Genomic DNA, 44,351 nt, shown 5'->3' with positions numbered 1-44,351 from the left:
GCTCGCCGCACGGGTCGGGCTCGACGTCGACCTGGCCGCACCGCTCGCCTCGCTGTCGCTGGCCGACCAGCAGCGCGTGACCCTGGCGCGTGCGCTGGCCGGGCAGCCATCGTTGCTGATTCTCGACGAGCCGACCGCCAGCCTGTCGGCGGCGGAGGCCGAGCGGCTGTTCGTGCTGGTGGACGCGTTGCGCCGCGACGGCGTCGCCGTCCTGCTGGTGTCGCATCGGCTCGGCGATTTGCGCCGCATCGCCGACCGCGCGGCGATCGTCCGCGACGGCCGGATCGTCGCCGACCTGGCCGCGCCGATCGATTTCGACGCCGCGGTGGAAACGATGATCGGCCGGCCGCTGCCGCGTACGCGTGAACCGGCGCCGGAGCGTGCCGGGCTGGCCGGAGCCGGAGCCGGCCCGGGCCCAGGCTTCAGCGTGCGGCAGATGCGGCTGACGCCGACCAGTACGCCGTTCGACCTCGATGTGCAGCGCGGCGAGATCGTCGCGATCGCGGGCCCCGTCGGCGGCGGCAAGTCGCGCTTCGCGCGGACGATCTTCGGCGCGGTGCGCGCGGCGGCCGGCGAGATGACGCTCGACGGGCGGCCATGGCGGCCACGTTCGCCGGCCGATGCAATTCGCGCCGGCGTATTCCTTGCCGGCGAGGATCGCTGGCGTACGTCGTTGTTTCCCGACAGCGTTCCATTCGCGTCGATCGCGGGCACGATCGGCTTTCCGTTCCTGTCGCGCTGGTTCGCGAGCGGCGCGGTGCGCCGAACGCGCGAACGCACGGCCGCCGCGGCGGCGATCGCGCGGTTCGGCATTCGCTGCGACGGGCCCGACGATCGCGTCGCCCACCTGTCCGGCGGCAACCAGCAGAAGGTCGTGCTCGCGCGCTGGCACGCCGAGCCGGCGCGGCTGTTGCTGCTCGACGAGCCGTTCCAGGGCATCGATGCGGGCGCGCGTGCCGATATCGTCGATACGCTGCGACGTCATGCGCATGAGCGCACGACGATCGTGTTCGTCAGCGATCTCGAGGAAGCGGCCGAGATCGCCGATCGTATCGTGCGATTCGATCGCGCGACGCTCGAATGCGTGCCTCCCCCTTCTTCCATCGTGCGTGCCTGCTCATGAAACCCGTGACTTCTTCCGCTGTCCGCCATGCCGCATCCGTCGAACGGTCGTCGCGCCCCGGGCCGGCGCGCATCCGCGATGTACTTGAACGGACGGGCATCTTGCTCGTGCTGGCCGTCCTCGTGGTCGTGTTCGCGCTCAGGGAGCCCGCGTTCCTGAACCTCGACAATCTGTTCAGCATCCTGCAGGCGGTGTCGATCGTCGCGTTGCTCGGCATCGGCGTCACGGTCACGCTCGCGGCCGGCGGCTTCGACCTGTCGGTCGGCAGCGTGGCCGCGACCGCGCAAATGGCCGCGAGCTACGTGCTGGTCGTCTGGCACGGCAGCGCATGGGCGGCCGTGCTCGCCTGCGTCGTGCTTGGCGTGGCCGCCGGCTTGTTCAACGGCTTGCTGATTACGCGGCTGCGCGTGCCCGACCAGCTCGCGACGCTCGGCACGCTGTTCCTGCTGGCCGGCCTGCAGTTGATCCCGACCGGCGGCCGTTCGCTCGCGACCGGCTCCGTGCTGCCCGACGGCACGGATGCGACGGGCGTGTTCCCCGACGCCTTTCTCGCGCTCGGCCGGTTGCGCGTGTTCGACGTCGTACCGCTGCCGGTCCTGCTGCTCGCGGCGGTGACGGTGCTGGCCTGCGTGACGATGGAAGCGACGCGCTGGGGCCGCGTGATCTATGCGATCGGCGGCAACGAAACGGCCGCGCGGCTGGCCGGCGCACCGGCCGCGCGCTACCGCGTCGCCGCGTATGTCGTGTCGGGCGCGATCGCGTCGCTGGGCGGCGTGCTGATCGCCGCGCGGGTCGGCCGCGGCGACGTGAGCGCGGGCCACTCGCTGCTGCTCGATGCGGTGGCGGCGGCGCTGATCGGTTACGCGGTGTGGGGCGCGAAGCGGCCCAACGTATTCGGCACGGTCGTCGGGGCGGTGTTCGTCGGCGTGCTGCTCAACGGGCTCACGATGCTGAACGCACCCTACTACATGCAGGATTTCATCAAGGGCGTACTGCTCGTGCTGGCCCTTGCATTTACGTTCGGCATCGGTCGCCGTACCGATGCCCGCGTGTGATGCGTGAGATCGCCGAGACCGGGATCGGGCACCCACGGTTCGAATCATCTTCAGGCTGGATCGTTTGTCATCCAAAGTAATATCGATTGCCGAATCGGTCGGTTTGAATTCGCGTGGCGCGCTGATAGATTGAGCCGATATCGTCCTTGTTTGGAGACAGACACGCCATGCGCTCGTTGCTTCGCCGAAAGTCGCGTATCGAACTGAAACTCGGTGCACTCGTGCTGGGCACCGCGCTCGGGTTCGGTGTGCCCACGGCCCACGCCGGTCCGCTCAAGGGGGCGCCTGCGCCGTTCGACAAGGGCGGCGTGAAGATCGCGCTCGTCAACTACCTGTCGACCGGCGATTTCTTCCAGGCCTACGAAGCCGGCGCGCAGAAGCAGGCACGGGCGCTCGGCGTCGACCTGCGCATCTACGAAGGCCGGCAGGACGCGGCCGAGCAGCGCGAGCAGATTCAGCAGGCGATCAGCATCGGCGTGTCTGCGATCATCGTCAATCACGGCTTGCCGGAATCGCTGAAGGACGTCGTTCAGCGCGCGCTCGACAAAGGCATCAAGGTTGTCGCGTTCGACGTCGATCTCGCCAATCCGAAGGTGCCGCAGATCGAGCAGAACGATCGCGACCTGGCGAACCTGCTGCTGGATCGGGCCGTGAAGGACAACGGCGACGCGTTCGCGGCCGGGTACGTGTACGTGGCCGGATTCGCGCCGCTCGACCGGCGCGATGCCGCGTGGCGCGATTTCAAGCGTGCGCACCCGAAGGTGCAGGAAAAGGCGCGCTGGGGCACCGTCGACAATCCGATCGCGCAATCGGTCGCGAACCAGGCGGCGGCCGTGTATCGCGCGAATCCCGACATTCGCGTCGTGTTCGCGCCGTACGACGAGTTCGCGCGCGGCGCAAAGCTCGCGGCGGACGAGGCCCGGCTCTCGTCGAAAATCCGCATCTACAGCGCGGACGTGTCGACGGCCGACATCGAGGCCATCCGCGCGCCGAACAGCGCGTGGGTCGCGACGGCCGCGACCAATCCGGCGGTCGTCGGCGCGGTGTCGGTGCGGGCCGCCGCGCTGCTGGTCGCAGGGCAGGACCCGGGCGCGCGCATCGCAGTGAAGCCGACGCTGATCACGCGTGACGATCTCGTGAAGAACGACATTCATACCGTGGCCGAGCTCGCCGCGAAGTTTCCGGCGTTCCGCGCGAGCGGCGCGGCGACTGCCGCATGGATTCCGGCAGTCGACTGAGCGCCTCGGCACGTAGCGCGCGCCGATCGCATTCTCGAGACGCGGACGCTGAAGGTGACCGCGCACGCGCTCGGTCGCAGCGGCATGCGCGAGATCTGGATACGCGTGCGGTATTCGCCGTCGTTACCGCGATACTCGTCTGGGGCATCGTGCGCGTTCGTCTTTTACATCGAGAAATCAAGAACGCATTCGATTCGCTCTTCGGGATGGGGTAGCGCGTCGGAGCGGTCCCGTCGCCCTTCAATCGCCCGACGGCCCCGGCCGGCTGAAGCGCTGCTCGACCACCTCGGTGCCCCAATGCGTGCCCGCGGATTCGTCGGTCAGTGTGAAGTCGAACGACTCGTACAGATGGCGTGCCGAGTCCAGCCCCTTGAACGTCCATAGGTAGGTTTCGCGAAACCGCTGCGCGTCGACGAAGCGCATGGCTTCCGTCATGAGCCGGCGCCCGATGCCCGACCCGCGCAGCGCGTCGTTCACGATGAACCAACGCAGGTGCGCGATGCCGGTTGCCGGGTCGCCGTCGATCGCGAGCGACGCGAGCGTCCGCCCGTCTTCCTGGCATAGCCAAAGCGCCTTGCCGTCGGCCGGCAGCGCACCGGCGAACTCGGCCAGCTCGGTCGCCACGCGCTTTTCGAAAAAGGCGCCGAAGCCCCAGTGTTCCGAATAAAAGCGCGCGTGAAGGCTCGCGATATCGCCGATGCAGCCCGGTTGGTAACCTTCGCGGATCGCCGGCGCATCGAGCGCGGCGACGGGCGCTTTCGCGGCGTTGTCCTGCGCGAGCGCATCGGCATACAGCGCGAGCGAGCGCAGCAGCGCCTGCTGGTCGGCGGGCACCATGCGGCGCAACGCATTCGATACCTGGTCCGTCGCGAACGTATCGATTCTCTTCTGGAGCTTTTTCCCTTCGGCGGTCAGGTATAGCTCGATCGCGCGTGCATCGTCGCTCGATACGCGCCGCTCGACGACCCCGGCCGCCTCGAGCCGCGCGAGTTGCCGGCTCGTGTTCGATTTGTCCAGCCGCAGGATATCGCCGAGATCGCGGGCGTTGATGCCGGGCGCCATTCCGATCTCGAGGATCGCGTGGACGGCCGACGGCGCCCAGTCGCTGTCGGCCAGCGTCGCGCGCATGAAGCCGAGCTCGCGAACCAGTTTGCGGGAGAAGTCGCGCAGCTCGAGGATCGTGGCTTCGCGAGGCTTGGCGGGAGCGTCGATGAGGTCCATGGGTGGCCTGGAAAGGTTGCGGATCGCAATCAATAATAGTTGCGGGTCGCAACTTGATCAAGGTGGATTTTCATGGGGACGGGTTGCACCGCGGAAGGTGTTTCCGGAGGCCGGTGTCGGCGCGAACCAGGGCGGCGACGAGTGGTACTGACGCGGATGGCGGCGTGCCGCGGACCGGACGCATACTGGATGCATCCGGCCGGCCTGCCATGCGAGCACGAGCGTCGGCCGGTCATCGATCCGCGGCGGCGGACAACGGAGCTCACCATGAACCCTCTGAAGGCGATGACGATTGCGTTGCTTGCCGGGTGCGGCATCAGCGCCGGCACGGTCCACGCGGCCGGCAGCATGGATGCGCCGCCGTGCAGCGCGGCGCATGCGGCGGATCCGGGCGGGACCGCCGCGATGCCGGGCACGTCGGTCAGAAGCTTTTCGACCGCCGGCTGCTCGGGAGCGGTGCTGCAGGGCGAACGGGCCACCGCGACGGTCAACGGCGACCGGGTCGAACTGCGGGACGGCACCGTCTATGTGAACGGCCGGTCGTACGGCGCCGTCACGCCCGCGCAGACGGTCGAATACGAAGCCGCGCATGACCGGCGCACGCTGAAGGTGGACGGGGTAGTCCGTACGCCGGTGCGCTGAGTAACGGCTCAGGCTCAGGCGCGCGGCAACCGCGCCGCACTCATTCGACCAGCGTCAGCTGGCCGTCGCTGAGCCGCACCTCGCGCCCGATCCACGCCGCATCGACGCGCGGCAGCACGGCCGACGGCTTGCGCAGTTCGCGCAGCAGCGTCGCGCCGTGCGACAGCCGGCCGCCCATGCGCGCGATCACGGCGCGCGCGGCCTGGTACTGCGCATGCCGGCCCGGATCGAGCGTGTCTTCCAGCAGGATGTCGTGGCCGAGCACGCCTTGCGTGTGGCCCGGATAGATCATGAAGCCGGCCGCCTCGTCGGTGCCTTCGCCGCCGTCCTGCCAGAAGCTGCCGTTGCGTTCGCGGCGCTCGGGATGCGGCGCGAACCACGTGCCGCGATCGGCGGCCGGCATCGCATGATGCAGGCGGAAGAACACGCGCATCAGGTTGTCGCGATACCACTCGCGCACCTGCAGATACCAGCCGCGCATGCCGGGCGCGCCGAGCGCGTGGAGCACGCGAACCGGCAGCGGCCAGTCGGGAAACGCCTGCAGCGGGAGGTCGGTAGCCATGGGCCGCGTGGTGCCCGGATCGGTTTCCCACGGCAGGCGATGCGGGCTGTCGTCGAGCTGGCCGTATGCGGTCGGCGGACGGCCCCACAGTGCGCCGCCGCTGCTGGCCAGCGACGACGCGATGCACAGGTTGCCCTGCACCACGAACACGTAGAAGCGCGTGAACCAGTCGGCGAGTTGCTGGCCGTCGGCGCGTCGCTCGACGAGCGTCGCGAGTTCCTGGTCGAAGCGCTGCAAGCCGCGCTCGAGCGTCGGCAGATGCCCGCGCGCGACGCGCAGCATGCGCCAGAACACCGGCAGCGAACGCAGCAGCCGCAGCGGGCGCCAGCGCAGCGGCGGCGTCGCGCCGCCGATCTCGCCGCTGTAGTTGCCGGCCGACACGCCCCAGTCGGCGAGGCGGGCGAGGAACAGGTCGTTGTTGATGTACGACGCGCCGCCATAGAGCGCGGTGAATGGTTCGTTGTCCTGCAGTACGCGTGCATCCCAGCGTGCCATGATCGCCGGGATGCTGCCGGCCGCGCGCCGTTGCGCGTACTCGACCAGCCGGCTCGGCTGCGGCGGCAGGATCTCGGCGATGTTGGCGGCGGTCAGATGCCGGTGCCAGCCGTAGCTGCTGATCGGACGGTACTGCAGCAGCCACAGCTGCTTGCCATCCCACGCCCATTCGACGTCGCCCGGCACGTAATGGAACGCGCGCAGCACGCGCTGCAGGAAGGCCCACAGCTGGGTCGCGCTCAAGCCGTGCGCGGTCGGGAACGTGCCGCGCTGCCAGGGTTCGCCGAGCCGCGACAGGATCGCGCGTTGCGGGCTGGCCTGCCCGTCGGCGAGCGTTTCGAGGTGACCTTCCACCCATTCGACTTCGACTGCCAGATGCCGCACGAACGCGATGCCCGACAGCACGGGCGTGATGAAGCGCTGCACGACCGCTTCCTCGAGGCCGCCGTCGAGCAGCTCGGCCACGCGCGCGGCCGCCTGCGTTGCCGGTACGCGCAGGAACGTCGTATGCAGGCCGGCGTTGGCCGCATCGGCCTGGTCTTCACCGTGGCTCGACGAGCGGATCGCCCACTCGGCGTCGGGCTGGCTCGCGAGAAAGCCGGGCAGGCGCGGATCGTCGGCGCGGGTCAGCGACAGCGCGGGCGGCACGGGCAGGCCGGCCATCGCGGCCAGCGCCAGGCGCCCGCCCTTGGTGTGCGCGACGAAACCGGCATCGCCCGCTTCGAGCCAGTGCACGAATGCCGCCGGCGCGTCGATCCACGGATAGTGTCCCCAGCCGGCCTGCAGCGTGACGGTGAGGTCGGCGCGCGCGAGGATCGCCGACCATGCGGCGGCCTGGCGCACGCCGAGCACGTTGTCCTGGTCGCCCCACACGAGTTCGATGCGATCGGCGACCCACTCGAGCAGCGGCAGCGCGGTATCGGCGCGCACGAGATCCCAATGCGGCAGGAACGCTCGGCAGCGCGCATAGCCGGCGCCCATGCGGCGGTACTGTGCGCGTGTCCAGGTCAGGTTCGAGAACTTGCGGGCGAACAGCGTCGGGTAATGCGCGAGCAGCCAGTGGATGGTCTTGCGCAGCGGCTTCGGCGCCATCAGTTTCGGCAGGCGCCGTTCCCACAGGAACGCACCAACGGGCGCGAGCAGCACGCTGCGGCTGAAGTGGCCGGGGCGTCGCTGCAACGCATGCAGCACCAGCAGCGCATTCACCCCGACCGCCATGATCGCGTGGCCCGGTTCGGTCATGTCGAGCAGCGCTTGCGCATAGGCGGCAAGATCCTCGCAGGGCGGCGCGGGGTTGTCGCCAAAGCCCGGCAGTTCCAGCGGCACAGGCTGGTAATGCCGGAAGTGGGGCAGTGCATCGTCCCACCAGTCGGCCGCGCTGCCGTTGCCGGCGAGGAGGTACAGGATCGGTTTGCTCATGGTGGCGTCGTCGGCGGGCGATCGTCGTGGCGGCACACGCCCGGTCGGGTCGGCGCCGCCGGTGGATGCCGCGGGTCTTGTTCGTGTTGTCGTGTTCGCGTTGCGCCGGTGCGAGTGGAATGGAAGGGCGGCCCGCTCGGCTTGATGCTTGATTTGATTGTTGCGGGCATTCTACGCGAGAAGATTCGGATGACATGCAGCCATGTCGAGCGCGACACCATTCAGGCGCCGGTCATGAACGGTGTGTGCGGGAAGCGCTGATGTCGGCGATGAAACCGGCTTGCCGACGTGCGTCGGGAAGGCTTCTGCTGGGAGGTCTGCCGAGCGGGCGTCGATTGCGCGTTACGCGTCAGCATCCTGATCGGCGCGCGGCGCCCTGCCGGTCCAGCGTCGATACGCATGACGAAAGCTGCGCGGCTCGCTGTAGCCGAGACGTTCCGCGATGGCGGCGACCGTCAGCTCGGGATCGTCGAGCATCCGCACCGCTTCGTCGCGGCGCACGTCGTCGAGCAGCGACTGGAACGTGAGGCCATCCTTGTCGAGCCGCCGGCGCAGCGTGCGCTCCGTCAGGTGCAGGGCATCCGCGAGCGACGTCATCGACTTGAAGCGTGCGAGGTCGCGCGCCATCAGCTCCCGCGCGCGATCGGCGAAGCGCGTGCCGACCGACGCGGCCCACTGCCGTTCGAGCGCCTCGCACTGGCCATGCAACGCGTTGAAGCTGACTTCGTTCGCGAGCAGCGGCGTCTCGGTGCCGTTCACCGACGTGAACACGAGACGGTTGTCGGCTGCGTTGAACGCGACCTTGCAGCCGAAGTGGCGCGTGTAGTCGGCCGCGTTGCGCGGCGTGCGGCGCGCGAGCTGAACCTGCTCGGGCCAGACCGGCTTGCCGACGAGATCGGACACGATCAGCCGCAGGCTCGACAGGCACATGTCGACCTGGAACACCTCGAGATCGGGCTCGCCGTTGTAGCGGCTGATCGTCACGCTCATGCCGTCCGCGTGCGCATCGATACGCACATCGAAATACAGCCCCATGAACAGCGGAAACTGGCCCATGCAGCGGAACGCCTGCATCACCGAGCCGCTGATCAGCATCGCGTAGCCGGCGAGGCCGAGCGTCGACACGTGCAGCCGCGCGCCGATCGAGAGCCCGATCGACGGCACGCCGCTGCGCTGCAGCAGGTTGTGGAAGCAGCGCTGCTCCTGGCCGCGATTCACGTGCAGGTTCGGCGACGCGACTTCGTCCGCGCCGAGCCCCGTGCCGTCGAGCAGCGCGGCGCCGTCGATATGCCGCACGCGGCATTCGTCCAGCGCGACCGCGATCGCGTGGACGGTGGCGGGAATGTCCTCCTGGCGCCCGGCCGGGCGCGCGAGGCCGAGCGACGAGCGCAGGCTGCGCTCGGCCCGGCTCTGGTCTGGATGGGGGCGGCTGTTCATGGTGCTGAAGGGGCGACGGGGTCGCGTAGAACATAGCCGGAATGTCCGCAAAACGCCAGTGCGGCACAGCAGCATGCATGGCTCGCCGGCGCGCCGTGCGGCAGCGTGTCCGGAAATATCCCCTGATTACGTCCGCTTTTCTCATTCGTGGCCGATTTTTTGGCGCACCACACTTTCTCCCAGTCGAGCGCCGCCGGCCGAGCCGGGCGAACGAGTGTTGAAGCCGTGAACGCCACCCACGTGAGGACAGCATGGACAACGACAGCCCGGGTCGATACGCATCAGCCGCCGCGACGCATGACGTCGGCGCGCACGCGATGCGAGGCGACGCGGACCAACACCGCAAGCCGCATCTGCTCGGGCTCGCAACGCTGGTGATCTTCGGCCTCGCGTACATGCTGCCGATGACGGTGTTCACCACCTACGGGATCGTCACGAGCGAGACGAACGGGCACCTGACCGCCGCGTATGCGGTCACGCTGGTCGCGATGCTGTTCACCGCGCGCAGCTACGGCCACATGGCGCGGCTGATGCCGAGCGCCGGGTCGGCCTATACGTTCGCGAGCCGCAACTTCGGCACGTCGGCCGGCTTCATGGTCGGCTGGGCGTTGCTGATGGACTACCTGTTCATCCCGATGATCAGCTACCTCGCGATCGGCATCTACATGAAACAGATTTTCCCGGGTGTGCCGGCCAGCGTGTGGATCGTCGGGAGCATCGTGCTGATCACCGGGCTGAACATCGTCGGCATCCGGCTCGTTAATCGCGTGAACCTGATCCTGATCGCGAGCCAGCTCGTGTTCATCGCGATCTTCTTCATCGCTTCCGCGCGGGTCGCGTCGGGCGAAGGGCTGTCGATGGCCGTCGCGCTGCCGTCGTCGGGCGATGCGCGTGCGATCTTCGCCGGCTCCGCGATCCTGTGCCTGTCGTTCCTCGGTTTCGATGCGGTCACCACGCTGTCGGAGGAGACACGCGAGCCGAAGCGCACGGTGCCGCGCGCGATCCTGCTCTGCACGCTGGCGAGCGGCGTGCTGTTCATGCTGGTCGCGTACGTCGGGCAAGTGGTGTTTCCCGACTGGCACGCATTCAAGGATCTCGATTCGGCCAGCCTCGAACTGATGCGGCGCATCGGCGGCGGCACGCTGTCGGCGTTCTTCGTCGCGGTGTACGTGGCCGGCTGCTTCGCGAGCGCGATGGCGGGCCAGGCGAGCGTGACACGCGTGCTGTTCGCGATGGGCCGCGACCGGGTGCTGCCCGAACGCGTATTCGGCCACCTGCATGCACGGCTGCGCACGCCGGTGCGCGCGACGCTCGCGGTCGGCATCGTGTCGCTGTCCGCGCTGTTCATCACGCTCGATCTCGCGTCGACGATGATCAGCTTCGGTGCGCTCGTCGCGTTCGCGGTGGTGAACCTGTGCGTGATGCGCAGCTATCTGTGCCGGCCCGAGCATCGCCGCTTCGCGGGCTGGATCACGTTCGGCGTGATGCCGGCGATCGGCTTCGCGATGAACGTGTGGCTCTGGTCGGGCCTGTCGCGCCAGACGTTCTACGTCGGCACCGGCTGGCTCGTACTCGGACTTTGCCAGCTCGTATGGCTCACGCGCGGCTTCACGCGCCCGGCGCCGACGTTGTCGATGAATTGAATGAGCGGTGGCCGACTGCCGGCCGCCGGCGTTGAAACCCTGAAGGAGGAACGACCCATGAACGCTGTTGACGTCAATCTCGATGCGGACCTGCAGGCCATCGGCAAACGCCACCTGCTGATGCATTTCACGCACGCCGATGCGTATCGCGACCACGCGCTGACCGTGTTCGACCGCGGCGAAGGCTGCTGGCTCGTCGACCGCAACGGCAAGCGCTACTTCGACGGGCTGGCCGGGCTGTACTGCGTGCAGGTCGGCTACAGCCACGGCGCGGAAATCGGCGACGCGATCCGCGAGCAGATGGTGCGGCTGCCGTTCGCGACCAACTGGGGGGTGGGCCACGAGCCGGCGATCAAGCTTGCGCACAAGCTCGCGGCGCTCGCGCCGGACGGGCTGAACCGCGTGTTCTTCACGTCGAGCGGCTCGGAGTCGAACGAATCGGCGATCAAGCTGGTGCGCCAGTATCACCAGTCGCGCGGCGAGCCGCAGCGGCGCAAGTTCATCGCGCGCCGCGTCGCATATCACGGCACGTCGTTCGGCGCGCTCGCGCTGAACGGGATGACGAACTTCCGCAAGCATTTCGAGCCGCTGATGTCGGGTGTGCGGCACGTGGGCAACACGAAGCGCTACGGCCGCCCGGCGGGCGAGACGGAAGCGCAGTTCACACGCCATCTGCTCGACGAGATCGAATCGCTGATCGTGCAGGAAGGGCCGGATACCGTCGCCGCGATCGTCGTCGAGCCGCTGCAGAATGCGGGCGGCAGCCTGACGCCGCCGGCCGGCTATGCGGCCGGGCTGCGCGACATCTGCGACCGGCACGGCGTGCTGCTCGTCGCCGACGAAGTGATCTGCGGGTTCGGCCGGCTCGGCGAATATTTCGGCTCCGCGCGCTACGGGCTGAAGCCGGACATCATCACGTTCGCGAAAGGCATCGCGTCGGGCTACGTGCCGCTCGGCGGCGTGATCGCGAGCGACGCGGTGGTCGACGCGGTGCTCGACGGCCCGCAGCAGATGTTCCTGCACGGCGCGACCTATGGCGGCCACCCGGTCGCGTGCACGGCCGCGCTCGCGAACCTCGCGATCATGGAGCGCGAAGGCGTGCTCGAGAACGTCCGCAGCAACGAAGCGGTGTTCCGCCAGACGCTCGACGGCCTGCTCGAACTGCCGTGCGTCGGCGACGTGCGCGGCGACGGCTATCACTATTCGCTCGAACTCGTGACCGACAAGGCCGCGCGCCGCTGGGCGGCCGGCATCAGCGCGCAGGCGTTCGTGTCGACGCTGCTCGCCCCCGCGATCTTCGACGCGGGGCTGCTGTGCCGCGCAGGCGTCGATCACGAAGGCACGCCGATCGTGCAGTTCTCGCCGCCGCTCGTGATGTCGCGCGACGAGATCGTGTGGTTCGTCGCGAAGATCCGCGATATCCTCGTCGACAGCTATGCGCGGGCGACGCGCTGAGCGCGGCGGCCTTCATTTCAGGAGCACTCGATGAGAACGTCACAACAGTCCTATATCGACGGCCAGTGGCTCGATCCGGCCGACGCACGATCGATCGACGTGATCGACCCGGCCACTGCACGGCCGTACGCACAGCTCAGGATCGGCGGTGCGGCCGACGTCGACCGCGCGGTCGGCGCGGCGAAGCAGGCTTTCGACACGTATTCGCGCTGGCCGGTGGACGAGCGCGTCGCACTGCTGCGGCGCGTGCTCGAGATCTACCAGCGCCGCTACGAGGAGGTCGCGCAGACGATCCGGCAGGAGATGGGCGCGCCGATCGCCTTCGCGCGCGCGGCGCAGGCCGCGGTCGGCACCGCGCACCTCGAACAGACGATCCGCGCGCTGCGGTCGTTCCGTTTCAGCACGCAGACCGATTCGCTGCTGGTGTCGCACGAGCCGATCGGCGTGTGCGCGCTGATCACGCCGTGGAACTGGCCGATCAACCAGATCGTGTGCAAGGTCGCGCCGGCGCTCGCGGCTGGCTGCACGATGGTGCTCAAGCCGAGCGAGATCGCGCCGTTCAGCGCGATCCTGTTCGCGGAGATCCTGCACGAAGCCGGCGTGCCGCCCGGCGTGTTCAACCTCGTGCACGGCTACGGGCACGAAGTGGGCGACGCGCTGTCGCGGCACCCGGATGTCGACATGGTGTCGTTCACGGGTTCGACGCGCGCGGGCGTCGAGGTCGCGAAGGCCGCCGCCGATACCGTGAAGCGCGTGCACCAGGAACTCGGCAGCAAGAGCCCGAACCTGATCCTGCCCGATGCCGATATCGAGGTTGCGGTCACCGGCGGCGCGCGCAGCTGCTTCAGCAACAGCGGCCAGTCGTGCAATGCGCCGACGCGCATGCTCGTGCATGCCGATCATCTGGCGCTGGCCGAGCAGGCCGCGCGGCGGGAAGCGGAACGCACGGTCGTCGGCGATCCGCGTGCGGCGGGAACCGGTATCGGGCCGGTGGTCAGCCGAACGCAGTTCGACCGTATCCAGCACTTCATCCGGCTCGGGATCGAAGAAGGCGCGACGCTCGTCGCCGGCGGGCCGGGGCGTCCGGACGGGCTCGGTGACGGGTTCTACGTCCGGCCGACGGTATTCTCGAACGTCACGCCGGACATGACGATCGCGCGTGAGGAAATCTTCGGGCCGGTGCTGGCGATCATGACCTACCGCACCGAAGAAGAAGCCATCGCGCTCGCGAACGATTCGGTCTACGGGCTCGCGGCCTACGTGCAGTCGAAGGATATCGAGCGTGCGCGCAGGGTGGCGGCGCGGCTGCGGGTGGGCAACGTCCACATCAACTACCCGGCATGGAATCCGGCCGCGCCGTTCGGCGGCTACAAGCGTTCGGGCAACGGCCGCGAATATGCGGAGTTCGGCCTCGTCGAGTATCTGGAGACGAAGGGCACGACGGGGTACGCGTGAGCGTACGTACGACGCGGCGCCCGCCCGGGTGAATTGCGACGCGCATGCGCCATTGCCTGCGCCGCTCGCGGTGGCCGGCCGCCACGGCCGCGTACGGCGTCGGCAGTGACCGCGTGGCCGATACTTCCCGTGCGCTGCGAAGCACGCGGCATCGAGCCGACGCCGCGTTCGCCGGCGATCAGTCCTCGTCGGGATCCGTTGCGCCCGCATCGGATCCCGCAACGGGCGCGGCGGCCCGCCGGCGGATCTCGGAATCGAGGATCAACCGCCCGCGCAGCTTGCCCTTCATCCGCTTCACATGCTTGGGCGCCTCGGTCATGTGCTCGACCATCAGCGCCCGGACGCGCTCGGCGTCGCGCTCGCGCGCGGCCTGCAGGATCGCCTTGTGGATCGACACGTTCGCTTCGCCGAAGCGCTTGTGCTCCACGAGCGGCGTATCGTTCCGGAACTCGATCAGCTGCCGGATCATCTCGTTGATCAGCTCGCAGCTGAAGCGCAGGAACGGGTTCGGGTTCGCGGCCGCAAGGATGTCGTGGAACGTCGTGTCCTCCTGGCGCTGGCGCAGCATGTGCCCGCGGTCGTGCACGCCCGACGCGCCGTCGCAGCACGCGATGTTCGCCTCCAGCGCCGCGAAGTCGCGCTCGCTCAGATGCGGCACGGCACCGGCCGCCAGCTCGGGTTCGAGCAGCTTGCGCACGGTGTAGATGTCGTCGATCGTCACGTCCTTGAAGAACAGGTAGTTCTGCAGGAGCTGCAGCGTGCGGTCGAGCGGCACCTCGACGACCATCCCGCCGCCGGACGGCCCCGTGGTGACCTTGATCAGCCCTTGCACCTCGAGCGACTTCAGCGCCTCGCGGATCGTACTCTTGCTCACCGCATAGAGCTGCTGCAGCTCGGCCTCGCGCGGCAGGCGATCGCCCGGCTTCAGGTCCTTCTCGGTGATCAGCCGCTTGATCTCCTCGGCGACGAGGTCGGCCCGCTTCGGCTGCTTGATTTCGACCGCGAGGCCCGCCCTGGCTCGGTCCATGACCATCTTCACGACTCCTTTGTCTGACTGCGCGCCGCGTCATCGTCGACGATCCGTGCCGGCGCGGGTACGGAATTTTGCCTGATTGACACCAATTTTGATCAACTCTAGCATCAGGTTCATTCTATTTATCATGATAAATAGGATCAACCGGCGGCGCGCATCCTGCAGGGCGTGGGCACGGTTTGGCAGTCGGTCGCATCGCGTGTGTCCCCCTTTATCAGGAGCGTCAACTTGAATCGCCGAGAACTGTTGAAACTGGCCGCGCTGTCGGCCGTGCCGGGTGCGCTCGGCAGCATGTCGTCCCGAGCCGCGTTCGCGCAGGGTTCGTCCATCCAGCTCGCATGCCCGGTGCCGATGTCGGGGCCGTTCGCGGCCAACGGCAAGTACGCCGATCTCGGCATGCAGCTCGTCGTCCAGCAGTACGGCAAGGTGCTCGGCGCGCCGCTCGCCTACACGGCGCTCGACACCGAGGGCAAGCCCGCGACCGCCGTGCGGCGCGTGCAGGAGATCGCGCAGCAGAAGGGCGTGCGTTTCTTCGCGGGCGGCATCCTGTCGTCCGAGTCGCTGGCGATGGGCAAGGAAGTCCAGAAGGCGGGCGGCGTGTTCATCACGACGGCCGGCGCGGACGAGATCACCGGCAAGGATTGCAATGCCGCGACGTTCCGCTGGTCGGTGCCGACCTTCGGCGCGATCGAGCAGACGGTGCGCCCGTTGACCCAGATGCTGCCGAAGGCGAAGCGCTGGTACACGATCACGCCGCAATACGTGTTCGGCGACGGCCTGCTGTCGGCCGCGAAGGCGATCTTCAAGGAAAAGGGCATCGAGCATGTCGGCAACAGCTACCACTCGCTCGCCGAGAAGGAGTTCAGCGGCTACCTGACGAACGCGGCGGCCGCGCAGCCGGACGTGCTGCTGATCCTGAACTTCGGCTCGCAGTCGTCGGACACGCTGCGCCAGGCCGTCAGCTTCGGGATGAAGCGCAACTGCACGATCCTGCTCGCCTGGGCGTCGGGCCTCGAGCAGTTCGAGGCGCTCGGGCCCGACATCTGCGACGGCGTGTATTTCGGCGCGCAGTACTGGCACGGCATCGATTCGCCGCTGAACCGCGATCTCGTGAAGCGCGCGAACGCCACGTTCAAGGCGAACCCGAACTACAGCCTCGCGGGTTCCTATATCTGCTCGAAGATCCTGGTCGACGCGATGGTGAAAGCCGGCAGCGCCGATCCGAAGAAGGTGGTCGCGGCGATGGAGGGCATGAAGTACGACGGCCTCACCGGCCCGGAGGAAATCCGCAAGGGCGACCACCAGGTGCTGAAGAACTACTACCTGCTGAAGGGCAAGCCGAAGAGCCGGATGAAGAACGCGGACGACTACGCCGACATCGTCAGCTCGGGCCAGTCGTTCCTGCCGGTCGACAAGACGGGCTGCAAGCTCGCGTGACGCAGTGCACGCGTCCGCGGCCGTTACGCGCCGCGGACGTCCGTTACCTTCCTTTCTGACACGGAAGCCATGAACGTCTATCTGCTGCAGATCGTCAACGGCATCGGCGTGGGCATGCTGTATTTCCTGCTCGCCGTCGGCCTGTCGATCGTGTTCGGCCTGCTGCGCTTCGTGAACTTCGCTCACGGCGCGTTCTACCTGCTCGGTGCGTATCTCTGCTACCAGGCGCTGCAATGGTCGGCGAATTTCTGGGTCGCGCTCGCGGTCGTGCCGCTCGTCGTCGGCGCGTTCGCGTGGAGCGTCGAAAAGCTCGTGCTGCGTCATGTGTACGCGCAGCAGCACGAATTCCACATCCTCGCGACGGTCGGGCTCGCGCTCGTGCTGCAGGAGTGCGCGATCCTCGCGTGGGGCCCGCTCGGCGACAACGTGCCGCCGCCCGACGCGCTGAACGGCGTCGTGATCTGGGGCGGCTTCGTCTACCCGAAATACCGGCTGTTCGTGATCGCGTTCACGGCCGTACTCGCCGCGCTGCTGTGGTGGGTGCTCGAAGGCACGCGGCTCGGCAGCACGGTGCGCGCGGGCAGCGAATCGTCGGAGATGGTGTCGCTGCTCGGCATCAACGTGACACGCGTGTTCAGCCTCGTGTTCGCGCTCGGCGCGGCGACGGCCGCGCTCGCGGGCGTGCTTGCCGCACCGATCCGCGGCGTCGATCCGTTCATGGGCATCGAGGCGCTCGGCGTCGCGTTCGTCGTGGTCGTCGTCGGCGGGATGGGGAATTTTCTCGGGGCGCTGGTCGGCGGGCTGCTGGTCGGCATCGTGCAGAGCCTGATGAGCACGCTGTGGCCGGAAGGGGCACGGCTGATGATCTATGTTGCGATGGCGGCCGTGCTGCTGTTGCGTCCGAACGGGTTGCTGGGGAGGGCCGCATGATCGAATCGTCGAAACCGCTGCCGCCCGGGACGGCGGCCTCGTCACGCCCGCAGCCGTGGCGCGGCGCATGGCAGCGGCCGGAAGGCTGGCTCGCGGTGGCCGTCGTGTGCGCGCTGCCGGTTGCGCTGAGCTCGGGCTCGCTCGCGACCGAGGTGCTGGTGTTCGCGCTCGCCGCGCTCGGCTGCAACCTGCTGCTCGGCTACACGGGGCTGCTGTCGTTCGGGCAGGGCATCTTCTTCGGGCTCGGCAGCTATGCGGCGGGGCTGGTGCTGACGCACGGCGTCGCATCGGTGACTGCCGCGCTGGTTGCAGCCACCGTGCTCGGTGCCGCCGCGGCCGCGCTCGTCGGCTGGTTCTCGATCCGGCAGCGCGGCACTTATTTCGTGATGCTGACGCTCGCGTTCGGGCAGCTGTTCTACTTTCTCGCCTACACGACGCCGAACGTCACGGGCGGCGACAACGGGCTGCTCGATATCCCGCGCCCCGCGCTGTCGCTGTTCGGGCATCCGCTCGTTTCGCTCGATTCGCCGTGGCGCTACTACGGCTTCGTCGCGGTGCTGTTCGTCGCGGTGTTCTGGCTGCTGTTGCGCGTGTCGCGCTCCGTGTTCGGCCGCACGCTGCTCGCGATCCGCGACAACGAGGCGCGCGCGGCGGCGGCCGGCTACGACGTGAAGCGCTTCAAGCTTGCGGCGTTCGTGCTGTCGGGCGCGGTCACGGGGTTCGCCGGTGCGCTGCACGCGTTGATGACGGGCATCGCGCCGCTGTCGAACATCGACTATCACACGAGCGAGATGATCCTCGTGATGACGGTGATCGGCGGCACGGGCAACCTGTTCGCGTCGGTGCTCGGCGCGGCATTCTACGTGCTGTTCGCGGACTGGCTGTCGACGCTGTGGCCGCGCTGGCTGCTGCTGCTCGGCCTCGTGCTGATCGCGGTCAGCCTGTTCATGCAGCGCGGGTTGTGGGGATTGGGTGAACGCGTCGCGGCGTCGCTGCGGCGCGGCGGACGCACGGCGACGACGACCGGGGAGCGGCAATGAGCGAAGCGATTCTCGAGGCGCGCGGCATCGTCAAGCGCTACGGCAAGTTCACGGCGCTGGGCGGCGTCGATCTGCGGATCATGCCGCGCACCGTGCATTCGGTGATCGGGCCGAACGGCGCCGGCAAGACGACACTGTTCCATACGTTGACGGGCACGCTGCCGATCACGTCGGGCTCGATCCTGTTCGACGGTCACGACGTGTCGCGCGAACCCGATCACAAGCGCGTGCGGCGCGGCATCGCGCGCTCGTTCCAGGTGACGAGCCTGTTTCCGAACCTGAGCGTGCGCGAGAACCTGCGCGTCGCCGCGCAGGGCGTCGAATCGCGGCGCGCGCTGAATCCGTGGGCGCCGCCGCGCGGTGCGCTTGCGCACGACGGCATCGTCGACGACGTGCTCGAGCGGCTCGGCCTGCAGCGCTTCGCCGATACGGCGGCCGGCGTGCTGTCGCACGGCCAGCAGCGCCGGCTCGAGGTCGGGATGGCGCTGGCGGCGCGACCGCGCGCGATCTTTCTCGACGAGCCGACGTCGGGCATGGGGATCGACGATCTCGACGACATGAAGGCGCTGATCCGCGGCCTGCGCGACGACTACACGGTCGTGCTGATCGAACACAACATGGGCATCGTGATGGACATCTCGGACACGATCACGGTGATGCAGCAGGGCCGTGTGCTGGTCGAAGGCAAGCCGGACGCGATTCGCGGCGACGCGCGCGTGCGCAGCGCGTATCTCGGCAACATGATCACGGGAGGCCGCGCATGATGCTCGACGTGAAGGAAGTTCATGCCTGCTACGGCAAGAGCCACATCCTGCAGGGCATTTCGCTGAACGTGAACGAAGGCGAGACGGTGACGCTGCTCGGCCGCAACGGCGCGGGCAAGTCGACGACGCTCAAGACGATCGCGGGCGTCGTCGCGCCGACCGGCGGCACGGTGACGTTCGCGGGCCGGCCGGTGTCCGGGCAGCCCGCGCACCGGATCGCCGCGCGCGGCCTGTGCTTCGTGCCGGAGCATCGCGGCATTTTCCGCCTGCTGTCGGTCGAGGAGAACCTGCGGCTCGGTGCGCGCCGCGATTCACCGTGGCAGCTCGACGACATCTACCGGATCTTCCCGCGCCTGAAGGAGCGCCGCCGCAACGGCGGTGCGCAGTTGTCGGGCGGCGAGCAGCAGATGCTCGCGATCGGCCGCGCGCTGATGAACCACCCGCGGCTCTTGATGCTCGACGAGCCGGTCGAAGGGCTCGCGCCGGTGATCGTCGAGGAGATCGTCGAGCAGCTGAAGCAGATCAAGGCGGCCGGCGTCGCGATCCTGCTCGTCGAACAGAACCTCGAAGTGTGCACGCAGCTCGCCGACCGCCACTTCGTGATCGAGCAGGGCGTGATCGTCTACGAAGGCAGCAACGCGGCGTTCGCGGCCGATCACGAGGTGAAGGACCGTTACCTGGGTGTCGGCGTCGCGTAGGCGCCGCGCCCTTTCATTGCGAGGAATTCCATCGATGCAAGTTCAGGATTCGACACCGGGCGTCGCGGCGTCCGGCTTGCGCGTCGACGGCGCGCGGCTGTGGGACAGCCTGATGCGTCTCGCGCGGATCGGCGCGACCGACAAAGGGGGCGTGTGCCGCCTCGCGCTCACCGACCTCGATCGCGAGGCACGCGACCTGTTCGCCGCGTGGGCGAAGGAAATCGGCTGCACGGTACGCGTCGACGCGATCGGCAACATCTTCGCGCGGCGCGCGGGCGAATGCGACGACCTGCCGCCCGTGACGACGGGCAGCCACATCGACACGCAGCCGACCGGCGGCAAGTTCGACGGCAACTACGGCGTGCTCGCGGGCCTCGAAGTGCTGCGCACGCTCGACGATGCGGGCGTGCGCACGCGGGCGCCGCTCGAGGTCGCGGTGTGGACCAACGAGGAAGGGTCGCGCTTCGTGCCCGTGATGATGGGTTCCGGCGTGTTCGCGGGCGCGTTCACGCTCGACCATGCGCTCGCGCAATGCGACCGCGACGGCGTGTCGGTGCGCGACGCGCTGGCCGCGATCGGCTATGCGGGTGATGCGAACGACGGGCGCGGCGCGCATCCGGTTGGCGCGTATTTCGAAGCGCATATCGAGCAGGGCCCGGTGCTGGAGGCGCACGACACGACGATCGGCGTGGTCGAGGGCGCGCTCGGGCAGCGCTGGTATGACGTGACCGTGCACGGCATGGAGGCGCACGCCGGCCCGACGCCGATGGCGCTGCGGCGTGACGCGCTGCTCGTCGCGTCCGATCTCGTGCGCAAGGTGAACGACATCGCGTGCGCGCATCCGCCGCATGGACGCGGCACGGTCGGCTGGGTCGACGTGTACCCGAATTCGCGCAACGTGATTCCGGGCCGCGTGACGCTGACCGTCGACCTGCGCGCAGCCGACGACGCGACGCTGGCGGAGATGGATGCGGAATTGCGCGCGACATGTGCCAACCTGGGGGCGGCAGCCGGAATGCAGATCGACATCGCGGCTGTGGTGTGCTTCCCGCCGCAGCCGTTCGATCCGGCGCTGGTCGAGCAGGTTCGTGCGGGCGCGCACGCGCTCGGGCTGTCGTCGATGAACGTGATCAGCGGCGCAGGCCACGACGCCGTGTATCTCGCGCGCGTGGCGCCGACCGCGATGATCTTCGTGCCGTGCAAGGACGGAATCAGCCACAACGAGATCGAAGACGCCGATCCGGTCCACCTGGAAGCCGGCTGCAACGTGTTGCTGCACGCGATGCTCGGTGCCGCCGGGATCGCGGAGGGCCGCGCACGATGAAGATCCTGATCGCCCGGATGAACCACGAGACCAACACGTTCTCGCCGGTGCCGACGCCGCTCGCCGCGTTCGGCCGCAACGGCCCCGACTGGGGCGACGACGCCTATCGCGCGAATCGCGGGATGCGCACCGCGATGGCCGCGTTCCTCGACGCGGCCGAACGTGAGGGGGCCGAGATCGTGACGCCCGTATCGGCGGCCGCGAACCCGAGCGGGCCGGTCGCGGCCGACGCGTATGCGGCGATCTGCGACGCGATCGTCGCGGCGGCGCCCGGCTGCGACGCGGTGATGCTCGACCTGCACGGCGCGATGGTCGCCGAGCAGAGCGCGGACGGCGAGGGCGACCTGCTCGAGCGCGTGCGCGCGGCGCTACCCAACGCGCCGATCGCGGTCGCGCTCGACCTGCATGCGAACGTCACGCAGAAGATGATCGATCACGCGGACGTGATCGTCAGCTTCAAGACTTACCCGCACGTCGATATGTACGAGACGGGCGAGCATGCGGCGCGCGTGCTGCTCGACCGGCTCCACGGCCGTGCGCGGCCCGTGCTCGCGTGGCGGCAGCCGCCGCTGATGACGTCGACGCTGCTCAGCGCGAGCGCGGAAGGTGCAATGCAACGCGCGGTGGAGGCCGCGCGCGCCGCCGAGGCCGACGGGATGCTTGCGGTATCGGTGCTGCCCGGCTTCTCGCTCGCGGACATTCCCGCGCCGTGCATCAGCGTGGTGGTGGTGGCCGATGGCGACCGGGCCGCCGCCGACGCGGTGGCCGAGCGCATCGCGCGGCAGATCTGGGACGCGCGAGACGATTTCGTCTATCGCAGCGCGCCGCTCGCCGAATCGGTGGCGCAGGCTGCAGCGCTCGCACGCGGCGCGGATCGCCCGGTGTTGATGCTCGATCACGGCGACAACTGCATGTCCGGCGGGCCGTGCGACACGATGGACCTGCTCGAGGCCGCGCTCGCGCACGGGCTCGACGGGATCGTCAGCGGGCCGTTGTGCGACCCGCAGGCCGTCGCGGCGCTGATCGACGCGGGTGTTGGCGCGACCGTCACGGTATCGGTCGGCAACCGCCTGCCGTCGCACGGCGGCGTGCGGCGCGAGCCGTTTCGCGCGACCGGCGTCGTGCGCGCGCTCACCGACGGCGAATACGTGATCACGGGGCCCACCTACACGGGCCAGCGCGCATACATGGGCCGCACGGCCGTGCTCGACATCGGCGCGGCCACGCTCGTCATCACCGAGCGGACGCAGGAGCCGTGGGATCTCGGCGTGTTCGAGAGCGTCGGCGTCGATCCGCGCCGCGCGCGCTTCCTGCTGCTGAAGTCGCGGATGTATTGCCGGCCGGTGTTCGTGCCGATCGCGGCCGCGCTGGCCGAGTGCGACAGCCGCGGCGTGACGGGTTCGGACTACGGGCTGTTCCGTTACGAGCGGCTGGCGCGGCCCGTGTATCCGCTCGACGAGGTGGGCGAGTGGTCGTCGTCCGGCGCGCGCCGGACGACGTGACGGAAACCGACCGGGCGCGAGACGCCGGATTGGCCGGCTTTCGGGCATCATGCGATGGCGCCGACCCGTCGAGCAGCAGGGTCGATGCCATCCATTGTGTCCGCAACCGATCCGGAGAATCGACCGACATGCATTCGAATCCTTTTCGTCCGCGCAGCGCGCGCCTGCTCGCCGCGCTGACCCTCGCCACGACGGCCGTTGCCGCCCACGCCGCCGACTGGATCGTGTCCGGCAACGACGGCAAGTACCAGCGCGTCGAGGGCCGCGACACCTTTCTGGCTTCACCGCCCGCCGACACGCTGACGCTGCTCGACGCCAGCACGTTCCCGCCGAAGGTCGCGCTGCAGGTCGACGTCGAGAACGGCATCCAGGGGCCGCCGCAGGCCGTCGCGATCACGCCGGACGCGAAGCTTGCGCTCGTCGGCGCGCCGACGCGCTACGACACGGCCGCGAAGCAGCTCGTGTTCGACACGTTCCTGCAGGTCGTGAATCTCGACGCCGCGCCGCCGTCGATCACGCGCATCGAGCTCGGCACGCATCCGCAAGGGATCGCGATCGACCGCTCGGGCAAGCTCGCGCTGGTCGCGAACGTCGACGGCAGCGTGTCGATCCTGCGCATCGACGGCACGAACGTGGCGCTCGACGGCAACCTGAAGATCGGCAAGAAGCGGCTGGCCGGGATCAGCTTCACTCATGACGGCAAGCATGCGCTCGTGTCGCTGCGCGACGAGCAGGGCATCGCGGTGCTGAACGTCGACGACGGCAAGGTGACCGACAGCGGGTCGCGCCTGAGCACCGGCGTCGCGCCTTACACGATCGACGTGTCGAGCGACAACCGCTGGGCGGTCGTCAGCAACGTCGGGCTCGCGGGGCTGCCGGGCTATACGGGCACGCTGGCGGGCGACGCCGATTCGGTCGCGCTGATCGACGTGTCGCGCGTGCCGTTCCGCACGGTTCAGTACCTGACGGTGCCGTCGCTGCCGGAAGGCGTCGCGATCTCGCCGAACGGCAAGTGGATCGCCGTGCAGGCGATGGACGGCTCGAACCTGACGGCCGACAACCCGGGCCGCCACAAGATCGGCAAGGTGCTGCTGTTCGAGATCCGCAACGGCCAGGCCGTGAAGGTGAGCGAGTTGCCCGGCGGCGAGGCCGCGCAAGGCATCGTGTTCACCGCCGACAGCCGGCACGTGATCGTGCAGTTCAACGTCGAACGGCAACTGGCGCTTTATTCGGTCGAAGGCGGCAAGCTGCACGATACGGGCAAGCGGATCGCGCTGACGGGCGGGCCGTCTTCGTTGAGGACGTTGCCGCGCTGACGCGCACGGCATCGACCGGTTCAGTTTCGTCGGTTCATGCGGCGCCCGGGTTCGCCGGGCGCCCGTCAAAGCACACCTCCTGTGCGCCGCCGTTGCAACGCAACAAAGGGCGGAACTTTGTATCCAAGGCCACTTAACCCCGAATTGTTTAGTTAAACAAACTGAAAATTCGGGAAACTTCCTGTAGTGAATAAACAGTCGTTGCGGCACTGTAAGCCCCTGGGAAGCATGTGACGTTCCGGGCGGTGGGGCGGTGGAGGCGACGGTTGCGGCGGCAACGATCGGCGCCGGATCAATCGTTTTAATTAACGGTACTAAGCGAAAAAATGAAAAATCCACGACTCTTGCTCGTCGCCGCACTGGCTTGCGCGGCGCTGGCCGCGTGTGGCGGTGACGACGTGAACGGTGTCCAGACGGCCAGCAACGGTGCAGGAAACGCGCCGTCGACCGTCCCGCCGACGGCGGGGCCGTCGCAACCGGCCCAGCCGGATCAGCCTGCCCCGCCGAAGCGCACCGACATGGCGTTGACGCAGTTCGTCAATCCGTTGATCGGCACGCAGGTCAACGACGATTCAGGCTACGCGGGCAACGTGAGTCCGGGCGCGATGGTGCCGTTCGGGATGGTGAATTTCGGGCCGAACACGCCGCGCTACAACTTCAACGGCTCGGGCGGTTACCTGTCGTCGGGCGGGGCGGGCGGCACCATCGACTTCTTCAGCGTGACGCACCTGAGCGGTGTCGGGTGCCCGGGGCAGGGCACGGTCGCGATGCTGCCGACCGACGCGGCGACGGCCGTGGCCTCGGGTGGCCGGCCGATCGGCATCGGGTACCGCTACGCGGATGAAACGGCCGAACCCGGGTACTACAAGGTGCGTCTCGCGAACGGCATCGTGACGGAGTTGAGCGCGACCGCGCGCTCCGGTATCGCGCGCTTCACGTACACGGACAAGGACAAGGGCTTCTTCTCGATCGACGCGAAGCTGAACGGCAACAGCGATGCGGGCAGCACGAAGGTCACCGCGAACCACGTCGCGCTGGCGCTCGCGAGCGACGGCAAGTCGATGAGCGGGCAGGCCGTGGCGCCGGCGTTCTGCACGCCGTACGGCACCGTATGGAATGCGCCCGCGTATTTCTACGCGACCTTCGACAAGCCGCTGCGCAAGCAGGCGGGCACCTCCGCGGTGAATACCGCCAGCAACGGCGCGGCGACGCTGCAGTTCGACCTGACCGACGCGGACCGGACCGTCACCGTGAAAGTCGGGGTCTCGTCCGTCAGCATCCAGAACGCGAAGGCGAACCTGAAAGCGGAAGGTGAAAAGGTCGCGTTCGACGACGCACGCAAGAACGCGTCCGGCTTGTGGAACGACCGGCTCAACACGATCCAGATCGACCAGGCCGCGACGCCCGCAGCGTTGAATGCGACGCAGAAGGCGAACCTGACGAAGTTCTACACCGCGCTCTATCGCGTGTTCGGCACGCCGACGCTCTACAGCGACACGAACGGCGAATTCCGCAGCATGCGCCAGCCCAGGAACGCGGATGGCAGCTATCCGAAGTCGGTCGACCAGACCGGCACCATTCCGCCGCGCGCGACGGCCAAGGTTAGTGACTATGCATTCCGGCGTGCCGACGGATCGCAGGGCGGCGCGGGCAACCACTACACGGGCTTCTCGCTGTGGGACACGTACCGGTCGCAGGCGCAGTTGCTGGCGCTGCTCGCACCGAAGGAGTCGAGCGACATGATGCAGTCGCTCGTCGTCGACGGGTTGCAGTGCGGTGCGTTCCCGCACTGGGTCGACGGCAGCGACGACTCGACGCCGATGGCGGGCGACAACGCGCTGAACGTGATTGCCGGCGCGTACAAGTTCGGCGCGACCGATTTCGACCTGGTGTCGGCCGCCCGCCTGACGAAGCAGTCGGTGTTCGATCCGTCCAGCGCGTGCAACGATCGCACGAGCGCGGCGGGGCTCGCCAATTTCCTGACGGCCCACTACCTGTCGCAGAGCGACGACGGTCACTCGTCGTCGGCGACCATCGAGCGCGTGCTGAGCGACCGCTCCGCGGCTGCGTTCCTGCAGGTGCTGCCCGCCAGCGTGCTGAACGCGCCGTCGGTCGGCGTGACGACCGACAACATCGGCACGCTTTACACGCGCGCCGGGTGGTGGCGCAACATCTTCGACTACACGAACAAGGTGATCGCCGCGCGCAACGCGCCGCCGGCCGGCTCGGCGCCCGGCACGCTGGGCACGCTCGTGCAGGGCGCGTTCCACGAATCGACGGAACCGAACTATTTCTGGACCTTCGCGCAGGACTGGAGCGCGCTGATCGATGCGATCGGCGGCAAGCAGGCGGCCGTCACGCGGCTGAACAACCTGTTCGCGATCACGACGCCGTTCTCGACCGTGCCGTCCTCCAGCAGCCTGAACGGCGGCGAATCGTCGAACACCCTGTACATCGGCAACGAACCGTCGTTCCAGTCGCCGTGGGGGTACAACTGGGCCGGGCAGCCGAGCGGCGCACAGTACGTTCTCCCGATCATCATGTCGAAGGCGTTCACGACGGCCCGCGACGGGCTGCCGGGCAACGACGACATGGGCGCGACGTCGAGCTGGTACGTGTGGGCGGCGCTCGGGATGTTCCCGGTCATTCCGTCGGAGGCGGGGCTGGCACTGTCCACGCCGCAGTTCAGCGGGATCACCGTCTGGTTCGGCAACGGCAAGACGCTGCGGCTCGAAAGCGACAAGCAGGTCGCGATGGACAGCGCGGGGCGCCCGTCGTTCGCGTATGTCCAGTCGCTGAAGGTCAATGGCGCGGACTACGCGGGGTCATGGCTGCCGCTGGGCAAGATCGCCAATGGCGGCACGATGCGCTACGCGCTGTCCGCGACGCCGACGCAATGGGCGGCCGCCGACAACCTGACGCCGCCGTCCGGGCCGAACGCGGACTACACGCAGATGACGGCCGGCGAGTCGTCAGCGGCGATGCGCATGCGCCAGGCCGGCGCGCGATAAACCCACGCGGGCACGACGCGCAGGGGCCGCCCTGCGCGCCCGTCGACACAACGCCATCCGGGAGAACGACACCATGCAATCGACATCGCGCCGGAAATTCCTGTCTTACAGCGCAGCACTCGCCGGTTATTCGATCCGTCGACCGGCGCGCGCGTGCTGCCGGCGTTCTACAGCGACAACTACCTGAACCTGATACCCGGCGGGAAGCGGCAGATCACGATCGACCTGCCGCATGCGGGCGGCGCGCCGGTGTCGCGCGTCGCGCTGCGCGTCGACGGGTGGCGGCTCGATCGCCCGAACTGCCGGCTGGGGCTCGGCGGCGTGCCGGTCGTGTTCAACGAGCGCGCGCTGGCGGTCGCGCCGGCGGTGCCGACGTTCGCGGCCTGCTGACGGAGGGGTGGGTTGCGTGAATCCGCACAAGCGGGAGCGAGCCGGTGACGCGCCGGGTCGAAAGCCCGCGGCGTTGGCTTCAGGCGGGCTCGCCGTGACGGATCGGGAAACGTGTCGAGCCGGCGCGCTTACGGACGCAGCAGATCGAACCCGCCGAATACGACGACACCGCTCAATACGATCATCGCGACGGAGTGCTGGCCGAAGTAGAGAATCGCGGCGGCAAGCCACGTCGTGATGCAGAAGGCGCCGATGCGGGCCATCGTGTGTTCCTCGAATACGTGATGAAGTGCGTGCGCGTCGCATGGCGCTCGCCGCGCGACAGGGCGAGCGGGGCACACCGGCGGACGAAAAAGGCGACCCGCGCAGCCGCGACCGCGGCGCCGGCACGTGCCGCGTGCCGCGCCCGGAAGGGCGGGAGTCGAGGCCGGCGGCGTTGCGCGCTGGTGCCCGGAGGCGATTGGCGCGCGAATCCCGCTGGCGAAGCGGCGATTTTACCAGCGCCGCCGGGCCGTCAATCTGGCCCTTTCGTGGCTAAACCGGTCGATCTTCGGCTAAATCGGTCCGTCCCCGCTACTCAAGTTTCGTGTGATGAATGCCGTAAACGAGTTGGAAGGCAGTTTCATCCCAGTCACGATTCGCTTACCGACATACGGACCGACACGATGCAGATCGATTTCTCCACGACCACACGCTCGCCGCTGGCGGACGGCAACCTGAACGCGAATGCTTCGTCCGGCGCTGCGGCGACGACGTCCGCCGCGCCCGCCGCAACATCATCCACCGATGGCGCGACGAGTACCTCGGGTGCTACGAGTGCGACCGCCACCGCCGGCACGAAGGATGCGACCGGCGCCACGGGCGAAACGCTCGGCGCATCGGGTGCGTCGTCGGACGACCCGGCGGTCAGCCAGTTGAAGGCGCTGATCGAGCGGCTGCAGAAGCAGCTCGCGGCACTGGAGCAGCAGATCGCGAGCGCGAGCCAGCGCGCGAAGGACGACCCGGCCGCGGCGATCGAACAGCAGTCGCTGAGCGCGCAAGCCAGCGCGATCTCGGGGGCGCTTTCGACCGCGATCTCGCAACTCGCGGCGGCGATCCAGAAATCGGGCGGCTCGCAGGCGGGCGGGCTGGTGTCGACGCAGGCCTGACCGGTCGCGGCCGGGTCGGCCGCACGCATTACAATCGCGAGCACGTCTCCCTCGACAGGACGGCTGAACGATGCATGCGGAATTCAACGACGACGACCTCGCCCGCTTCGAGTCGCAAGGCGGCACGCCGCTGCCGGCGGCCGATGAGCAAGGATGGCTGGAACACGACGGCGCGCGCATCTGGCACGCGTCGTTCGGCCATGGCCCGGCGGTCGTGCTGCTGCACGGCGGCCTCGGCCACGGCGGCAACTGGGGCAACCAGGTGCCGGCGCTGCTCGCGGCCGGCTACCGCGCGATCGTGATCGACAGCCGCGGCCACGGCCGCAGCACGCGCGACGACAAACCCTATTCCTACGAACGCATGGCCTCGGACGTGCTGGCGGTCCTCGACGCGCTGCACGTCGATCGTGCGCGCTTCGTCGGCTGGAGCGACGGCGCGTGCATCGCGCTCGTGCTGGCCGATCGCGCGCCGGAACGGGCGGCCGGCGTGTTCTTCTTCGCGTGCAACATGGACCCGGGCGGGACGAAGGAGATCGTGCCGAGCCCGCTGCTCGACCGCTGCTTCGCGCGGCACCGCAAGGACTACGCAGCACTGTCCGCGACGCCGGACCAGTTCGACGCCTTCGTCGCGGCGGTCAGCGAAATGATGCGCACGCAACCGGATTACCGCGCGCAGGATCTCGCGGCGATCGCCGTGCCGGTGACGATCGTGCTGGGCGAGCACGACGAATTCATCCGGCCCGAGCACGCGGCGTATCTGGCGCGCACGATTCCGGGCGCGACGCTGACGATCCTGCCCGGCGTGAGCCATTTCGCGCCGCTGCAGCGGCCCGAGCGGTTCAACGCGGCGATGCTGGCGTTTCTCGACCGGCTGCCGGGGTAATGCGCGGGACGACCACGGGCTGACCGTCCGGCCGAGATTCGGACGGCGCGCGCGGCCCGGCCGCGAGCGCGCGCATTTGCCGCCCGGGGTTCAGACCATCGCGTTGTCGGCGCCGGGAATCTCGTGCGCCTTGATCTGCTTGCGCTGCATCTTGAACCGCAGCCTCGAGAGCATGCCGTCCTCGTAGCTGATGCGCGTGATGGTGCGCACGAACTCGTCGTCCGGTGCGATCGCCTGGGCGCCCATGATCCAGCGCACCCCTTCGCGATAGTCGTAGAGCGACTTGTCGCCGATGTCGGCGAGGCAGAACGACAGCGTGGCCATCGCGGCCGGATGGCCCGCTTCGGCATGCTGGCGCAGTTCGTCGAGATAGCGATGACGCGACGCATGATCCTCGATGTCGCTGATGAACATCAGCATGCTCTCGAGCGCATCCGTATGCCCCATCTCGTGCGCCTTGCGCGCGGCCTCGACGGCCTCGACCTGCATGCGCGCGCGTTCGGCCCGATCCGTGCTGGTCTGGCCGATGTGGTGGTACGTGTATCCCAGTTTATAAGCGGCCACGTTGCCGCCGGCCTCCATCGACTCGCGGAAGAAGTGGGCGGCGCGGTACGGGTCGGCCTCGACATGCGTGCCGTCCCTGTAGAAGCAGCCGAGCAGGTAGCCGCATGAATTTCCGCCCGCCTCGTAGCCGAGCTGGCAGATTGCAAAGGCATCGGCCGGGCGCCGGTTTCCATCCTCCATCGCGGTGGCGAGCTGGTTCCATGCGAGCGAGCCGGGCTCGTTCAGGCGCGCGGCTTCCAGCCATGCAGCGCCGCGCGCGTCGTCCTGGGCGAAGCCGAACGTGCCGGTGCGATGCGCGTAGCCGCGCAGGATCATCGCCGCCGTGCAGGCGCGTGCGTCCGACGCACGCTGGATCGCGCCGGTCAGCCAGTCGCCATGCGGATCGAGGGCGAGCGTCAGCCGCAAACCCATCGCCATCGCGCGGTTGTCGTCGATCGGCTCGTTGCGTTCGGCTTCCTGCAGGCGGGCGTATGCCTGTTCGTCTTCGTTGCGCATGAAATGGCTGCGCGCGAGCCAGTGCAGCGTCTCCCAGCGGTGATACGGATGCAGCGCGGCGTTCGCGCGGGCGAGCGTCGCGGCCATCGCGCGGCGTACGGTGTCGTCGTCGTCATCCGAATCCAGCGTCTCGCCGTAATACTCGTCGCGCCAGATCTCGTGGCGCAGCCGGTCCTTCTCGACCGCGTCGAGGTGCGCGCACGCATCGGAATCGATGAAGGCGCGGACGTGATCGTGCGAGCCGCCCCAGCGCGGCTGCATGTACCAGATGAACGTGCGCATCGAGAAGTACTGGGTCGGGTGGATGTGCAGCGTCGCCTCCATCCAGTACCACTTTTCCTTGCGCAGCTTCTTGCCCTGGACGGGGCCGGGCAGCGCGTCGGGAAATTCCGCCGGGCAGGCGACCGGCTCGTCGGGATTCAATCCCGAGCGCGCGAGCATGCGCTGCAGTTCGGCGCGCGTGGCTGCGTCTTCGGCGCCGACGTTCAGGTGCAGTTCGGTGACGGGCCAGCGGCGCTCGCGTACGAGCTGCGTGAGCCACTCGGGCTCGCCGAACGACGACACGCTCGTGAAGATCACCTTCGGCGCGCTCCACATCGTCGGCGCAAGCACCAGCGCGCGCAGCGCGGCGACGATCGTCAGCGCCGCGCACGCATGCGCGCCGATCCAGCCGGCTTCGGTCACCGTCTCGGCCCAGCCACCGCCGCGATACTCGTACGCCCAGTGGTGCCAGTAGTGCGCTTCGCACAGCCACGCATGGGCGGAGCGTGGACTCGCGGCCTGCCATGCGCGCAGGCGCGCGAGGCCTTCCGCGCCGGCTTCGATGCAGGGTTGCACGTCGGCGGGCAGTGCGTCGACGTACTGCGCTTCGGCGGTGCGGTCGGTGAAGCTCGCGGCGAGCGCGGCATCGAGCTGCGTGTCGAGCGCGGCAAACTCGCCTGCGCGCAGCAGCGCGTCGACGTCGCAGATGAACCAGCGGGACTTCGCGGGCGGAATCAGGTCGGCGGGAACGGAGGACATGTCGGTGTCGGCGGTCATGACGAAACGGGTTGGGGATCGAAGATGCGGTAGCGCTTCCACGGCAGCGAAAGCCAGTTTCCGGACGGATTGCGCAGGTGCTCGCGCACTTCCTGGGTCGCGCGCGACGACGCGGGGCCGTCCTGGCCGCTGCCGCGCAGCCAGTGCTGGCGCGCGCGTGCATACGCGAGCCCGAAGTCTTCCCAGCTGTCGAAGCTGTCCTGCGCGCGCTGGGCATTGAGCAGCAATACCACCCACGCATGCTGTTCGGACGCCCAGCCGAGCAATGCGATGCAGCGCACGAGAAACGCGGTGCGCGCGCAATCGAACGCCAGCGCATCGCGCACGCGGCCTTCGGCGGCGAGCTGTTCGTAGAAGCCTTCGTGCGAGCGGCCGACGCCGCGTATCCAGCCGGCGAGGATGGCCGGCACGCGCTGCACGACCTGCCACTCGGGCAGGTCGGCCGGCAGGTCGAGCTCGCGCCGCAGCTGGGCGGCGAGCTTGTCGCGCTGCGCGTCGGGCAGTGCGTACACGAGCGCGTCGCAATCGCAGCGCAGCCCGTTGCGGATCAGCAGGATGTCGGCGAGTGCAAGCGACCAGCGGCGGCGGTTCGGTGGCGCCTGCTCGGCCAGTGATTGGGCGAGCTTGACGGCGGCGGTCTGCCGGACCGTGACCGCGGCGTCGGCGCCCGCGACCTGGTCGGCGTCGACTTCGCGCACCATCCGCGCCGCGACCCGGACCGACCGCCACACGTACCACACGGCCCACAGCACGGCTGCGCCGATCAGCCATTTCAGCATGGCGCGCTCCCGTCTGCCGGCGCAGCCAACGCGAACGTCGCGCACAGCGCGGGATCGATCGCGATGCCTTCGATCTCGAACGCGGTGGTTGCCGGTGGTGCGTCGCCGGGCGTTTGCGCGGCCGGCAGCGCATCGGCCGGCAATGCGTGGCGCGCGGCCGCTGCAACGGCCGGATCGATTTGCCGAAGCTGGCCAAGCGCATGGGGCGCGTTGCGCAGCAACAGCCATTGGAGTACCGCCGGCGGCTGCGGGAAATGCTCGATCAGGTGGAAGTTCTCGCTCATCACGCTCAGCAGATGGTCGGGCGAGCGCACGTCGGTGACGAAGGTCCATTTGCCGGTGCCCGCGCCCGGCGTGTCCGGTTCGAACACGAGCCCCATGCCTTCGCAATCGGGATGCCGTTCGCCGCGCGGCGCGAGCGCGCGCAGGAACTGGCGGACGTCGTCGGCGTAGCGGCGCACCGGATGGCGGTTCTGCTTGCCCTTGATCTGGTCGATGCGCAGGCCGTTGCCGGTCACCTGCAGGCTGATCGTCACGTGCGGCTGGTTGCCCGCGCCGCGCAGCGTGAACAGGCGCAGCCGGCCCTCCTGCGCGGCTTGCGCGTACTGTTCGCCGTAGCCGCCGCGCAGCCGGCGGCGATCCGCGAACTGGCCCAGGCAGTGCTGCATGTAGTACGACTCGTAGGCGAGTTCCTCGCGCAGCGCCACGTGGTCGCCCGCGAATTCGAACACGATCCCGTTCGGCGTGCGCAGCACCTCACGCAGCGCGAGGCCGCTGCTCGGCACCCAGCCCTTGTCGCGACGCGCCTGCATGCGCTGGTGCTCGCGCTCCCACATGTCGAGCGCCATGGTGCACGTGATGCGCTGCAGCTTCTGCGCGAGCCGCGTGCCGGCGCGCGAGCGCAGGAATTCGACCAGCACGCGCTCGCGGTCGGTCAGCAGCATGTGCTCGGGATCGATGAAGTAGAGCGGCTTGGGTTCGACGGCCGGCAGCGGCGCTGGATCGGCCGCCGCGCCGGAGGCCGGTTGCGGACGGAACCGGCGCACGAGCCAGTCGGGCGCCGGCCGGTCGGCGCCGGCGAGCGCGCGGTAGTCGGCAAGCGAATCGAGCGGCTGCGCCTGCTCGAACGCGCCGACGACCCAGCGGAAGAAGTGGTTGCCGAGCCACGCGCGGATGTCGGCCGGATCGCCGCGCTCGGCGCTGCGGCGGGAGATGGCCGCCTTGATGTCGGGCGCATTGACGACATCGCGCGGCCGATAGGCGGACGCGGCCACGGTTTCGGTCACGGGGTTGCTCTCCGGTCAGGCAGGGCGTGCGCGGGCCTTGCGCGCGGGACCCTGGCGGTTCTTTCGGCTGGCGGGCGATGCAGCGAACGGGCGCGCACGTGGCGCGCGGCGGCGTGGCGTGTACCCGCTGCGGAGCGATCGATGCGTGAAAATCACGCGACCGGGCGACAGCCCATGACGCGGGAGCAGGCGATCAGCGAATGGCGATTCATTGGTTCTCTCAGGATGGATCTTATTTTTTGCTTTCGCGAGTCTACTGCGATCCGCGCGGGTGAATCAATCGCGCGATGCGCCAGTGCATCGGGATCTGACAAGACTTATCTCTTTTTCACCGATTTTCGATGCGGTGCGATTCGTCCGCCGGATTGCATGCTGTTAAAACCGACAGGTTTTTCCGGCAAAACGACGAGCGGTTCGGCAATGGCATCACGCCAAAGCAGTCCTTCGCGTATCTCATAAGATTTTCTTTAGTCTCGCGCAACATATCGTCGATTGTTGGCGGCGGATCGACAGGGGATAGTCCTGCTTCGGCAGGCCGGCCACTGCGACTACCGCACGGCACGGCCGGATCAGTTGTCCACGCAACCATCAGAAATCAAAGGAACCGCAACCATGCGATTCAACGCGACACGCTTCGCCGCGACCCTGTTCGTCGCCGCGTGCGCCACCGCCACGGCCGGCCGCGCGGCCGCCGTCACCCAGGACGAACTCCACGACACCGTCACCCGCCACATCGCGCCGCTGATGAAGCAGTACGCGATTCCCGGCATGGCGATCGGCATCGTCGCCGACGGCAAGCCCTACGTGTTCGACTACGGCGTGATGTCGACGCGATCGGGCAAGCCCGTCACCGGCGATACGCTGTTCGAAATCGGCTCCGTCAGCAAGACGCTGACCGCGACACTCGCGGCCGACGCGCAGGAGGGCGGCGAGCTGTCGCTGGCCGACCCGGTGGGCAAATACCTTCCCGCGCTGCAGGGCAAGCCGTTCGGTGTCGTGACGCTGCGCGATCTCGGCACGCACACGTCCGGCGGCATGCCCGTGCAGGTGCCGGACAGCATCCGCGACGACGCGGGCCTGATCCGCTATCTCGGCGCGTGGCGGCCCGCGCACGCGCCGGGTACGTACCGTACGTATTCGAACGTGTCGGTCGGCATGCTCGGGTGGCTCACCGCGAAGGCGATGCACAAGGATTTCGCGGTGCTGATGGAGCAGCGGCTCTTTCCCGCGCTCGGGATGACGCACACGTACATCAACGTGCCCGACGCGCGCCAGGCCGACTATGCGCAGGGCTATACGCAGGAAGGCAAGCCGATCCGGATGACGGGCGGCATGCTGTGGCAGCCGGCCTACGGCGTGCGGACCACGGCGGCCGACCTGCTGCGCTTCGTGCAGGCGAACATGGGGCTGATCGAAACCGCGCCGCGCCTGCAGCGCGCGCTCGAACGCACGCACACCGGCTATTTCCGCGCGGGGCCGCTGACGCAGGACCTGATCTGGGAGCAGTACCCGTATCCGGTCGCGCTGCCGACGCTGCTCGAAGGCAACTCGATGAAGATGCTGCGTGACGGGCTACCGGCCGCCGCGATCAAGCCGCCGCTCGCGCCGAACGCGAATACGTGGATCAACAAGACGGGCTCGACCAACGGCTTCAGTACCTATGTCGCGTTCGTCCCGTCGAAGCGGATCGCGATCGTGATGCTCGCGAACCGCAGCTATCCGAACGAGGACCGCGTGAAGGCCGCGTACGGGATCCTCGGCGCGCTCGACGGCCGGCGGTAACGTTTCCGACGCCGGGGCCGGTGCGACTTACTCCGTCGGCTGCGTTTCGTACGCGACGAAGATCTTTCGCGTGCGCTCGACGACTTCCCACGTGCCGCGAAAGCCCGGCGGAATGACGAAGCGATGGCCGGAGCGCAGGGTTTTCGCGTTGCCTTCCTCGTCGGTGATCACCGACGTGCCTGCCAGGATCTCGCAGTATTCCGCTTCGGTGTATGCGACCCGCCAGCGGCCCGGCGTGCTTTCCCAGATGCCGGTCGAGAAGCGGCCGCACGGGCTCGTGAAACCGGGCGTGAGCGTCTGCAGCGGGTCGCCTGCCAGCAGCTTCTCGGGCGGCACGCGGTATTGCACGGGTTCGCCATTCGGGGCGAGGGCATCGGTGATGGTGGAAATGTCGAGCACGGCTGGCATCCTGAGTCGAAGTGAATTGAACGCGCCGACGGCGCGTTCGCATGATTCCATACTTGCGGGCGGGTTGGGCGGTTGCCGGCGCCGCTTCTCGTGCCGCGAACGCGCGGCCGTGACGAACGCTTATGATGAGCGGACGACGCGCCGGCTGGATACGCGAGAGGCGAAAGGAGAAAGCGGTTGGGCATCACATGGGATGGAATCACGGGCGCCGATGTGCTCGACGACGCGCAGGTCGCGAGCCGGCACGCGTTGGCCGACGCGGCGCGCAACGGCGACTGGGCGACGATGCTCGACTGCATTGCAAAAGAGCACACGCTCGTCAACGCGACACGGCTTGGCGGGCAGTCGCTTTATACCCCGCTGCACCAGGCTGCATACAACGGTGCGCCGAAAGAAGTCGTCACCGAACTGTTGCAGCTCGGCGCGTGGCGCATGCTGCGCGATGCGGACGGCGCGCGCCCGGTCGAGATCGCCGCGCAGCGCGGGCATCGGCACCTGATCGATCTGCTGACGCCGCAGCCGCGACGCTTCGTGCCCGCCGAAACGCCGCGCGACATCCAGCGCCACTTCCACGAGATGATGCTCGGCCGCATCGCACACCTGCGCGTCGACGCGCTGCGCCTGCCCGAACTCGAACCGCTGCTTGAACTCGACGCGCAGGCCGGACGCATATGGTTCGCGGTGCCGGGCATGTATGGCGGGTTCGACTATGCGTTGCGCACCGACGGCGCCGCGGCCGTGCTCGTGTCGAAGAGCTGGAGCCGCGTGGTCGGCGGCTCGGGCCAGCGGCACGAGATCACGGCGCACGGCTGCACGCTGGTCGAAGAGGGCTTCGTGTGACGGCCTTGCGCCGTCACGTTAACGCTCAGGCGACCACCGTGGCCGCTGACTTGACGGCCGTCGCACCGTGCGCGGCCGCCGCCCGCGCGGCCGTCGCGCCCGCCAGCCGCCGGTAGCGCGCGAGCGCCCACAGCGGGAAGTACGCGGTGTAGCCGTGATATTTCAGGTAGAAGATGCGCGGAAAGCCCGGCGCATTGTGCGAGCGGTGCCACCAGAAGCCGTCTTCCTGCTGGACCGACTGCAGATACGCGATGCCGCGCTTCACCGAATCGGATTCGCAGTCGCCGAACGCCATCTGCGCGAGCAGCGCCCACGCGGTGAAGTTCGACGTGCTCTCGCCGCCATTGGTGCCGCCCAGCTTCGGGTCGATGTAGCTGTCGTTCGTCTCGCCCCAGCCGCCGTCCGCATGCTGCCGTGAGCGCAGCCATTCGATCGCGCGTGCGATATACGGCTGCGACTTGTCCTCGCCGGCGAGCGCGAGGCCGGCCAGCACGCTCCACGTCCCGTAGATGTAGTTCGTGCCCCAGCGGCCCCACCAGCTGCCGTCGGGCTGCTGCGTGCGCTTCACGTAGTCGATGCAGCGCGCGACCGACTCGCGTTCGTCCGCGCGTTTCGTCACACCGAAGCACAGCAGCACGCGGCCCGACACGTCCTCGGTCGGCGGATCGAGCAGCGCGCCGTGGTCGGCGAACGGGATCGCGTTCAGGTACAGGCGGTCGCAGTCGGCGTCGAATGCCGCGAAGCCGCCGTTGCGCGACTGCAGCCCGCGCATCCAGTCGAGCGCGCGCGCGACGCGCGCTGCATACGGGTTCGTGCCGTCCGCGTTGGCATGCGTGCGGCCGCGGCGATCGAGCATCGCGGTGACGACCGCCGTATCGTCGATGTCGGGGTAGTACGGGTTCGCGTACTGGAATGCCCATCCGCCCGGCTGGACCTCGGGCGGCGCGTTCTCGATCCAGTCGCCGCGCAGGTCGTTCACCTGGCGTTCGGCCAGCCAGTCGTACGCGCGTGCGATGCGTTCGTCGAGTGCGCGCCGTGCGTCGCCCGGCGCGCCGTCTTCCGCCACCGCCACGCCGCGCGCCTGCTCGAGCGCCATCGTGCTCCACGCGGTATCCCACACCGGCGACAGGCACGGCTGGCAGTACATGCTGCCGTCCGGCCGCGTGACCAGCAGCTTCTCCAGCGCGTTGTCGCAATCGCGCCGCAGCGGATGGTCGTCCGGGTAGCCGAGCACCTGCATCATCTGGTTGGCATACACGATCGGCGGGAAAATGCCGCCGAGCCCGTCCTCGCCGTTCATGCGCTCCGCGCACCACGCCTCGGCATGGCGGATCGCGCGCTGCCGCAGGCCCTTCGGCATCAGCGGCTCGACGTGGCGCACCGCGCGGTCGAGTGCGAGGAACAGCCTGCGCATGCCGCGCGCGGGCGGGAAGTACCGGCGTTCCTCGTCCGGCGGCGTGACGAACAGCTCGCGGATCGAGACGTTGCGCGGATTGCGCGCGCGCGCCTTCAGCGAGCACAGCACCAGCAGCGGCACCATCGTCGTGCGCGCCCAGTACGCGACCTTGTACATCGAGATCGGCACCCACTTCGGGAACAGCACGAACTCGATCGGCATGAACGGCGTCGCCCGCCACGGCACCTGGCCGAACGTCGCGAGCAGGATGCGCGTGAACACGTTCGCGCGGGCCGCGCCGCCGAGCTTCAGGATCGCGGCGCGCGCGCGGACCATGTGCGGCGCATGTTCGCTGTCGCCGGCCGCCTTCAGCGCGAAGTACGCCTTCACGCTGCACGACACGTCCGGATCGCCGTCGACGTACAGCGCCCAGCCGCCATGCGTGTCGAGCCGCTGGTTCGCGCGCAGGTAGCGCGCCATCTTCTCCTGGCGGATGTCGTCGATCTTGTCCATGAAATGCATCATCAGGATGTATTCCGCGGTGATCGTCGCGTCGGATTCGAGTTCGAAACACCAGCTGCCGTCGGGCTGCTGGAGACGCACGAGGGCGTCGCGTCCACGGGCGATGGCAGTGTCGAGCGCGGACCAGGGGGAGGGGGTGGCTGTAGTCATGCGGCGGATCATACCATCCGGCCGGAATGTTTATATCGAGACGCCGGGTGCTACCATCCGCACCATGAAAAAACACCTCGAACCCGCGCCGCATGACGCGTCCGCGCCCGTCGAACCGGCTGGAACGGCCGGTGCGCGGGCGCCTGAAGCCGCAGCGGCGCCGGCCGTTCCCACCGCCGGCGTGCGTCGGAAAAAAGCGCCGGATCAGGTGCGTGCGCAGTTGCTGGCGGCGGCATCGGAAATCGCGACACATCACGGCGTGGCCGCGTTGACGCTCGATGCGGTGGCCGAGCGGGCCGGCGTGACGAAAGGCGCGCTGCAGTATCACTTCGCGAACAAGCAGGGGCTGCTGGATGCGCTGTTCGGACAAGCGACCGAGCGGTTCGCCGCGCAGATGGCCGCGCGGGTGGCGGCGGATGCCGAGGGCGCCGGCGCGGTGGCGCGGGCCTACATGCACGCGGTGCTCGACGAGTCGCAGTCGGTCGCGAGCACCGATGTGCTGCGCGTGCTGGTCGCATCGATGATTACCGACCAGGACACGCGCGCGCGCTGGTCGGTGCCGATGCGGGAATGGACGCGGCCGGACCCCGTGCCGCTCGAGCAGGCCGCGACGCTGATGATCTGCCGGCTCGCCGCCGACGGGCTGTGGATTTCGAAACTGCTCGACAGCCTCGAGATCTCCGCCGAATTGCGCGCGGAGATCGGCCGGCAGCTCGACGCGATGAGCCGCGGCGTGTTCCCGAAGGGGCGCGACGGCGCCGCGTGATGCAAGCGTCGTGGTGCCCGGGCGCCCGCGCGACGGCCGGCACCACCGCGCGTCGACGTCAGCGGCACGGGCTGGCCGACGCCTCGGCGGTGTCGCATCGCACCGCATCGGCCAACGCCTCGCCGATCGCGTGCTGAACGGCGGCGGGGTTTTCCAATAGATAGAAGTGCCCGCCGTCGAATGCGTGGAAGGTGACCGTGTGCTGTGACGCGCGCAACCAGTCACGCTGCCCGGCGGGGCTCAGCAACGTGTCGTCGCGGCCCGAGAAGACCGTGACGGGGCAGGGCAGCGCCGTTGCGGACGGCAGCGGGAAGCACGTCTCGATCACGCGGAAATCCGCCTTGGCCAGCTTCAGCAGCATCGCCCGCAGCGCGTCGTGCTCGGCCACTTCGCGCGGCGTGCCGCCGAGCGACACGACATAGTCGACGATGTCCGCGTCGTCGCGACGATGCACCGGTGCACCATCAAGCGGCACGTGGCGATGCGGGTAGAACGGCGCATCCGTGCCGGACGCACCGAGCCAGACGGGCGGATGCCCCAGTTGCGCCATGTCGCGCGCGAAACAGTACGCGATCAGCGCCCCCATGCTGTGGCCGAACACCGAGTAGTCGCGCGGCAGCAGCGGGCGGAGGGCCCGCAGAAAGTCGATCAGTTCGGACAACGTATCGATCGCGCGCGTACCCAGGCTTTTGCCGCGACCGGGCAGTTCGATCAGCCAGATCTCGATATCGTCCGGGAAGGACGCCGCCCACCGGTAGTAATTGGCTGCCGCGCCGCACGCGTGATGGAACACCAGCAGCCGGTGCCGGGCCGCCGGGCGCTCGCGCGGAATGGTGAGGGTACTGGGTAGCAAGGCCATGCGTCGGGACTCCGCTTTAAAAACGAACCGTACAAAATATTCAAACAATTATGCTGATTATCGATTTAATCGAAAGAACAGCTTGTTTGTCATGAGTTCACATATTTATAAACAATGGCCTGGATTATTGGCTGTCGCTGCTTATGATTTACTTTGTTTTTATTCAATAGAAATGTAATTGTTTTCGGATGGCTTATGGTAAAGTCTGCTCGCTTCGATTTCAAAGTGCTTGCATCGTTGCCTGGCATGGCTGGGCATGCTGTTTTTATAGAAATATCGAATCATGTTATGCGTGCGACACGCTTGATCGATTATTGAAACGAGAGAGACATGGAAGCCGAAATGCCGAACCACGACACCATTTTCAAGGTGGTCGTCAATCACGAAGAACAATACGCGATCTGGCCGGACGACAAGCTCGTGCCGGACGGCTGGCGGGCGGCGGGCCCGTCGGGAACCCGGGACGCCTGTCTCGAATGGATCAACGCCAACTGGACCGACATGCGGCCATTGAGCGTCCGGGTCGCGCTGTCGGCCTGACGGTCGATGCGTCGCGCCACGCACGGCGCAATAAAAGATAAAGGAACGATGCGGCATCTCGCGGCCCGGTGACGGGGCGCGCGGGCGCATGCAGCGTTTCGCCGAGAGAATCCGAGGGCAAAACACACCATGTCTGTCGATGATCGCCTGGGGGTCTTCCTCAATACAGGCATTCTGGCTTCGCGCGCGCATGACCTGGGCCGGCTGATCGAGCGGCAGGACGCGCTCATGCAGCAATTCATGGAAGCGAAATTCGAGCCGGCCGCCTGCGCCGCCCTGTTGCGCGACGCGATTGCGCGCTATCCGTTCCTGGAAGAGCTGTTCGATCCGGATTCGGTGGCGGCCGGCGGCTGCATCGCGAGCCGCGCGCTGCTCTACGATCTGCATCAGCAGCGCGACCGCTGGACGCTCGCGCTCGCGCCGCGGCACGGCGAGCCGATCGTGCTCGACACTGCCGCCGGCGACGTGCCGCAACTCGCGAACGCGCTGCGCGACGCGCTGCAGCGCAACCACTGGCAGCCGCTGTCAGCGCTGTACGCGGATCCCCGCCTGCTCGGCTGCGAACGGCCCGCGGGCGACGCGGCGCTGGCGTGGCCGGCGTTCGACGGCCCGGGCATCCAGCGGCTCGAACACGCATCGTTGCTGATCGCCTCCGACACCACCCGCCTGTTGACCGACCCGATCAGCCTCGCGATCGGCGGCAACGTCGGCCTGCCCGATCTCGATCGCGCGCCGTCCAACCTGGGCCAGCGGATCGACGGCATGCTCGTCACGCATGGCCATCTCGACCACTGGCATGTCCCGACGATCCTGCGGCACGGCGGCGACGGATCGGTGCCCGTCATCGTGCCGCGCATCCCGGTCGCATCGCTGCTGGCGCAGGACGACATGCAGCAGTCGCTACGCGATGTCGGGCAGACGGTGCTCGCGCCCGGCTGGGGCGAGACGGTGCGGATCGGCGACATCGAGATCGACATCCTGCCGTTCTACGGCGAGCAGCCGACCATCGGCGCGGCCGTGCCGCCGCACGACGTGCGCAACTGGGGCAATTGCTACCGGATCACGACGCCGCAGTTCTCGGTGATCCTGCTCGTCGACAGCGGCGAGGATGCGAAGGGCTCGGTGATGGACGTGATCGACCAGTCCGTCGCCCGTCGCGGCCGGCCCGACCTGGTCCTGAGCTGCTGCCGCGAACTGCGCAAGGCGCCGTTCTGGCAGGGTCTGTTCACGTTCTGGATGGTGCTGCCGATGACCGAGCTGCAACGCCTGCCGCGCATCGCCGAGGCGGGCGACGGCCCGTCCATCACGCTCGGCCCGGACGGCATCGGCGAGCTCTGCGCACGCGCCGGCGCGCGCGCGTTCGCGCCGTATGCGAACGGGTTCTGCGGCATCGCCACCGAGATCTGCGACATCGGCTGGATCAACGGCGAGCCCGCGGAAGCCGACACGCTCGACCAGATCGACGCGCGCATCGGCGCACTCGGCGGCGCCACCCGCGTGATTCGCTGGCTGCCCGGCGACGTGCTGCGCCACCGCGGCGACTGGCAGGTGTCCTGATTTTCTTCCCGTCGACAGGAGCCCCACGATGACTGGCAGCAAGATTGTGCCGATGCCGCGGATTCGCTATGACGGCAGCCGCAGCATGCGCGACGTTCTGGCCGGACTGAAGCATCCGGCCGTGCTGGAAGGATTCATCGAAGCATGGCCCGCGCGCACGCGCTGGACGCCGGATTTCTTCGTCGAGCGCTACGGCGAGCACGAGATCACGGTGGAGACCTCGCAGTTGTCGCCGACGCCGACGCAGCCGGACCTGTACCTGGGCGCGCGCCGTTACGAGACCGCACGCCTCGGCGCGACGATCCGGGCGATGCAGGCGCAGGGCAGCGCCCGCACGGCGTACATCACCTACGCGGCGATCTATTCGACGGCGCCGGAGTTGAAGGACGACATCGCGCCGCTGCACGAGCAGCACGGCTTTCCCGGCTGGATGCCGAACTGGCTGCGGCGCAGGCTGGTGTTGCGGCCGGGCTTCTGGCTCGGCCCCGCGGGGATCTCGTCGCCGATGCATTTCGACCGGCACGAGAACCTGAACGTGCAGGTGTACGGCCGCAAGCGCTGGGTGCTGTTCGCGCCCGGGCAGTCCGCCAACGTGTATTACCGGCAGCGCCGCGATCTGCCGGTGATCTTCAGCCCGGTGGACATGAGCGATCCGGATCCGGTGCGGTTTCCACGCGTGCAGTCGGCGCCGCGCCACGACTTCGTGCTGGAGGCGGGCGAGGTGCTGTACCTGCCGCCCGGCTGGTGGCACTACGTGGAATCGCTGAGCGATTCGATCAACGTGAATTACTGGTGGTGGTCGCCCCGCGCCGTGCGGACCTTCTGCCGGGTCGAGCTCGCGAGCCTGTGGCAGGCGCTCGCGCGCCGGTGGGGCCGCGCGGCCGGCACGGCCGGCAAGCCGATGTCGATGCCGCGCTGACGCGCTGGCGCCACGCCGTTCGTTCTATCGGGCCGCCGCGCCGGCGGCCGAGTCTCTCCAGGAAGCCATGATGCAGAACGAGTTTGATTTCACCGTCATCGATGCGCTGTACGCGACCGGCTATCACGGGCCGCGCGCGCTCGACAAACCGGAGTTCTACTGGCGCTCGATGCTGGGCTCGATGGTCGCGTATCGCGACAGCTTCTTTCGCCCGCTCGGCGAGGAGATCGCGCCGGCCGACGCGCGCGACGGCATCGAGATCGAAGCCGCGCGCTGCGAGTACGAGGGCAGCCGGTTTCATCACGCGCTGCCGATGAACATCTCGTCGCTGCGGCAGTTCGCGAACCACTGGCACCTGGTGCTGCCGACCATCTCGACGCTGCGCGACGGGTATTGCCGCCTGCGCGGCCACGACGGCGCGGTGTCGATGCTCGACCTGTGGTTCATCAGCAAGCTGTGCCAGCTGCTGCCCGCGTACCTGATCCGCCGGCGCGAGCAGCCGGCCGACCCGGACGGCATTCCCGTCGTGCCGTCGATCATCTACCGCATCTCGCTCGGCATGCACCGGATCGTGCATATCTCGCTGATCAAGCGGATGGCGTCGGGCGGCGATCCGGCCGCGCCGTGCCTCGCCAGCGACGCGTATTACCTGGTCGCCGAGGCGGCGGGCCTGCTCGTCGGCCGCAACTCGGTGTGCGCGGGGCCGCAGACGATGGTCGAGCAGGCCTATCGCGCGATGATCGAGCCGGCGCCGCTGGCGGGCGCCGAAGCGAGCGCGGCCGAGCCCGGCTTCTACCGCTACGCGGCGGCGTTCCTGAAGCTCGAAGCCGAAAAATACCTGTTCGCGGTGCGCGCGGCGCAGCAGTTGCGCGCGCTGATCGTCGCGCTCGACGCGGTGCCCGGGCACGCGCGCACGCACGCGTTTCGCGACGCGCTGGCGCGCTTCGAGGACTGGTCCACCGAACACACGAGCCCGCTCGCGCACGAAATCGCCCGCGAGGATCTGGCGATGCTGCTGCAGGGCGACGAGGCCGAGATCGCGCGGGCGCGGCAATGGCCGGCGGGGACGGTGCTGCGCCAGATGACGGCCGGGCTGAACCAGCTCGTCGCCGCGGCGGACCGGATGTGCGTGGCCACGCTCGGCGCGCACGGGCGGGCGCTGCTGGCGGAGATCGACGCCATGCGCGACGCGCCGCGCGACGCTGACGCATGGTCGGCCGACGCGTTCG

Annotated in this window: 38 protein-coding genes; 27 read left to right on the top strand and 11 right to left on the bottom strand. The window is 68.5% G+C overall.

The features are described from left to right. The 3 genes from G3N96_RS20605 to G3N96_RS20595 form a co-directional block, all read left to right on the top strand. Window positions 1-1,123 (top strand): ATP-binding cassette domain-containing protein (locus tag G3N96_RS20605; RefSeq protein WP_241022745.1); only part of this gene is annotated, 1,123 nt, incomplete at its 5' end. Further along, window positions 1,120-2,178: an ABC transporter permease gene (locus G3N96_RS20600; RefSeq protein WP_206138289.1), complete on the top strand. Its 1,059-nt coding sequence runs from the start codon at window positions 1,120-1,122 to the stop codon at window positions 2,176-2,178. The genes G3N96_RS20605 and G3N96_RS20600, both read left to right, overlap by 4 nt. Window positions 2,179-2,345: 167 nt before the next feature. Next, entirely contained in the window at window positions 2,346-3,416 is a 1,071-nt protein-coding gene (locus G3N96_RS20595; protein WP_206138288.1) for a substrate-binding domain-containing protein, read from the top strand. A gap of 240 nt (window positions 3,417-3,656) precedes the next feature. Here the strand turns inward: G3N96_RS20595 and G3N96_RS20590 are convergent, their stop codons facing one another. After that, entirely contained in the window at window positions 3,657-4,637 is a 981-nt protein-coding gene (locus tag G3N96_RS20590; protein ID WP_206138287.1) for a helix-turn-helix domain-containing GNAT family N-acetyltransferase, read from the bottom strand. A gap of 267 nt (window positions 4,638-4,904) precedes the next feature. Between G3N96_RS20590 and G3N96_RS20585 the strand changes: the two genes are divergently transcribed. Next, the gene (locus G3N96_RS20585; protein WP_124578820.1) at window positions 4,905-5,279 is read left to right on the top strand and encodes a sugar ABC transporter ATPase; all 375 of its coding nucleotides are present in this window, start codon (window positions 4,905-4,907) and stop codon (window positions 5,277-5,279) included. Between the two features lie 40 nt (window positions 5,280-5,319). On the opposite strand, the gene G3N96_RS20580 is transcribed toward G3N96_RS20585, so the two are convergent. Together G3N96_RS20580 and G3N96_RS20575 are read right to left on the bottom strand one after the other, a co-directional pair. Continuing rightward, window positions 5,320-7,755, bottom strand: a complete 2,436-nt coding sequence (locus G3N96_RS20580) for a PEP-utilizing enzyme (RefSeq protein ID WP_206138286.1) — start codon at window positions 7,753-7,755, stop codon at window positions 5,320-5,322. Window positions 7,756-8,097: 342 nt separating this feature from the next. Further along, the gene (locus G3N96_RS20575; protein WP_206138285.1) at window positions 8,098-9,192 is read right to left on the bottom strand and encodes an AraC family transcriptional regulator; all 1,095 of its coding nucleotides are present in this window, start codon (window positions 9,190-9,192) and stop codon (window positions 8,098-8,100) included. 251 nt (window positions 9,193-9,443) lie between these two features. On the opposite strand from G3N96_RS20575, the gene G3N96_RS20570 reads away from it, so the two are divergent. From G3N96_RS20570 to G3N96_RS20560, 3 genes are read left to right on the top strand one after another with little or no spacing between them, the layout of a single operon-like run. Continuing rightward, window positions 9,444-10,835, top strand: a complete 1,392-nt coding sequence (locus tag G3N96_RS20570) for an APC family permease (RefSeq protein WP_206138284.1) — start codon at window positions 9,444-9,446, stop codon at window positions 10,833-10,835. A 57-nt stretch (window positions 10,836-10,892) separates the two neighbouring features. Next, on the top strand, window positions 10,893-12,290 hold the full coding sequence (locus tag G3N96_RS20565) for an aspartate aminotransferase family protein (RefSeq protein ID WP_206138283.1): 1,398 nt from the start codon (window positions 10,893-10,895) through the stop codon (window positions 12,288-12,290). 30 nt (window positions 12,291-12,320) lie between these two features. Further along, a complete protein-coding gene (locus G3N96_RS20560; RefSeq protein ID WP_206138282.1) occupies window positions 12,321-13,745 on the top strand; it encodes an aldehyde dehydrogenase family protein in 1,425 nt (474 codons plus the stop codon). Window positions 13,746-13,923: 178 nt separating this feature from the next. Here the strand turns inward: G3N96_RS20560 and G3N96_RS20555 are convergent, their stop codons facing one another. After that, window positions 13,924-14,778 (bottom strand): FCD domain-containing protein, encoded by an 855-nt coding sequence (locus G3N96_RS20555; RefSeq protein ID WP_206138281.1) that lies wholly within the window; start codon window positions 14,776-14,778, stop codon window positions 13,924-13,926. Window positions 14,779-15,006: 228 nt separating this feature from the next. Between G3N96_RS20555 and G3N96_RS20550 the strand changes: the two genes are divergently transcribed. The 10 genes from G3N96_RS20550 to G3N96_RS20505 all read left to right on the top strand — a co-directional run bounded on the left by G3N96_RS20550 (window position 15,007) and on the right by G3N96_RS20505 (window position 27,190). After that, the gene (locus G3N96_RS20550; RefSeq protein ID WP_206138280.1) at window positions 15,007-16,215 is read left to right on the top strand and encodes an ABC transporter substrate-binding protein; all 1,209 of its coding nucleotides are present in this window, start codon (window positions 15,007-15,009) and stop codon (window positions 16,213-16,215) included. Between the two features lie 69 nt (window positions 16,216-16,284). Next, a complete protein-coding gene (locus G3N96_RS20545) occupies window positions 16,285-17,145 on the top strand; it encodes a branched-chain amino acid ABC transporter permease (protein ID WP_039355129.1) in 861 nt (286 codons plus the stop codon). Beyond that, window positions 17,142-18,185 carry a branched-chain amino acid ABC transporter permease gene (locus G3N96_RS20540; RefSeq protein ID WP_206138279.1) on the top strand — a complete coding sequence of 348 codons (1,044 nt, stop codon included), beginning with the start codon at window positions 17,142-17,144 and terminating at the stop codon, window positions 18,183-18,185. Before G3N96_RS20545 ends, G3N96_RS20540 begins: the two co-directional genes overlap by 4 nt. Continuing rightward, complete coding sequence (locus G3N96_RS20535) at window positions 18,182-18,949, top strand: ABC transporter ATP-binding protein (RefSeq protein WP_206138278.1); 768 nt, start codon at window positions 18,182-18,184, stop codon at window positions 18,947-18,949. Before G3N96_RS20540 ends, G3N96_RS20535 begins: the two co-directional genes overlap by 4 nt. Further along, a complete protein-coding gene (locus tag G3N96_RS20530) occupies window positions 18,946-19,647 on the top strand; it encodes an ABC transporter ATP-binding protein (RefSeq protein WP_046547134.1) in 702 nt (233 codons plus the stop codon). Before G3N96_RS20535 ends, G3N96_RS20530 begins: the two co-directional genes overlap by 4 nt. 34 nt (window positions 19,648-19,681) lie before the next feature. Then, window positions 19,682-20,971, top strand: a complete 1,290-nt coding sequence (locus tag G3N96_RS20525) for a Zn-dependent hydrolase (protein WP_089459592.1) — start codon at window positions 19,682-19,684, stop codon at window positions 20,969-20,971. Next, window positions 20,968-22,473 carry a M81 family metallopeptidase gene (locus G3N96_RS20520; RefSeq protein WP_206138277.1) on the top strand — a complete coding sequence of 502 codons (1,506 nt, stop codon included), beginning with the start codon at window positions 20,968-20,970 and terminating at the stop codon, window positions 22,471-22,473. Before G3N96_RS20525 ends, G3N96_RS20520 begins: the two co-directional genes overlap by 4 nt. Window positions 22,474-22,601: 128 nt before the next feature. Further along, window positions 22,602-23,789 (top strand): beta-propeller fold lactonase family protein, encoded by a 1,188-nt coding sequence (locus G3N96_RS20515; protein ID WP_206138276.1) that lies wholly within the window; start codon window positions 22,602-22,604, stop codon window positions 23,787-23,789. Window positions 23,790-24,115: 326 nt separating this feature from the next. Continuing rightward, entirely contained in the window at window positions 24,116-26,800 is a 2,685-nt protein-coding gene (locus G3N96_RS20510; RefSeq protein ID WP_241022744.1) for a glycoside hydrolase domain-containing protein, read from the top strand. A gap of 78 nt (window positions 26,801-26,878) precedes the next feature. Next, a complete protein-coding gene (locus G3N96_RS20505) occupies window positions 26,879-27,190 on the top strand; it encodes a beta-mannosidase (RefSeq protein WP_346778903.1) in 312 nt (103 codons plus the stop codon). Between the two features lie 128 nt (window positions 27,191-27,318). On the opposite strand, the gene G3N96_RS39720 is transcribed toward G3N96_RS20505, so the two are convergent. Beyond that, window positions 27,319-27,453 carry a hypothetical protein gene (locus G3N96_RS39720; protein WP_006767081.1) on the bottom strand — a complete coding sequence of 45 codons (135 nt, stop codon included), beginning with the start codon at window positions 27,451-27,453 and terminating at the stop codon, window positions 27,319-27,321. A 402-nt stretch (window positions 27,454-27,855) separates the two neighbouring features. Between G3N96_RS39720 and G3N96_RS20500 the strand changes: the two genes are divergently transcribed. Continuing rightward, window positions 27,856-28,338: a hypothetical protein gene (locus tag G3N96_RS20500; RefSeq protein ID WP_206138275.1), complete on the top strand. Its 483-nt coding sequence runs from the start codon at window positions 27,856-27,858 to the stop codon at window positions 28,336-28,338. Between the two features lie 70 nt (window positions 28,339-28,408). Continuing rightward, window positions 28,409-29,221: an alpha/beta hydrolase gene (locus tag G3N96_RS20495; RefSeq protein ID WP_206138274.1), complete on the top strand. Its 813-nt coding sequence runs from the start codon at window positions 28,409-28,411 to the stop codon at window positions 29,219-29,221. Between the two features lie 90 nt (window positions 29,222-29,311). Here G3N96_RS20495 and G3N96_RS20490 read toward each other — a convergent pair whose 3' ends face one another. The 3 genes from G3N96_RS20490 to G3N96_RS20480 are packed head-to-tail and all read right to left on the bottom strand — an operon-like array spanning window position 29,312 to window position 33,383. Continuing rightward, window positions 29,312-31,300 carry a DUF4034 domain-containing protein gene (locus G3N96_RS20490; RefSeq protein ID WP_241022743.1) on the bottom strand — a complete coding sequence of 663 codons (1,989 nt, stop codon included), beginning with the start codon at window positions 31,298-31,300 and terminating at the stop codon, window positions 29,312-29,314. Window positions 31,301-31,314: 14 nt separating this feature from the next. Beyond that, window positions 31,315-32,097, bottom strand: a complete 783-nt coding sequence (locus G3N96_RS20485; RefSeq protein ID WP_206138272.1) for a DUF1266 domain-containing protein — start codon at window positions 32,095-32,097, stop codon at window positions 31,315-31,317. After that, window positions 32,091-33,383 carry a hypothetical protein gene (locus G3N96_RS20480; RefSeq protein WP_206138271.1) on the bottom strand — a complete coding sequence of 431 codons (1,293 nt, stop codon included), beginning with the start codon at window positions 33,381-33,383 and terminating at the stop codon, window positions 32,091-32,093. The genes G3N96_RS20485 and G3N96_RS20480 overlap by 7 nt, the downstream gene beginning before the upstream one ends. A gap of 141 nt (window positions 33,384-33,524) precedes the next feature. Here G3N96_RS20480 and G3N96_RS20475 point away from each other — a divergent pair, with 141 nt between their 5' ends. Both G3N96_RS20475 and ampC read left to right on the top strand, forming a co-directional pair. Then, window positions 33,525-33,842 carry a hypothetical protein gene (locus G3N96_RS20475; RefSeq protein WP_143329568.1) on the top strand — a complete coding sequence of 106 codons (318 nt, stop codon included), beginning with the start codon at window positions 33,525-33,527 and terminating at the stop codon, window positions 33,840-33,842. Between the two features lie 153 nt (window positions 33,843-33,995). Further along, window positions 33,996-35,165: a class C beta-lactamase gene (gene ampC / locus G3N96_RS20470; RefSeq protein ID WP_206138270.1), complete on the top strand. Its 1,170-nt coding sequence runs from the start codon at window positions 33,996-33,998 to the stop codon at window positions 35,163-35,165. A gap of 27 nt (window positions 35,166-35,192) precedes the next feature. Here ampC and G3N96_RS20465 read toward each other — a convergent pair whose 3' ends face one another. Then, window positions 35,193-35,573: a cupin domain-containing protein gene (locus G3N96_RS20465; RefSeq protein WP_206138269.1), complete on the bottom strand. Its 381-nt coding sequence runs from the start codon at window positions 35,571-35,573 to the stop codon at window positions 35,193-35,195. A gap of 177 nt (window positions 35,574-35,750) precedes the next feature. Here G3N96_RS20465 and G3N96_RS20460 point away from each other — a divergent pair, with 177 nt between their 5' ends. After that, window positions 35,751-36,413: an ankyrin repeat domain-containing protein gene (locus G3N96_RS20460; RefSeq protein WP_206138268.1), complete on the top strand. Its 663-nt coding sequence runs from the start codon at window positions 35,751-35,753 to the stop codon at window positions 36,411-36,413. A gap of 25 nt (window positions 36,414-36,438) precedes the next feature. Here the strand turns inward: G3N96_RS20460 and shc are convergent, their stop codons facing one another. Then, window positions 36,439-38,493: a squalene--hopene cyclase gene (shc, locus tag G3N96_RS20455; RefSeq protein WP_206138267.1), complete on the bottom strand. Its 2,055-nt coding sequence runs from the start codon at window positions 38,491-38,493 to the stop codon at window positions 36,439-36,441. 52 nt (window positions 38,494-38,545) lie between these two features. Between shc and G3N96_RS20450 the strand changes: the two genes are divergently transcribed. Then, window positions 38,546-39,247 (top strand): TetR/AcrR family transcriptional regulator, encoded by a 702-nt coding sequence (locus G3N96_RS20450; RefSeq protein ID WP_206138266.1) that lies wholly within the window; start codon window positions 38,546-38,548, stop codon window positions 39,245-39,247. 58 nt (window positions 39,248-39,305) lie between these two features. On the opposite strand, the gene G3N96_RS20445 is transcribed toward G3N96_RS20450, so the two are convergent. After that, window positions 39,306-40,106 carry an alpha/beta fold hydrolase gene (locus tag G3N96_RS20445; RefSeq protein ID WP_124578864.1) on the bottom strand — a complete coding sequence of 267 codons (801 nt, stop codon included), beginning with the start codon at window positions 40,104-40,106 and terminating at the stop codon, window positions 39,306-39,308. Window positions 40,107-40,436: 330 nt separating this feature from the next. On the opposite strand from G3N96_RS20445, the gene G3N96_RS20440 reads away from it, so the two are divergent. From G3N96_RS20440 to G3N96_RS20425, 4 genes are all read left to right on the top strand, one after another. After that, window positions 40,437-40,646: an MbtH family NRPS accessory protein gene (locus tag G3N96_RS20440; RefSeq protein ID WP_089476361.1), complete on the top strand. Its 210-nt coding sequence runs from the start codon at window positions 40,437-40,439 to the stop codon at window positions 40,644-40,646. Between the two features lie 129 nt (window positions 40,647-40,775). Beyond that, window positions 40,776-42,203: an MBL fold metallo-hydrolase gene (locus G3N96_RS20435; RefSeq protein ID WP_206138265.1), complete on the top strand. Its 1,428-nt coding sequence runs from the start codon at window positions 40,776-40,778 to the stop codon at window positions 42,201-42,203. A gap of 28 nt (window positions 42,204-42,231) precedes the next feature. Further along, complete coding sequence (locus G3N96_RS20430; RefSeq protein ID WP_124578868.1) at window positions 42,232-43,122, top strand: cupin-like domain-containing protein; 891 nt, start codon at window positions 42,232-42,234, stop codon at window positions 43,120-43,122. 70 nt (window positions 43,123-43,192) lie between these two features. Beyond that, window positions 43,193-44,351, top strand: a 1,159-nt coding sequence (locus G3N96_RS20425) for a hypothetical protein (protein ID WP_206138264.1), incomplete at its 3' end; no start/stop codon positions are given.

Source organism: Burkholderia sp. Se-20373 (genome assembly GCF_017104705.1).
Lineage (GTDB): Bacteria > Pseudomonadota > Gammaproteobacteria > Burkholderiales > Burkholderiaceae > Burkholderia.
The sequence above is the reverse complement of the archived record's forward strand: the minus strand, read 5'-3'. Positions and strand labels throughout refer to the sequence as shown.

Coding starts and splice junctions, on each gene's coding strand:
- G3N96_RS20600 (WP_206138289.1), top strand. CDS start 1,120: ATGAAACCCGTGACTTCTTCCGCTGTCCGCCATGCCGCATCCGTCGAA.
- G3N96_RS20595 (WP_206138288.1), top strand. CDS start 2,346: ATGCGCTCGTTGCTTCGCCGAAAGTCGCGTATCGAACTGAAACTCGGT.
- G3N96_RS20590 (WP_206138287.1), bottom strand. CDS start 4,637: ATGGACCTCATCGACGCTCCCGCCAAGCCTCGCGAAGCCACGATCCTC.
- G3N96_RS20585 (WP_124578820.1), top strand. CDS start 4,905: ATGAACCCTCTGAAGGCGATGACGATTGCGTTGCTTGCCGGGTGCGGC.
- G3N96_RS20580 (WP_206138286.1), bottom strand. CDS start 7,755: ATGAGCAAACCGATCCTGTACCTCCTCGCCGGCAACGGCAGCGCGGCC.
- G3N96_RS20575 (WP_206138285.1), bottom strand. CDS start 9,192: ATGAACAGCCGCCCCCATCCAGACCAGAGCCGGGCCGAGCGCAGCCTG.
- G3N96_RS20570 (WP_206138284.1), top strand. CDS start 9,444: ATGGACAACGACAGCCCGGGTCGATACGCATCAGCCGCCGCGACGCAT.
- G3N96_RS20565 (WP_206138283.1), top strand. CDS start 10,893: ATGAACGCTGTTGACGTCAATCTCGATGCGGACCTGCAGGCCATCGGC.
- G3N96_RS20560 (WP_206138282.1), top strand. CDS start 12,321: ATGAGAACGTCACAACAGTCCTATATCGACGGCCAGTGGCTCGATCCG.
- G3N96_RS20555 (WP_206138281.1), bottom strand. CDS start 14,778: ATGGTCATGGACCGAGCCAGGGCGGGCCTCGCGGTCGAAATCAAGCAG.
- G3N96_RS20545 (WP_039355129.1), top strand. CDS start 16,285: ATGAACGTCTATCTGCTGCAGATCGTCAACGGCATCGGCGTGGGCATG.
- G3N96_RS20540 (WP_206138279.1), top strand. CDS start 17,142: ATGATCGAATCGTCGAAACCGCTGCCGCCCGGGACGGCGGCCTCGTCA.
- G3N96_RS20535 (WP_206138278.1), top strand. CDS start 18,182: ATGAGCGAAGCGATTCTCGAGGCGCGCGGCATCGTCAAGCGCTACGGC.
- G3N96_RS20530 (WP_046547134.1), top strand. CDS start 18,946: ATGATGCTCGACGTGAAGGAAGTTCATGCCTGCTACGGCAAGAGCCAC.
- G3N96_RS20525 (WP_089459592.1), top strand. CDS start 19,682: ATGCAAGTTCAGGATTCGACACCGGGCGTCGCGGCGTCCGGCTTGCGC.
- G3N96_RS20520 (WP_206138277.1), top strand. CDS start 20,968: ATGAAGATCCTGATCGCCCGGATGAACCACGAGACCAACACGTTCTCG.
- G3N96_RS20515 (WP_206138276.1), top strand. CDS start 22,602: ATGCATTCGAATCCTTTTCGTCCGCGCAGCGCGCGCCTGCTCGCCGCG.
- G3N96_RS20510 (WP_241022744.1), top strand. CDS start 24,116: ATGAAAAATCCACGACTCTTGCTCGTCGCCGCACTGGCTTGCGCGGCG.
- G3N96_RS39720 (WP_006767081.1), bottom strand. CDS start 27,453: ATGGCCCGCATCGGCGCCTTCTGCATCACGACGTGGCTTGCCGCCGCG.
- G3N96_RS20500 (WP_206138275.1), top strand. CDS start 27,856: ATGCAGATCGATTTCTCCACGACCACACGCTCGCCGCTGGCGGACGGC.
- G3N96_RS20495 (WP_206138274.1), top strand. CDS start 28,409: ATGCATGCGGAATTCAACGACGACGACCTCGCCCGCTTCGAGTCGCAA.
- G3N96_RS20490 (WP_241022743.1), bottom strand. CDS start 31,300: ATGTCCTCCGTTCCCGCCGACCTGATTCCGCCCGCGAAGTCCCGCTGG.
- G3N96_RS20485 (WP_206138272.1), bottom strand. CDS start 32,097: ATGCTGAAATGGCTGATCGGCGCAGCCGTGCTGTGGGCCGTGTGGTAC.
- G3N96_RS20475 (WP_143329568.1), top strand. CDS start 33,525: ATGCGTGAAAATCACGCGACCGGGCGACAGCCCATGACGCGGGAGCAG.
- ampC (WP_206138270.1), top strand. CDS start 33,996: ATGCGATTCAACGCGACACGCTTCGCCGCGACCCTGTTCGTCGCCGCG.
- G3N96_RS20465 (WP_206138269.1), bottom strand. CDS start 35,573: ATGCCAGCCGTGCTCGACATTTCCACCATCACCGATGCCCTCGCCCCG.
- shc (WP_206138267.1), bottom strand. CDS start 38,493: ATGATCCGCCGCATGACTACAGCCACCCCCTCCCCCTGGTCCGCGCTC.
- G3N96_RS20450 (WP_206138266.1), top strand. CDS start 38,546: ATGAAAAAACACCTCGAACCCGCGCCGCATGACGCGTCCGCGCCCGTC.
- G3N96_RS20445 (WP_124578864.1), bottom strand. CDS start 40,106: ATGGCCTTGCTACCCAGTACCCTCACCATTCCGCGCGAGCGCCCGGCG.
- G3N96_RS20440 (WP_089476361.1), top strand. CDS start 40,437: ATGGAAGCCGAAATGCCGAACCACGACACCATTTTCAAGGTGGTCGTC.
- G3N96_RS20435 (WP_206138265.1), top strand. CDS start 40,776: ATGTCTGTCGATGATCGCCTGGGGGTCTTCCTCAATACAGGCATTCTG.
- G3N96_RS20430 (WP_124578868.1), top strand. CDS start 42,232: ATGACTGGCAGCAAGATTGTGCCGATGCCGCGGATTCGCTATGACGGC.